The organism is Streptomyces varsoviensis (genome assembly GCF_000718635.1).
GTDB classification, from domain to species: domain Bacteria; phylum Actinomycetota; class Actinomycetes; order Streptomycetales; family Streptomycetaceae; genus Streptomyces; species Streptomyces varsoviensis.
This window is the reverse complement of sequence record NZ_JOBF01000004.1, coordinates 57,672-114,604: the sequence shown is the minus strand read 5'-3', so window position 1 is coordinate 114,604 and position 56,933 is coordinate 57,672. Positions and strand designations below refer to the sequence as shown.

Below are 56,933 nucleotides of genomic sequence, written 5' to 3'. Positions count from 1 at the left end.
CGCATCGCCCCGCCCGTCGTCGCGCTCTTCGTCGGCTGCGCCCTCGTCGGCACCGCGATAGCCCTGCTCAACGTGTTGATGCCGGGCCTGATCAAGCGGGACTTCCCGGAGAAGGCCGCGGCCATGACCGCGCTCTACTCCACCGCCATGATCCTCGGCGCGACCGCCTCCGCGGCCGCCGCCGTACCGCTGGAGAACGCCCTCGGCGGCTGGCGCGGCTCGCTCGCCTCCTGGTCCGTACTGGCCGCCGTCGCCGCGCTCGTCTGGATCCCCCAGGTGCTCATCGCCCGCCGCGGCACCAAGCACGGCGCTGCCGCCGGCACCCCGAAGCACCTCGTCGAAGACGGGCCGAACCTCTCGCGTTCGCCCCTCGCCTGGCAGATCACGCTGTTCATGGGCTCGCAGTCGCTGGTCGCGTACGTCTGCATCGCCTGGATGCCGACGATCTTCACCGACAACGGCATGAGCAAGAGCCAGGCCGGACTCGTCTTCGCGTTCAACACGCTGGTCCAGATGGTCGGTTCGTTCGTCGTGCCGATGCTCGCCGGGCGGGTGCGCAGCCAGCGGCTGCTCGCCGTCGCGGTCGTCGCCCTCATGGCGGTCGGCATCGCCGGACTGCTGGCCGCGCCGGTGGCCGGGGCCTGGGTATGGGCCGCGCTGCTCGGCGTCGGCCAGGGCGGCGCCCTCGGGCTCGCCCTCACCATGATGGTGCTCCGCACCCGCGACGCCCACACCGCCGCCCGCCTCTCGGGCATGGCCCAGACCTGGGGCTACCTCCTCGCCGCCGCCGGCCCCCTCGCCCTCGGCGCCGTCCACCAGGTCACCGGCGGCTGGTCCATACCCATCGCCATCCTCCTCGCCGTCTGCGTCGGCCTCGTCCTCCTCGGCCTCGGCGCCGGCCGCGACCGCAAGATCTGACGCCATCCGCTCCGATCCCCCACACACACCACGCCGGACGGGCCGCCCACGGCCGCCGCCCCATTCAGCCCGTCCGGCGATTGAGGACCGGGGTCCGGGGCAGCGCCCCGATCTCTGGCCCGCACCCGAACGCGCACCGGCACCCGCACCCCCCAAGCCCGTCCGGCGATTGAGGACTTGGCCCGGCCGCCGAAAATGGCGCGACCCCTCCCCCGGCCCCCGGCAGACTTGGGGCCATGTCCACGCACCCCACCGTCACCGTCCCCGCCAGACTGGCCGAGTTCCACGCCGGGTACGGCGACGGCACCACCGGCACCGGTCCGGCCTGGGTGGCCGGGCTGCCGGGCCTGGCCGCCGAGTTTCTGGACCGGTGGCGGCTGCGGCAGGACGGCGCCCCCATGCACGGCATGGTCGCGCTCGTACTGCCTGTCGTGCGGAGCGACGGCACGCCCGCGGCGCTCAAGTTCCAGCCCGTGGACGAGGAGAGCGTCGGGGAACCCGTGGCGCTGCGCGCGTGGGGCGGGGACGGGGCCGTACGCCTTCTCGACCACGACGCGGAGTCGGGGACGATGCTCCTGGAACGCCTCGACGCGGGGCGTTCGCTCGCGCACGTGGCGGACGCCGAAGCGGCCCTCAAGGACCTCGCCGAGCTGCTGGCGCACCTCGTGGACCGGCCCGCGCCCGCCGGGTTGCGCACCCTCGCCGACATCGCCGCGGAGATGCTCGACGACGTGCCGGAGGCGCTTCCCGAGCTGCGCGACCCGGCCGATCGCGAACTGCTGCGGCGCTGCGCCGCGGCCGTACGCGAGGTGGCCGGCGAACCCGGCGACCGGCTGCTGCACTGGGACCTGCACTACGAGAACGTGCTGGCCCCGCCGCCCGGTTCGGCGGACCGCGGGTCCTGGCTGGCCATCGATCCCAAGCCGCTCGCCGGCGACCCCGGGTTCGACCTGATGCCCGCCCTCCACAACCGCTGGGACGAGGTCGTGGCCACCGGCGACGTACGCCGTGCCGTACGCCGCCGGTTCGACCTCATGACGGACGTGGTCGGCCTGGACCGGGCGCGGGCCGCGCGCTGGACGCTCGGCCGGGTGCTGCAGAACTCCCTGTGGGACGTGGAGGACGGCGAGCACGCCATCCGGCCGGAGCAGGCGGCCATCGCCCGCGCCCTGCTGGACCTTTGAGGAACCGGCGAGCCCCGGCGCCCCCGACGTCTCCCGGCGCCCCCACGTCAACAGCCCACAGAGAATCCGGCCCCTACAATGCGGCCCCTACGCCCCCGCCTGCCCCAGCCACGCCAGCGCCCCCGCCGTCAGCGCCGTCACCCCCGTGCTGATCGTCGGTTCTATGACGGGGGCGAAGAACGGGGAGTGGTTGGAGGGCACGTCCTGGTCGCTGGTGCCGGCCTGGCGCGCGGCCTCGTAGGTCTTCGGGTCGATGCCGCCGAAGAGCCAGTAGCACAGCGGGGCCCCGGCCGAGGTGGCGAGGATGCCGACGTCCTCGCTCCCGGTGAGGGGGCCGGGCGCCAGTAGGCTGTCCTCGCCCAGTTCGGCGCCGATGGCCGCCATCGTGCGCCGCGTGGCGTCCGCGTCGTTGACCATGACCGGGAAGGCGTCGACGGGCTCGATGTCCGGTTCGCGCTCCGCGCCCGAGGCGGCGGCCTCCGCCCGTACGATCCGTTCGACGGCGGCGAGCACCCGGGTGCGTACGGCCTCGGTGTAGCTGCGGATGTTGACCTTGATCTCGGCCTCGTCCGGGATGATGTTGTCCTTGCTGCCGGCCTGGATGGAGCCGACCGTCACCACCGCCGTGTCGCCCCCGGCGACCTCGCGGGAGACGACCGTCTGGAGCCGCAGCACCGTGGCGGCGGCCATCACCACCGGGTCGACGGTCGTCTCGGGGCGCGAGGCGTGGCCGCCGCGCCCGTACAGCCGTACGCGCAGGGTGTCGGTGGCGGAGAAGGCGGGGCCGGGGTGGCAGCCGACCATTCCGGCGGGCATCGGCACCACGTGCTGGCCGAGGACGACGTCCGGGGCGCCGAACCGCTCGTGGAGGCCGTCGGCGACCATGGCCCGCGCGCCCTGGCCGAGTTCCTCGGCGGGCTGGAAGACGCCGAGCACCGTGCCGGACCAGTGCGCGCGCCCTTGGGCGAGGAGCTGGAGCGTGCCGAGCAGGCACGTGACGTGCATGTCGTGGCCGCAGGCGTGCATGACCGGGACTTCCTTGCCCTCCGGGTCCGTACCGGTGGCGGTCGAGGCGTAGGGCAGGCCGGTCTGTTCGCGCACCGGCAGCCCGTCGAAGTCGGCGCGCAGCAGCACCGTCGGGCCCTCGCCGTTGCGCAGCACCGCGACGACGCCGGTGCGGCCGACGCCGGTGGTCACCTCGTATCCGTACGAGGCGGCGCGGCGGGCGACCTCGGCGGCGGTGCGGTGTTCGGCGAAGGACAGCTCGGGGTGGGCGTGCAGATCGCGGTAGAGGTCGGCCAGCGGCTCCTTGATGCCGTCCAGCCCGTCGAGAACCGTTCGTGTCGCCGTTGTCATTGACGCGCTCCTCTGCTCGGTTGTCGCTCCTCACACACTCCCACTCACAGGACAGTTGTACGCCTGCCCACTGACAACGCCACCGCGCGGAAGCGGTGGCGTGGTCAACGGCGGTGTGCGGGAGGGCGGATCAGTCGTCCCCGGCGACCGTCAGCGAGCGCAGCTTCTGCCCCGCGTACCAGGTGGCGACGACCGTGACGCCGATCAGCAGGACCAGCGCGAGCGGCAGCCCGACCGCCGAGCTGATGGCCCCGTCCGCGCCGATCTTCTGGGCGAGGGCGAGGGCCCACTGCTGGACGCTGAGGGTGCGCGCCCCGTCGACGATGCTGCCGAACAGGGCCTCCCACACGAGGGCGTAGACGAGGCCGACGACGACGGCGTGCCGGGTGACGGTGCCCAGCAGCAAGAAGATGGCGCTGTAGGCGATGGAGGCGACGGCCGCGGCGACGGCGTAGGCCACCGCGATCTGCTGGCTGTTGCCGTTGAGCAGGAATCCGGCGATCAGGGTCGGTACGGCCGAGAAAGCGACGCTCACGCCGATCGCCACGAGCAGTTTGGTGAAGATGATCGTGGGCCGTTTGACGGGCTTGGCCAGCAGGTAGACCACGGAGCCGTCGTCGATCTCCGGGCCGATCGCGCCCGTACCGGCGATGACGCCGATCAGCGGGACCATGGTGGCGAGCGCGAAGCCGCCCAGGACGTCGGCGGCGGTCTGGTCGTCGGCGCCGGTCATGGCGCGGATGGCGGCCGCGATGACCAGCAGCAGTACGGGCAGCGCGCACAGGATGAGGGCCCGGCGGCGGCCGAGAAGGGCCCGGTAGGTGAGCCGGGCGACGGTGTGGTTGTACATCGCTTCGAGGCTCCTTTCAGGCCGCTACGAGGTAGGAGAAGACCGATTCCAGGGACTCGTCCGAGGGCGAGACCGCGTACAGCCGGATGGACCGGTCCCGGGCCACCCGGGGCAGGAACTCGGTGAACCGGGCGAAGTCCACGGCCTGGATGTGCAGGGCGCCCTCGCCGAGGTCGACCTCGATGCCCGCCGTGGAGGGGTCGGCGATGAGGGCCGCGGCGAGCGCCCGGTCGTCGCTGGAGCGTACGAGGTAGCGGTGCGGGCGGTCCGTCATCAGCCGGCGGATCTTGCGGAAGTCGCCGGAGGCCGCGTGCCGGCCCGCGACGATCACCTCGATGTGCGCGGCGAGTTGTTCGACCTCTTCGAGGATGTGGGAGGAGAACAGCACCGTACGGCCGTCGGCGCCCATCCGCCGCAGCAGGTCCATGAGCTGCATGCGCTGGCGCGGGTCCATGCCGTTGAACGGCTCGTCCAGGAGGAGCACCGCGGGGTCGTGCACGAGGGCGGAGGCCATCTTCACGCGCTGCCGCATGCCCTTGCTGTACGTGGCGATCTTGCGGTCCTGGGCGTGCTCCATCTCGACCGTGGCGAGGGCCCGGCGGGCCTCCTCGGCGCCGAGGCCGTGCAACTCGGCGTTGGCCACGACGAATTCGCGGCCGGTCAGGAAGTCGTACATGCCCTCGCGCTCGGGGACGATCCCGATGTGGCGGTAGATCCCCTCGTTGCGCCAGATCGTCGCTCCGTCGAGGGTGACGGCGCCGGTCGAGGGGGCCAGGAAGCCGCCCATCATGTTGATGAGGGTGGATTTCCCCGCGCCGTTGGGGCCGAGCAGTCCGGTCACGCCGGGGCCCACCCGCATGGAGACGTCGTTGACGGCGACCACATTGCCGAACCAGCGCGAGACATTGTCGATATGGATGGTCGTCATGGGCGCGGCCCGTTCCTTCGGGGGGTGGTGGTGGACGGCGGTACGGTCTCGGCGGCGGTCACAGCCCGACCTTCCGGTAGCGGCGCATCAGCAGCCCGTACGCGCCGGCGATCAGGCCGAGGAGCACGATCACGTAGACCACGCCCTGGCCGGCGGAGGGGCCGTAGCCGCCGGGGAAGGACGACGAGGCGGAGAGGAACGCCGTCTGCACGCCGTCGATGACCGTGATCGGTGAGAAGAGGCCCAGCCAGGGGATCACGTCGGTGCTGCCCTGGGTGTCCGCGATGCCCTGGATGGTGGAGACCGCCCCGTAGGAGATGGTCAGCACGGCGATGACGGCGGCGACGCCGAAGCCGCGGCGCGGGGTGAGGGCCGCGACGACCAGGCCGATTCCGGCGAACAGGAGCGAGAGCAGGGCCACGGAGACGATTCCTTGCGCGAATCCCTTCGTCTGGTCGACGAAGTCGAGTTTGGCGAGCAGGGCGCCGATATAGAGGATCACCAGGGGGACGCCGGTCAGCATGAAGAGGGCCGACGCCATGGCGGCGAACTTGGCGACCACATAGTCGACGCGCTCTATAGGACGCGAGAAATAGAGCGGGACGCTCTTGTAGCGCAGGTCCCGGGAGACGGACTGCGGGGCCTGGGCGGCCAGGAAGAGCCCGATGACGCCCTGGAGGAGCACCGCGTACCGCGTGTACTGCACGGGCAGCTTCTCCTGCTGCGTCGTGATGGTGACGGCCACCAGGATGACGGCCGGCGCGCACATCACGGCGAGCAGGATCATCGGCAGGACCTTGGACTTCGCGGAGCGGCCCAGGCCGTACGCGCCGCGCAGGCTCTGCGAGAAGAGCGAGCGGCGGGCGTACGCGCGCCCCAGGCGCGGCCCGTCGTAGTTCCGGTAGCCAATGTTGTGGATGACGTCGGCGGCCGGGGCGGCCGCCGCCTTGGTGCCGGACCTGGTCTCAGGCGACATGGTGGGCGGCTCCCTTCTCGTTCGCGTCGGGGCGCGCGGGCCCGCCGGTCGTCGCGCCGCCGTCGCCGGCGCTCGCGCTCCCGCCGTCACCGGTGTCGTCGCGGAAGATCTCGGATATGTGGTGGCGGCGCTGTTCCATCCGGACCAGGCCCAGGCCCAGCCCGGCGACGGTGTCGCGCACGACGTCGTACGTCTCCTCGCCGTCCACGTCGACCAGCAGGACGTGCCCGGCGGCGTACGCGCTGTCCGAGGAGCGCCCCATCGGCTGCACGGCGAGCCCGGCGTCGGCGAGGGCCTTGCCGAGCGCCTTGGTGCCGTCCGGGTGCGTGTCGGTGTCCGTGACCTCCACGGCGAGGGACGCCGTGGTCTGCGTGAAGTCGCTGGTGGAGCTGGAGCGCAGCAGTTTGCCGCCGTCGATGACCACGACGTGGTCGCAGGTGCGCTCCAGCTCGCCGAGCAGGTGCGAGGTGACCAGGACCGAGATCCCGAAGTCGGTGTGCACGCGGCGGATCAGGCCGAGCATGTCGTCCCGGCCGACCGGGTCGAGGCCGTTGGTCGGCTCGTCCAGGAGCACGAGTTGCGGGTCGTGCACGAGGGCCTGGGCGAGCTTCACGCGCTGCTTCATGCCCGTCGAGTAGCCGCCGATGGGGCGGTAGCGCTCCTCGTAGAGGCCGACGTGGCGCAGCGTGTCGGCGGTCCGCTCGCGGGCCGCGGTGGGCGGCAGCCCGGACATCCGCGCCATGTGGACGACGAACTCGGTCGCCGAGACGTCCGGCGGCAGGCAGTCGTGCTCGGGCATGTACCCCACCCGCTCGCGGATGGCGCTGCCCTCCGTCGCGACGTCGAGCCCGAGCACGGCGGCCCGGCCCTCGGTGGCGGGGGACAGGCCGAGCAGAATCTTGATCAGCGTCGACTTGCCGGCCCCGTTCGCGCCCACCAGGCCGGTCACACCCGGCGTGATGTCGACGGAGAGCCGGTCAAGCGCGGTCACCCGGGGGAACCGCTTGCTCAGGCTTTCGATGGCGATCACAGTCACGTCCCCGACGGTAGTGGCGCGGACCACAGGTGGCGTCAGCCCAGATAACGGGATGTGTGTCGTCCTCCGGTCTGACACCCCCGTAAGGGCCGGTGGAGTTCGCCGAGTTATCCACAGGCCGGCCCGACCCCTTGACGCAGCCGCCGCGCATTGTCACATTCATCAGTGTCAAGTTACGGACTGGCCCCGGCCCCTCACTGGGCGCATCCGGGGTCCCTGCTCACGGACCGGACGGACAGGTGGCGATGACCTCAGCCATGACCTCAGCCGTGACCTCGGCCACGGCCTCGGCGGTCGACCGGGAACGCGCCGCGGAGCTGCGCGGCTTCCAGCGGGTGCAGCGCCTCGCGTACGACTGCGCCGAGGCGGTCGCCGCCCAGCTCAGGCCGGGGGTGACGGAGCGGGACGCGGCGCGGATGCAGCGGGAGTGGCTGCGGGCCCGCGGGGTGCGGGACTGGTTCCATCTGCCCTTCGCCTGGTTCGGGGACCGCACGGCCTTCGTCAACTTCCGGGTGCCGCTCCAGTTCTTCCCGACCAACCGGAGGCTGGAGCCGGGGATGCCGTTCATCCTCGACATGGCCCCGGTGCACGGCGGATTCACCGCCGACATCGGGTATTCGGGCGTGCTGGGGCTCAATCCGCTGCACGACCGGCTCCTCGACGACCTGCGGGCGCACCGCGAGCTGATTCTGGCCGAGGTGCGCGAGCGCCGCTCCCTGCGCGAGATCTACGAGGACGTCGAGCGGCTCATGGTCCGCCAGGGGTACGCCAACCGGCACCGCGCCTACCCGTTCGGCGTGATCGCGCACAAGGTGGGCCGCGTCAAGGAGCGCCGCTGGTCGCCGCACGTCTTCGGGTTCGGCACCCAGGCGCTCAAGGGGCTGGCCTCCGACGCGCTGCACGGCCACCGGGAGGGCTGGTCGCCGCTGTGGAGCCCGTACGCCTTCTCCGACCATCCGCCGCGGCCCGGACTGTGGGCGGTCGAACCCCACCTCGGCTTCCGGGGCACGGGCGCGAAGTTCGAGGAGCTTCTGGTCGTCACGGACTCCCGCGACCCCCAGGAGAGCGCCTTTTGGCTGGACGACGATCTGCCGCACGTGCGGCGACGGCAGGAGGGGCAGGGCGCATGAGCAGCGAGTTCCGGAGCGGGGAAGCGGGCGGGGAGCCCGGTGGGACGGCGGCCGACGAGCCAGGCGGGACGCCGGGCGGCGAACCAGGCGGGAAGCCCGGTGGGCCGGTCGGTGGGTCGGTCGGCGGATCGGTCGGCGGATCGCTCGGCGGGGAGCCCGGTGGATCGGTCGGTGGGGCGGCCGGTGAGGGGCTGGGCGGGGAGGTTTCCCGGGAGGCGCGGCAGGGGCCCGCGGACGGCGTCGACGGGCTGGCGGGGGCGCGCGAGCGGTGGGTCGCCACGGGCGGCGTCGAGCTGTGCGTGGCGGAGCTGGGCGACGCCGCCCGGCCGACGGTGGTGCTGGTGCACGGCTATCCGGACAGCAAGGAGGTCTGGTCCCGCGTCGCCCGGCGGCTCGCCCACCGCTTCCACGTGGTCCTCTACGACGTGCGCGGCTGCGGCCGGTCCACCGCGCCCCGGCCGCTGCGCGGCGGCTTCACGCTGGAGAAGCTGACCGACGACTTCCTGGCGGTGGCGGAGGCGGTGAGCCCCGACGCGCCAGTCCACCTGGTCGGCCACGACTGGGGCTCGGTGCAGGCGTGGGAGTTCGCCACCGTACGGCGCGCGGAGGGCCGGATCGCCTCCTTCACCTCCATCTCCGGGCCCTCCCTGGACCACTTCGGCCACTGGATCAAGAAGCGGACGGCGCGCCCCACCCCCCGCCGGCTCGGCCAACTGCTCGGCCAGGGCGCCAAATCGTGGTACGTGTACGCGCTGCACACGCCGAAGCTCCCGGAAGCCGTCTGGCGCGGCCCGCTCGGCAAGCACTGGCCCGCTGTCCTGGAGCGGCTGGAGAAGGCGCCCGGCGACGGCTACCCCACGCCGTCGCTGCCGACCGACGCGGCGCACGGGGCGTGGCTGTACCGCGACAACGTACGGGCCCGGATGCGCCGGCCCCGCGCCGACGCGTACGCCCACGCGCCGGTGCAGCTCATCGTCCCGACCGGCGACATCTTCCTGTCCGAGCGGCTCTACGACGAGCTGGAGCAGTGGGCTCCGGGGCTCGTGCGGCGCACCCTGCCGGCCAAGCACTGGGCGCCGCGCACCCGGCCCGACCAACTGGTCGCCTGGATCACGGAGTTCGTCGACGCCCAGGAGGAGGGCGACCCCACGAAGAGCGCCGCTCCGAAGGGCGGCAAAAGCCCGTACGCGGCCCGGTTCGGCGGGCAGTTGGTCCTGGTGACCGGCGCGGCCGGCGGCATCGGCCGGGCCACCGCCTTCGCCTTCGCGGAGGCCGGGGCGCGCCTGGTGGCGGTGGACCGGGACGCGGAGGGCGCGGCCCGCACCGCCGAGCTGGCCCGGCTCATCGGCGCCCCGGAGGCCTGGGCCGAGGCGGTCGACGTCGGCGACGAGCAGGCCATGGAGAAGCTCGCCGACAAGGTCGCCGCCGCGTACGGCGTCGTGGACGTGCTGGTCAACAACGCGGGCATCGGGCTGTCCGGCCCGTTCATGAGCACATCGGCCGAGGAGTGGCGGAGGGTCCTGGACGTCAATCTGTGGGGCGTCATCCACGGCTGCCGGACCTTCGGCAAGCAGATGGCCGACCGCGGGCAGGGCGGCCACATCGTCAACACCGCCTCCGCGTCGGCCTTCCAGCCCTCGAAGGCGCTGCCCGCTTACAGCGCGTCCAAGGCCGCGGTGCTGATGCTCAGCGAGTGCCTGCGCGCCGAACTGGCCGGTCAGGGCATCGGGGTCTCGGCGATCTGCCCCGGCATCGTCAACACCGGCATCGCCGCGACGGCGCGCTTCACGGGCGTCTCGGAGGACGAACAGCGGCGCCTGCGCGCCAAGTCCGCCCGGCTGTACGGGATGCGCGGCTACCCGCCGGAGAAGGTCGCCGACGCGATCCTGAAGGCCGTCGTCCGCAACCAGGCGGTCGTCCCGGTCACCCCGGAGGCGCGCGGCGCACGCCTGCTGTCCCGCTTCGCGCCGAAGGCGCTGCGCGCCATCGCCCGTATCGACCCGCCCCTGTAGGGCCGCCGCGCGGAAGCCGTCGGAGAAGAGCCGTACGTGCCGGACAGGGACGTACGCGCCTGACAAGAGCGGCACGGAAGCCGTCGGAGAAGAGCGGCACGGGAGCCGTCGGAGAAGAGCCGCACGTGCCCGACAAGAGCGGCACGGAGGACGTCGGAGAGGAGCCGCATGTGAGCGAGCACGGCGAGCACTACGAGATAGCCCCGCGGCGAGTCGCGTTCGACTGGCGGCGCACGCCGCTGCACTGGATACCGGACGAGCCCACCGCCACCCACGTCATCAACGTGCTGCACCTGCTGCTGCCCGCGGGCGAGCGGTGGTTCGTCAAGGTCTTCAAGGAGGGCCTGCCGCTGATACGCGACCCGGAGCTGCTCAAGGACGTCAAGGGCTTCATGGGGCAGGAGGCGACGCACAGCGTGCAGCACGCCTATGTCCTCGGCCACCTCGCCGAGCAGGGCCTGGACACCGGCCCGTACACCCGGCACGTCGACTTCCTCTTCGACGTGCTGCTCGGCGAGCGCCCGCCGCGGGGCATACCCGTCCCGGCCGAGGAGTGGCTGCGCTTCCGGCTGGCGGTCATCGCCGCGATAGAGCAGTTCACGGCGGTGCTGGGCGACTGGGTGCTGCGCGCCGAGGGGCTGGACCGGGCGGAGCCCGACCCGGTCATGCTCGACCTGCTGCGCTGGCACGGCGCGGAGGAGGTCGAGCACCGGGCCGTGGCCTTCGACATGTACCAGCACTGCGGCGGCGCGGGGCTGCCGCGCTACACCCGCCGGGTGCTCGGCATGGCCGTCACCGCGCCCGTCATCACGTACCTCTGGGCCTGGGGCGCGGCCTACCTCCTGCGCCACGACCCCGAGCTGGCGGGCCGCACACGGTACTCGCTGCGCGAGCACAACAGGGCCGTTCGCAAGGGTCTGCTGCCCACCTGGCGGGAACTCGGCTCGGCCGTCCCGCGCTACTTCCGGCGGTCGTACCATCCCTCGCAGGAGGGGTCGCTGCGCAGGGCCGTCGCATACCTGGCGTCCTCGCCGGCGGCGCGGGCCGCCGCGGGCGCGGCCGGCCGCGCGGCCGTCTCCTAGGAAGTCTCACGAGGAGCGACAGCGTGTCCGAGCAGTCACCGGCGGAGTACCGGATCGAGGAGCTGGCCCACCGCAGCGGCGCCACGGTCCGTACGATCCGCGCCTACCAGGACCGCGGGCTGCTGCCGAAGCCGGAGCGCCGGGGCCGCGCCAACGTGTACGGGGACTCGCACCTGGTGCGGCTGCGGCAGATCTCCGGCCTGCTGGACCGCGGCTTCACCCTGGCCTCCATCAAGGAGCTGCTGGAGGCGTGGGACGCGGGGCGGGGGCTCGGCGGGGTGCTGGGCCTGGTCGCCGAGGTCGACGGGCCGTGGACGGACGAGGAGACCGGGCGGATAACGCGCGCGGAGCTGGACGAGCGGTTCGGCGGGGAACCGGACGACGAGGCCGTCGAGGACGCCGTGGAGCTCGGCGTCCTGGTGCGGGTCGCCGGGGCCCGGGACGAGTTCCTCGTGCCCAGCCCGCAGGAGCTGGCCGTCGCCGCCGAACTGCACGCCGCGGGCATCCCGCTGCTCGCCATCTCCGGCCACCTCCGCGAGTTGCGGAGCCAGGTGGAGCACATCGCCGGGCGCTTCCTCGACTTCACCACGGAACACGTCTTCCAGCAGTACTTCGACCACACCCCGAGCGACGACGAGGCGGCGGAGGCCGCCTCCCTGGTGCGGCGGCTGCGGCCGCTCGCCCAGCAGACCGTGGACGCGGAGCTGGCCCGCGCCATGCGCACGCTGGCCACCCGCTATCTGCGCCGCCGGCTCAGCGAGGTGACCGCCTCTCCCCCGCGCGCCGCCGCCCCGTGCCCCGCCCGGCCCGCCGCGCCCCGCTCCCGCGCCGAGGAGCCGGTCGCCCTCCCGGCCGACCTGCTACGCGCGGTGCGCGAGCTGGTCGGCGAGGAGAACGCGGCCGCCTTCGTCACGGCCGCGACCCTGCGCGAGGTCCAGGCCCGCACCATGGACGAGCTGTCCTCCCGCCGCACGTCCCGGCCCTGAGCCCGACCCCGGGAAGCTCCGGGGCGCCGGGACGGACCGTACGCCTGAGGAACGGCGGACGAACGCCCGTACGGCAAAATGGGGCGGTATGGACCGCCCGCACTTCGCCAGCACCGAGGCCGCCGTCGTCGCCGTCCGTGCGGTCGCGCGCGAGTACGGCCTGGCGATCGAGGTCACCGACGACATCGGCGCCGACCGGTCCGCCCGGCGCTCAGCCGCGGGGGTGGGGGTCGTGACCGACGCGGACGGTTCCCTTCCGCACGAGGCGTACATCGAGCTGGGCGGCTCGCCCCGGATCGACATCGAGCTGTACTCCGAGGGCGACGCGAAGATCTCCGTGGACACCGTGGAGTTCCACGACGTACCGCGCGACTCGGTGCCCGATTTCCTGCGGTCCGTGTACGGCGGGCTCGCCCACGTCAAGGGACGTTTCTTCCCGCCCGGCTGGCGGCTCGTGGTGCCGCTGCCCGGGGACGATACCTACAAGGAACTCATCCTGCGCCATGCCCTGACGCCGTGGCTCGGCAGCAGGGTCCGCTGAGCGCTTCGAGCGCGTATCCCGCCCGTAGCACCGACACCGCGCGTAACGGCGACTCCGCCATGGCCTCGCCGTACGGGCCTCACAGCCCCGGCGCGCCCCAGACCGGGAACCAGCGGTTCAGCTCCGTCTCTATCCGCAGATCGTCGCCCAGCAGCCCCCGCACCTGGAGCTCCAGGCCGTTGTCGCGCTTGTCCCCGCCGGGCAGCGGCGCGAAGGGGTAGAACGTGCCCCGCTTGTAGAGGTAGACGAGCGCGAGGGAGCGCCCGTCGGCGTCCTGGAAACCCAGCAGGGAACAGAGCAACTGCGGGCCGAAGCCGCCGTCCTGCAGCAGCGTGTTGACCGCGTGCAGGTCGTTGACCAGCCCCGCCACGTCGTCGGCCGGCTGCCGCGCGAGCAGCCAGGTATAGCCGTACGAGTCCTGGCTGAACTCCACGGGCACGCCGCCGCGCTCCGTGTCCGCGTCGAGGAGCGACCGTACGTCCTGCTGGAGCTGGGTGAACGCCCCGCCCTCGACGCTCGCGAAACACACCGAGCCGAGCCCGGTGGGGGTGAAGCCGGCCCCCGCCTCCAGCGTGATGGCGGCGGACGGCAGGGCGAAGAGCTGGTCCAGGTCAGGACGGACCGGCTTGCTGCGGCCGAGGATGGCGTCGAGAAAGCCCACGGTCGATGGCTCCTGTCGAATCCGGTCGAGGGGTGTCCGGGCGGGTGCCCGAGGCTCCCGAGGCTCTGGACGGAAGTCCAGCGGGCCTACGGGCGCTACGGGCGGCGGGTCGGGTCTACGGGCAGTGGCGCGGGCTACGGGCGGCGGGTCGGGTTCAGGGGCGATGGCACTGGCTACGGGCGGCGAGTCGGGCAGACGGGCAGTCGGGCAGTCGGGCAGGGACAGGCGGGCAGGGGCGGACGGCCACACGGCGGAGGGCCGGACCACCGCCGTCGGCTTACGGGCGTCCGAGCTGGGCCGATATCCTCCCGAGCTGGTCGAGCCGCTGCTCCAGCGTCGGGTGGGAGGAGAGCAGCCGACTCAGGCTCTCCTTGGAGGAGAAGGCGGGCGCGAAGTAGAAGGCGTTGAACGGCTCGGCCTGCCGCAGGTCGCGGGTGGGTATCTGGGACATCTGCCCCGTGACCTTGGTGAGCGCGGAGGCCAGGGCCGAGGGCCGCCCGGTGAGCAGGGCGGCCGCCCGGTCGGCGGACAGCTCGCGGTAGCGGGACAGCAGCCGGGTCAGCAGGAAGCTGATGGCGTAGACGATGGCGCTGATCAGGGGGATCAGCAGCATCGCGATGGCCGTGTTGTTGTCCCGGCCGCCGGCCCGCCGGAAGCCGCCCCACAAGCCGATGCGGGTGATGACGCCCGCCAGGACGCCCAGGAAGGAGGCGATGGTCATGACGGCCACGTCCCGGTGGGCGACGTGCGAGAGCTCGTGCGCGAGCACGCCCTCCAGCTCTTCCGGCTCCAGCCGCCGCAGCAGCCCGGTCGTGGCGCAGACCAGGGCCTTCTTCTGGTTGCGGCCGGTCGCGAAGGCGTTCGGCACGTCGCTGTCGGCTATCGCCACCCGCGGCTTGTCCATGTCGGCGAGCGCGCACAGCCGGTCCACGGCGCCGTGCAGCTCGGGGGCCTCCTGCGGGGTGACCTCCCGCGCGCCCATGCTGAACGCCGCGATCCGGTCGCTGAACCAGAACTGCGCGATGAACAGCCCGCCCGCGATGATCAGGATGACCGGCCAGGCCCCGCGCAACGCCACCATCAGCACACCGACGAACACCACATAGAGCAGTCCGATGAAGAACATGGTGCTCACCATGCGGGTCGTCAGCCCCCTGTCCGGGGCGAATCGTGAGCGTTGCATGGGGAACCTCCAAGGCTCTGTGGACCGTGCCCCCCGCCGTGCCTCTCCCTCGATTGTCCCCCTGGAACGGTTATCAGCGGGATAAGGGACGGTGTGAGGAGCACCGCGAACCGGAATATCGCGACCCGGGATGGGCTCAGGGGAGCTGCGCCACCGCCTCTGTCGCGATCTTCTCGAAGACGGCGTGGTCCGCCTCGAAGAAGGAGTCGGGGATCGGCCAGTGCACCACGATCTCGTCGAAGCCCAGATCGGCGTAGTCGCCCGCGAAGTCGACGAACGCCTCGAAGGACGCCAGCGGCCGGTCCGGCGTGAAGCCGGTCAGCAAAATCTTGCGCGGGGCGGCGCCCTCGCGGCCCACGGCCTCGCACGCCGCGTCCAGCCGCTCCGCCTGCCGGGCGATGGCCGCCCGGGACTCGGCCGGCGTGCCCGTCTCGAAGAGCTTCGGGTCCCCGGTGGTCACCCACGCCTGCCCGTACCGCGCGGCGAGCTCCATGCCGCGCGGCCCGGTCGCGGCGACGGCGAAGGGCAGTCTCGGCCGCTGGAGGCAGCCGGGGATGTTGCGCACCTCGTGCGCCGAGTAGAACGTGCCCTCGTAGGTCACGACGTCCTGGCTGAGCAGGGAGTCGAGCAGCGGCACGAACTCGCCGAAGCGGTCCGCCCGCTCCCGCGGCGTCCACGCCTCCTGGCCCAGCGCGGTCGCGTCGAACCCGGAGCCCCCGGCCCCGATGCCCAGCGTGACGCGCCCGCCGGAGATGTCGTCGAGGGAGATGAGCTCCTTGGCGAGGGTGACCGGATGGCGGAAGTTCGGGGAGGTGACCAGGGTGCCCAGCCGCATGCCCGAGGTGACGGCGGCCGCCGCGGTCAACGTAGGAATCGCGCCGAACCACGGCCCGTCGCGAAAGGAGCGCCACGAGAGGTGGTCGTACGTGTACGCGGTGTCGAAGCCGAGCTCCTCGGCTCGCTGCCACGCCTGTCGGCCCCCGTCGGCCCAGCGTCGGTGAGGAAGAATCACAGTGCTCAGTCGCATGCCCGCGAGCGTAGGCGGTGCCACTGACAACCCGCAGTGACCAGCAGTGACACACCGCACGCGGCGTCCGCGGCCGCTGGGGGCTCTGTGGCGTCCGCATGCGGGGGCGTATATGAGAATGGGGAGCGTGACTTCAGCGACCGAGCAGCCAGGGCCTTCCTTCTCGCAGCGGCCGGCGGCCGCGCCCCGGCTGATCGCGACGGATCTCGACGGGACGCTGCTCCGGGACGACAAGTCCGTTTCGGAGCGTACGGTCGCGGCGCTGGCCGCGGCGGAGCGGGCGGGGATCGAGGTCTTCTTCGTCACCGGGCGACCGGCCCGCTGGATGGATGTGGTCCGCGACCATGTGCACGGGCATGGGCTGGCGATCTGCGCGAACGGCGCCGCCGTCGTGGATCTGCACGGGGACGGACGGTTCGTCGAGGTGCGGCCGCTGGAGACCGAGGACGCCTCGGCCGTCGTCGGGACGCTGCGCGACGCCGCTCCGGGCACCTCGTTCGCCATCGAGCGCACCAGCGGCATCGACTACGAGCCGAGTTACCCGCCCTTCCATCTGGACCCGGGTGCCGTCGTCGCCCCGGCGGAGGAGCTTCTGACGGAGGAGGGCGGGTCGCCGGGGCCGATACTCAAGCTCCTGGCGCACCATCCGGAGTTCGCCCCGGACGACTTCCTCGCCCTCGCCCGTACGGTCGGCGGCGAGTACGCCTCGTTCACCCGGTCCAGCCCGACGGCGCTGCTGGAGATCAGCGCGCTCGGCGTCAGCAAGGCCAGCACTCTGGCCCGCTGCTGTGCCGAGCGCGGGATCGCGCCGCAGGAAGTGGTGGCGTTCGGCGATATGCCCAACGATCTGGAAATGCTCAGTTGGGCGGGGACCGGGTACGCGATGGCCAACGCGCACCCCGAGGTGCTGGCCGCGACGCCGCGCCACGCCGCCGCCAACAACGAGGACGGCGTCGCGGCCGTCATAGAGCGGATCATCGCCGCCTGAGGCAGGTGAGCCGGCTCCGGGTATCAGGTACGGCCCCCGGCCGCCGGTTCAGCCCCGTACGCATTCCAGCCCGTACACGCGCCGCGCGTTGCGGGCGGCGATGAGGGCGGCGACCCGCTCGGCGTCCGGCGCCGACCACGCGCCGTCCTCGACCCAGCGGCCCAGCAGCGCGCGCAGCGCCGTACGGAACAGCTCGGCGCCGACGACGTACAGCTCCGGCAGTCCGTAGGCGTCGGTGGAGAAGAGCAGCTTGCCGAACGGCGCCAGCTCCAGAAACTCGGCCAGGACCGCCTCGGCGCGCGTCCCCGTGTGGGTGAGGGACAGCCCGACGTCGGCGTAGACGTGCGGGAAGACGTTGGCGAGGTAGGCGGCCTGGCGGTGGTACGGGTAGCCGTGCAGCAGGACCAGGGGGCCGCCGGCGCCGGCTGTGGCCCGTACGAAGTCCGTGAGCAGCACCGGGTCCGCGCGGTCGAGCCGCAGGTCGGGGTCGCCGAAGCCGGTGTGCAGTTGCAGCGGCAGCCCGGTGGCCACCGCCAGCCACAGCAGATGGCGCAGGAGCACCGGATCGGTGACCCGGTCGCCCGCGCGGCGGCCCGTCAGCCAGGCGCGGGCGGCCGTGTGGACCGCGTACGGGGCGGGCGGCTCGGGGGCGAGCGCCAGCCCGTGGCGGTAGGCGGCGACGGATTTGAAGCCCACGGCCGTACGGGCCGCCGCCCGCACGGCCTCCTCGACGCCCGCGACGAAGGCGGGGGCGGCGTCCCCCGGGGCCCGCGCGGCAGGTCCCCGGGGCAGGCCGTCCGCGATCCGCTCCGCCAGCGTCTCCAGGCGGACGATCTCGCGGGCCGTGCCGCCCCCGGCGCCCGCCAGCTCGTCGGGGCCGGTGAGGTCGCCGGGCAGCCCGGTGTCGACGAGGTAGGCGCCGATCCCGGTCCCCCGCAGCAGCGCCTTGCGGCTCTTGTACGGGCCCAGCTCGCGGCGGCGCGCGAGATAGGCGGCGGGCGGACAGTGCGGCTCCAGGCCGAGCAGCGGCGGGCACCAGCGCCGCACCGCGAAGCCCGTCTGGGTGTCGAAGAAGGTGGTGCCCGGCGGAGCGGGCGCGTCCGACTCGGTGAGGTGGCTCTCGAAGGCACGGGCGTCCAGCTCCCCCCGGAGCACGCCGTGGCAGTGGTGGTCGACCAGCGGCGGCAGCGGCAGCCAGGCCATCAGTACCGCCAGCGGGTCGCGGCCACGACCTCCTCCGGGGCGCGGCCCGCGCTCCGTTCCGCTTCCGCCCGCCGCACGGCGACGAGCGCCCCATGGAGGACGTCTCCCATCGCGTCGCGCAGTACTTCTTGTCGCTCGAAAAGGTCGGTGGCTTCGGTGAGCGTCGAGGGGAGCTGGTCGATGGCGCGCTCGCGGCGTTCCGCTTCGCTGAGCGCCCCCGGGTCGCCGACGACCGGCGGCGGCAGTTTCGCGCCGGTGGCGACGCCGTTCAGGCCCTCGGCGATGACCGATCCGGCGAGCAGGTACGGGTTGGCCGCGGCGTCCACGCACTTGATCTCCGCGTTGCCGCCGTCCGGGTCGTCCCAGACGCCCCGCACCAGCCGCAGCGCCGCCTCCCGGTTCTCCACTCCCCAGCAGCGGTAGGCACCCGCCCACTGGGAGGGCCTCAGCCGCAGGTAACTGGCGGGCGAGGGGGCGCCGACGGCGGACAGGGCCGGCAGGGCGTCCAGGACGCCCCCGAGGAACGCGACGGCCGCCGGGTCGAGCCCGTACGGCGCGCCGCTCTCGCGGTGCAGGCTGCGTCCGTTCCGGCCGAGGCTGAAGTGCAGATGGCAGCCGGTGCCGACCTCCCCGGCCAGGGCGACGGGCGCGAAGGTGACGCGCAGGCCGTGCCGCGCGGAGACGGCCCGTACGGTCTCGCGGACGAGCACCACCTCGTCCGCGGCGCCCACCGGGTCGGCGGGCGCGGTGGACACCTCGAACTGGCCCGCCCCGTACTCGGGGTGGATCTGGTGCACCTCGATGCCCTGGGCGGCCAGGGCCTCGGCGACGGCCCGGACGTAGTCGGAGAGTTCGACGATCCGCGTCATGCCGTAGGCCGGCCCCGCGCAGGCGGCGTCGAACGCGCCGTCGGGCGCGGGCCGGGAGACCGCCCACTCCGTCTCGAACCCCATCCGCACCTCGAAGCCGGCTTCGGCGGCCCGCTCCGCCATCCGGCGGGCGAACTGCCGCTGGCAGCAGGCGTACGGGGTGCCGTCCTGGCCGTAGCGGTCCACGGGCGCCCAGGCCCAGCCCGGCTGGGCGGCGAGCACGGTCAGCCGGCGGAGGTCGGGGATGAGCCGCAGATCACCGTCGGGGCCGCCGACGTGCGGGGAGGCGGTGATGTAGTCGTCGCAGGTGTAGACGTCGAAGATGGGCGACATGCCCACGCCGCGCTCCGCGACGGCCGCGAGCCGGGCGGTCGGCACGGTCTTGACCCGGGTGATGCCCGCGTTGTCGACCCAGGTGAGCGCGATGACGTGGACGCCCTCGGCGGTGAGCCGCGCCGCCTCCTGGCGGGGCGTCGGCCGCTGTTCGGCGGTGCGTGCCTCCGTGGTGCTGTCGTCAGCCATGCGGTCTCCTCGTCCGGCCGGGCGCGTCCCGCCGGCCGTGCCTCGTCGGATGCCGTGCCCCGGCGTCCATGGCGCGCCGTACCGGTGTCCATGTCCCGATCGCACGCCTTCGACGCGCGGCCGGCGGGAGGAGCCGGCGCTTCAGCCATACGCCGCGCCTCCTCGGCCGTGGAACACGCTCCCGGCACCGCGTCACCCACGTTCCCCGGTCACCGACGCCGCCGTAAAGCACGCCCCTTCAGCCGACATGAGCGAAATAAACCGGGCCGCCGGGCCTATTTCACAGCCGCACGCCTGTCACAAGCGCACGCGGCACGCCTGACCCAGCCGCCCCACACGTCCTTCCCAGCCGCCGCGCGCCTTCACCTCCGCACGCCTTCCACAGCCGCACACCGCACGCTGCCCCGGCGGCCCGGCCGCCGGCCTGTCCCAGCCGCACACCGCACGCCCGTCACAACCGCACGCCGCGCGCCTTCAGCCATGCCACCGGATCGACGGCCGTCCCGTACTCGGGCCCCTTCCGCACCTCGAAGTGCAGGTGGGGGCCGGTGGAGTTGCCGGTCGAGCCGGACAGCCCGATCCAGTCGCCGGCCCGCACCCGCGTGCCCCGCGCCACATAGAGCGCCGACAGATGGGCGTACTGCGTGTACCAGCCCCCCGGGTGCCGGATCACCGCGCTGATGCCGAAGGCGTCCCCGCAGCCGACCGAGACGACCGTGCCCGCGCCGATGGCCCGTACGGGCGTGCCGACCGGTACCGCGAAGTCCTGCCCGGTGTGGCCCTTCGCCCAGCGCGAGCCCGAGCCGCCGAAGCCCGCGGACAGCTCGTACGACGCCACGGGCCGCGTCCAGCCCACGCCCGCGGCGAGCGAGACGGCGGACGAGCCCGCCGCCGCGGGGCGCGGCAGCGCGCCGCACTTGCCGTTGGCCGAGGCCGCCGCCGCCATCCAGCGCAGCGCGCCGCGCGCCGTCTCCAGCCGCCGCTCGGCGCGCTGCTCCCGGCCGCGCAGCCGCGCGGTCCGCTGGGTCAGTGCGTGCCAGGCGGCGGTCGCCACCCGCTCCTCGGCGGCCAGCTTCGCGCTCATGCGGCGCGTTTCGCCCGTCATGCGCTGCAGGCCGTCCGCGCGCTGCCGCACCGCCGCCTGACGGTGCAGCAGCTCCCAGGGGCCGCCCCAGGCCGGTACGCGGACGTCGGCGCTCAGGGCCCGCAGGCCGCGCCGCTCACGTGCGAGCGCCGCCGTCTCCTCGCGCAGCGCCGCCGCCGCGGCCCGGCGGTCCCGCAGCATCACCGCGAGCCGCGCCGACCGCAGCCGCTGCGCCCGCTCCACGCTCCGCCCCTGCTCGTAGCCAGCCTTGGCGCTCTGCGCCGCCGCCTCCAGCCGCAGCACCTCGGAGCTGGCCCGCGCCATGAGCTGAGGGGCGCTCAGCGCGGCGGTGGGGCCGGGGCCGGTGAGCGAGATCAGCCCGGCCAGGACCAGGCCGAGCGCGCACAGGGCGCCGAGGGGACGCGGCCGGCGGCTCCAAGGCCACGGGCTGCCGGGACGGCCGCGGGGCCGGCGGCCGAGCCGGAGGGGACGGCGGATACGGCCCGGCCGAAAGGGGCGTAGGGGACGGAGGAGACGCACGGGACGACGGTGGGAGCATCGCATGCTTGGGATCGTTTCCCGGCACGTGCCCGACCGCTCGCGCAGAGGACCGATTGGCGCAACGGCCGCCCCATGGAGGCGTTCCCGGCCGAACCCGGCCTCTTCTTTTAAAGAAGGGCCCGCTTTTGCCTCAGGGCGTCCATATAGGTGTCCATGGAGACGTCCCTGAAAGGGTGCCTGACGACCTCCCTGAATGGGTGCCCGAGGGCATCCCTGGATGGGCGCTCGAAGACCTCCCTGAACGGGCGGCTAAAGAGGCGCCTCCCACACCACGCGCGAGCCGCCGCCGTCCTCCCCGAGCCCCGGGCCGTACGTACTGGAGCCGCCCAGCGACTCGGCCCGCTTGGCGAGGTTCTTCAGGCCGCTGCGGCGGCCGCCCTCGGGGATGCCGATTCCGTCGTCGGCGACGGTGAGCCGCACCCCGTCGCGACCGTCCGGCAGCTTGGCCGTCGCGTCGACGACCACCTCGATCCGGGACGCCTCGGCGTGCCGGAAGGCGTTCGACAGCGCCTCCCGCAGCGCGGCGATGAGGTTCTTGCCGGTCAGCTCGCCGACCTTCGCGTCGACCGGCCCGACGAAGGACGCGGAGGGCTGGAAGCCCAGCGGCACGGCGGCCGTCCCGATCTCCCGCAGGACGCGGGTGCGCAGCCCCGCGGGGGCCTCCGCCGGCCCCTGCTGCAACGCGAAGATCGCGGTACGGATCTCCTGGATCGTCACGTCCAGCTCGTCCACGGCCTGCCCGACCTTGACCTGCACGTCGGGCACGATCGCCTTGCGCTGCGCGCTCTCCAGCATCAGCCCGGTGGCGAACAGCCGCTGGATGACCAGGTCGTGCAGGTCGCGGGCGATCCGGTCGCGGTCCTCGTAGACGGCCAGGCGCTCCCGGTCGCGCTGCGCGTCGGCGAGTACGAGCGCGAGCGCGGCCTGCGCGGCGAACTGGGCCGCGAGGGTGCGTTCGGTGTCGGTGAACTTGCGGTCGCCGCGGCTCCTGGGCGTGGCGAGGGTGCCCAGCACCCGGTCGCCGTTCTTGAGCGGCAGCAGCATGCTCGGGCCGAAGAGCGGCGCCGCGTCGGTGATCATGCGTTCGTCGGTGGCCGAGTCGTCGACGTACACCGGTTCCCCGGCGAGGAGCTGGGAGACGACGGGGCTGTGCGGCGGTATCACCGTGCCGAGGAGCCCGGCGGCGTTGTCGGCGCTGACCGCCACCATCTCCAGGCCGCCCTCGTTGTCGGGCAGCAGCACGATGCCCGCGGCCGAGTCGGCGAGGCGGCGGGCCTGCTCGGCGACGACGACGAGGGCGTCCTCGGCGTCGCTGCCGGAGAGCAGCGCCGTGGTGACGGCCACCGAGCCGTCGATCCAGCGCATCCGCTGGCGGCCCTCCTCGTAGACGCGCGCGTTGCCGATCGCGATGCCCGCCTCGGTGGCCAGCACCCGCACCATGTTCAGGTCGGCGTCGCTGAACAGCCCGCCGCCGCGCTTCTCGGCGAGGTAGAGATTGCCGAAGGTCTCGCCCTGCACCTTGATCGGGACCCCCAGGAAGGTGTGCATCGGCGGGTGGTTCGGCGGGAAGCCCGCGTAGCGCGGGTCCGCCGTCAGATCGGCGAGTATGACCGTCTCGGGCCGTCGGATGAGGGCGCCGAGGAGTCCGCGGCGGCCGTCGGGCAGGCCGCCGATCAGCGCCTGCTGTTCCTCGGACACGCCGTAGGTGATGAATTCCGACAGCCCTTGGCCCTCGGCGTCGATGACGCCGATCGCGGCGTACTCGGCGTCGGCGAGCTCCGCCGCGGTCTCCGCGATGCGGTCGAGCGTGGTGCGCAGCTCCAGCCCGTTGCCGACCGACCGCATGGCTTCCAGCAGCCGCGGCACGCGGGCGGTCAGCTCCGTGGAGAGGCCCTGGAGGCTGCGGTTCGCCTCGGTGGCGATGTCCAGCGGATCGGTTGGGTCCAGCGGGTCCCGAGGGCTCGGTGAGTCCTGTGGTGCTGACGTGGCTGCCATAAACCAGAGACTAGTAAGTCCCATTTGCAAGTGAAAGTCGCCTATGGCTGGTGTCCGGGCCTTCCGTCTCCCGCTCGCGCTCCAGCATCCGCCGGAACGGCCCGTCCACCACCGCCAGCTCCCCGTACGCGCCGCGCTGCACGGCCCGCCCGCGCTCCAGCACCACCACCTCGTCGACCGCGTCGAGCCCCGCCAGACGGTGCGTGATCAGCACGGTCGTACGGCCCTCCGTGGCCGCCAGCAGATCCGCCGTCAGCGCGTCCGCCGTGGGCAGGTCCAGATGCTCGGCGGGCTCGTCCAGCACCAGCACCGGGAAGTCGGCCAGCAGCGCCCGCGCCAGCGCGAGCCGCTGGCGCTGACCGCCGGACAGCCGCGCGCCATGCTCCCCGACCAGCGTGTCGAGCCCCTCGGGGAGGCCGTCCACCCACTCCAGGAGCCGGGCCGCGCGCAGCGCCGCCCGCAGATCGGCGTCGCTCGCGTCCGTACGGGCCAGCCGCAGGTTCTCGCGCACCGAACTGTCGAAGATATGCGCGTCCTGCGCGCACATCCCGACCAGCCGGCGCACCTCGTCGCCGGCCATGGAGGACGCGTCCCGGCCCTCCTCGCCCAGCGTGTACGCGCCGGACTCGGCGTCCAGGAAGCGCAGCAGCACCTGCGCGAGCGTCGTCTTGCCCGCGCCCGACACGCCCACCACCGCGACCCGCCGCCCGGCCGTCAGCTCCAGCGAGAAGCCGTCCAGCGCGGGTTCCGGCTGCCCTGCGTGGCGCGCGGTCAGGTCCCGTACGCGCAGGGGGAACGGGGAGGCCGGGGCCGGCAGCGGCGCGGCGGGCTCGGCGACCGGTACGGGCGCGTCCAGCACCTCGTACACGCGCTCCGCGGAGCGCCGCACCCGCTGCCGGTACTGCACGGCCAGCGGCAGCCCCGCGACCGCCTCGAACGCGGCCAGCGGCAGCAGCACCACCACCGCCAGCCACACCCCGCCGAGCCGGCCGGCGTGCAGCGCCTGCACGCCCGCCCAGGCCGCGGCCGCCACGGTCACCCCCGCCGCCAGCGCGGACAGGCCGGAGCCGAGCGCCGTCGCGGCCGAGCCGCGCCGGGCGACGCCGGTCAGCTCGGCGTCGGCGGAACGCACCGCCGCGACCCGGCCCGGCAGGGCGCCCGCGACCGTCAGCTCCGCCGTGCCGCTGAGCAGGTCGACCACCCGCGTCGCCAGCGCGCCGCGGGCCGGGGACAGCCGCCGCTCCGCGCGGCGGGCCACCGCGCCGGAGACCAGCGGCACGCCCACTCCCGCCGCCAGCAGCCCGGCGGCCAGCACCGCGCCCGCCTCCGGCAGCAGCCAGCCGAGGAAGCCGACCGAGGCCGCGCCCACCAGGACCGCCGAGCCGACCGGCAGCAGCCAGCGCAGGAAGTAGTCCTGCAGCGCGTCCACATCGGCGACCAGGCGGGAGAGCAGGTCGCCGCGGCGCGTCTCGCGCAGCCCGGCCGGGGCGAGCCGTTCCAGGCGCGCGTACACGGCCACCCGCAGCCCGGCCAGCACCCGCAGCACGGCGTCGTGCGAGACCAGCCGCTCGGCGTAGCGGAAGACGGCCCGGCCGATACCGAAGGTGCGCGTGGCGGTGACGGCCACCATCAGATAGAGCACGGGCGGCTCCTGGGAGGCCCGCGAGATCAGCCAGCCGGATACGGCCATCAGCCCCACCGAGCTGCCGAGCGCGAGCGCCCCGAGCAGCAGCGCGAACGCGAACCGCCCGCGCAGGGGGCGGCCCGCCGCCCGTACGGCCGCGAGCACGCCGGCCCGCCGCTCCTCGGGAACGTCCCAGAGGCCGGAGCCGCCCCCGGCGGCAGGCCCCGCCTCGGCGGCCTCGTCCGCACGGGCAGCGACGGCCTCGCGCGTATCCGAAGCGGCGGCTTCGTCCGTACGCGCCTCAGCGCCCCCGCCCGTAAGCGCGGCAGCGCCCCCACCCGTACGTGCGGCAGCCGCCTCGCTCTCCCGCGCCGAATCGTCCTCCGGCCGCTCCAGGCGCACGACCCGGTCGGCGACCGCGAGGAGGGCCGGGCGGTGGACGACGATGAGCACGGTGCGGCCCACGGCCAGCCGGCGGACCGCGTCGACGACCGACGCCTCCGTCTCGCCGTCGAGGTTCGCCGTCGGTTCGTCGAGCAGCAGGACCGGCCGGTCCGCGAGGAACGCGCGGGCCAGCGCCACGCGTTGCCGCTGCCCGGCGGAGAGCCCCGCGCCGTCCTCGCCGAGCCGGGTGTCGGTGCCGTGCGGCAGCATGGACACGAAGTCGAGGGCACCGGCTTCGCGCAGCGCGTCCCGCACCTGCGCGTCGTCGGCGTCCGGCCGCGCCAGCCGTACGTTCTCGCCGACCGTCCCGGCGAACAGGTAGGGCCGTTGCGGCACCCAGGCCACTTGGTCGTGCCAGCTTTCGGGGGAGAGCGACGCGAGATCCGCGCCGCCCACGAGCACCCGCCCGCTCGCGGGCCGCTCAAAGCCGAGTACGGCGTTGAGCAGCGTGGTCTTGCCGACGCCGCTCGGGCCCACGACGGCGACGGTCTCGCCGGGCGCGACCTCCAGCGAGGTCTCGGCCAGGGAGGCCCGGGGGCGCCCCTCGTGCCGGACGACGAGCCGTTCCACGGTCAGCGCCGCCTCGGCCGCCCGGGGCGCGGCGACGGTGCCGGGCGCGGTCGCCGGCTCGCTCTCCAGCACGGCGAAGACCTCGTCGGCGGCCGACAGCCCCTCCGCCGCCGCATGGTACTGCGCGCCGACCTGCCGCAGCGGCAGATACGCCTCGGGCGCGAGCACCAGCACCATGAGGCCCGTATAGAGGTCGAGTTCGCCGCGTACGAGCCGCAGTCCGATGCCCACGGCGACCAGGGCCACCGAGACCGTGGCGAGCAGTTCCAGGGCGAAGGAGGAGATGAAGGCGATCCGCAGGGTCCGCAGCGTCGCCCGCCGGTAGTCGGCCGTGATCGAACGGATCGACTCGGCCTGCGCCTTGGCGCGCCCGAAGATCTTGAGGGTGGGGAGCCCGGCGACGACGTCGAGGAAGTGCCCGGACAGCCGGGACAGCAGCCGCCACTGCCGGTCCATGGTGGACTGCGTGGCCCAGCCGATGAGGATCATGAACAGGGGGATGAGCGGCAGCGTGATGACGATGATCAGCGCCGAGACCCAGTCGGCGGTGACGATACGGGCCAGGACGGCGACGGGCACCACGATCGCGAGCCCCAACTGGGGCAGATAGCGGGCGAAGTAGTCGTCCAGCGCGTCGATGCCGCGGGTGGCGAGCGTGGTCAGCTCGCCGGTGCGCTGCCGGCTGAGCCATGCCGGGCCCAGCCGCGAGGCGTGCGCGAGCAGCCGCACGCGCAGTTCGGACTTGACCGAGGCGCTGGTGCGGTGGGCGGCCAGTTCCGTCAGCCAGGAGACGGCGGCCCGGCCCACCGCCACCGCTCCGAGCAGCAGCAGCCGTCCCGCAAGGTCGCCGACGGTGCGGCCGTGCTGGAAGGCGCCGACGACCACGTCGGCGATGAGCATCGCCTGGGCGATGACGAGCCCGGCCCCCGCCAGCCCGAGGGCCACGGTCGCGACCAGGAAGAGGCGTGTCGCTTTCGCGTAGGTGAGCAGGCGGGGGTCGACGGGTTTCACGTGGAACGTTCCTCGTCAGTGCGTGGCCGGGTCGGGTATGTGCTGGGTGCCGATCCGCTTGCGGAACACCCAGTACGTCCATGCCTGGTAGGCCATGACCAGCGGCGTCATGATGACCGCCACCCACGTCATGATCTTCAACGTGTACGGGCTGGACGCCGCGTTGGCGGCCGTCAGGCTCCACTCCGGGTTGGTGGACGACGGCATCACGTTGGGGAACAGGGCGAGGAAGAGCATCGCGACCGCCGCCGCGATGGTCACCCCGGACAGGGCGAACGCCCAGCCCTCGCGCCCCAGTCGGTTCATGCCCAGCGCCGCCACCAGCGCCACGACCGCGACGATCATGGCGGCCAGGCTGCGGACGTTGCCGGTGTGCACCTGCGTCCAGATCAGGAAGACCAGCGCCAGTACGGCCGTGGCCAGCCCCAGTACGGTCGCGAGCCGCCGCGCCCGTATCCGGATGTCGCCGGCCGTCTTGAGGGCGGCGAACACCGCGCCGTGGAAGGTGAAGAGCACCAGCGTGACGACGCCGCCGAGCAGGGCGTACGGGTTGAGCAGGTCGAGCACGGTGCCGGTGTAGTTCTTGTCCGGGCCGATCGGCACCCCGCGCACGATGTTGCCGAAGGCGACGCCCCACAGGAAGGCGGGGAGCAGCGAGCACCAGAAGATGGCGTGCTCCCAGTTGCGCTGCCAGCGCTCCTCGGGCCGCTTCTGCCGGTATTCGAAGGCGACGCCGCGCACGATCAGGCAGACCAGGATGAGCAGCAGCGGGAGGTAGAAGCCGCTGAAGAGGGTCGCGTACCAGTCGGGGAAGGCGGCGAACGTCGCGCCGCCGGCGGACAGCAGCCAGACCTCGTTGCCGTCCCAGACCGGGCCGATCGTGTTGATCAGCACCCGGCGCTCCTTGCGGTCCTTGGCGAGGACCTTGGTCAGGACGCCGATGCCGAAGTCGAAGCCTTCGAGGAAGAAGTAGCCGATCCACAGGACGGCGATCAGCAGGAACCAGAAGTCGTGAAGATGCATGGTCGTTCTCTCCCTTCCCGTGTCAGTAGGCGAATGTCATCGGCTTGTCGGCGTCCTCGGACTCGGCGGCGTCCCCGTCCCCGTCGCCGCCGGAGGGGAGCCGCAGCCGCGGGTCCTTGGCCGGCGGCTTTTCGTCGAGGTCGGGGCCGGCCTTGACGTACTTGACGAGCAGCCGGGCCTCGACGACGGCGAGGATGCCGTAGAGGAGGGTGAAGACCACCATCGAGGTGATGACCTCGCCGGTGCCCACGCCGGGCGACACCGCGTCCTTGGTCTTCATCAGCCCGTAGACGACCCAGGGCTGGCGGCCCATCTCGGTGAAGATCCAGCCGAAGGCGATGCCGACGATCGGGAAGAGCATGGTGAGCATGCCGATCCGCCAAGACCACTTGGTGAAGAAGGTGCTCATCTCGGTCCGCTTGGTGAGCATCAGCCGTGGCACCTCTTCGTCGCCCGTTCGGAATTCGGGGGCGAGCCACCGCTTCTTGCGGGTCGTCCACAATCCGATCAGGCCCGCGACGAACGACGTCATGCCGACGCCGATCATCAGCCGGAAGCCCCAGAAGGCCACGAAGATATTGGGGATGTAGTCCTCCGGCTCACCACCGTACTTTTCCGCCTCGGCCTTGGCGGTGTCGTGGATGCCGGGGACCGAGTCGGCGAAGTTGTCGTGGGCGAGGAAGGACAGCACACCGGGGATCGACAGCTCGACGGTGTTGTGGCCCTTGTTGACGTTGCCGACCGCGAAGACGGAGAACGGCGCGGGCTCCTTGGTCTCCCACAGCGCCTCGGCCGCCGCCATCTTCATGGGCTGCTGCTCGAACATGACCTTGCCGAGGGTGTCGCCGCTGATCGCCGTGCCCAGCCCGGCGATGACCGTGACGACCAGGCCGACCCGCAGCGAGCTGCGCATCGCGCCGATCTTCTTGCGCTCCTTCTCCCCCGGCGCCTGGCCGGCCGCCTGCCGCCGCTTGGCCTTCCACAGGTGGTACGAGGCGACGCCGACGACGAACGCGCCGCCCGCGATAAAGGTCGCGGTGATGGTGTGGAAGAACTGCGTCAGCGTCGTGTTCTGGGTCAGAACCCGCCAAATATCGGTGAGCTGCGCCTTGCCCGTCGACTTGTCGATCGTGTAGCCGGTCGGGTGCTGCATCCAGGAGTTCGCGGCGAGGATGAAGTACGCCGAGAGGACCGTGCCGATCGCGACGATCCAGATGCAGGCGCAGTGGATCTTCTTCGGCAGCTTGTCCCAGCCGAAGATCCACAGCCCGATGAAGGTGGACTCGAAGAAGAAGGCGATCAGCGCCTCCATCGCGAGCGGCGCACCGAAGACGTCACCGACGAAGCGCGAGTAGTCGGACCAGTTCATGCCGAACTGGAACTCCTGGACGATGCCGGTCACGACGCCCATCGCGATGTTGATGAGGAAGAGCTTTCCCCAGAACTTGGTCGCGTGGAAGTACTTCTCCTTGCCCGTACGGACCCAGGCCGTCTCCAGGCCGGCGGTGATCGCCGCGAGACTGATCGTGAGTGGCACGAAGAGGAAGTGGTAGACGGTGGTGATGCCGAACTGCCATCGCGCCAAGGTCTCCGGCGCCAAAGCGAGGTTCACGTCGGACTCTCCTTCACCTTTCGTACCGCTCTCGCTCAGCCGCGATGCGCCCCTTATGTCCGCTCGCAAGCCGGACGTAAGACGGACATAAGGGGACACGCTTGTGAACGCGTTCACATTCACAAGCAATTATGACGCACACACCCACGCGACGTTCGGGCGGGGGGCCGAAAAAAGACGCCCCGCGCCACAAAGCGGCGCAGGACGTCTGGAGGTACCTCGTGATGTCTGCTAGGGGCTACCGGGAAAGGGGCGCCCCAGGGGACGCGGGCGTCACAACGGGGTGCGTCACAGGCGTCACAACGGGCGCGGGCGTCACAACAGGCTCGTCACAGCGGGCGCGGGCGTCACAGCTCCTTGCGGAACGCCGCCGCGGCCTCGACGAAGAGATCGTTCGCCTCGGGCTCGCCGATCGTCACGCGCACGCCCTCGCCCGGGAACGGCCGGACCACCACGCCCGCCCGCTCGCACGCCGCGGCGAACTCCGTCGTACGCTCCCCCAGCCGCAGCCACACGAAGTTGGCCTGCGTCTCCGCGACCTTCCAGCCCTGCCCGACCAGCGCCTCCACCACCCGGCGCCGCTCCACCACCAGCGCGTCGATCCGCTCCTTGAGCGCGTCCTCGCTGCGCAGCGAGGCGACCGCCGCGTCCTGTGCGAGCTGGCTCACACCGAACGGCACCGCCGTCTTGCGCAGCGCCGCCGCCACCGGCTCGTGCGCCACGGCGAAGCCGATCCGCAGCCCGGCCAGCCCGTACGCCTTGGAGAAGGTGCGCAGCACGCAGACGTTGGGGCGGTCGCGGTAGAGATCGATTCCGTCCGGCACGTCCTCGTCACGGTTGAACTCGCGGTACGCCTCGTCCAGCACGACCAGCACGTCGGAGGGGACCCGGTCCAGGAAGGACTCCAGCTCGGCCCGGCGCAGCACGGTGCCCGTGGGGTTGTTGGGGGTGCAGACGAAGATCAGCCGGGTGCGGTCGGTGATCGCGGCCAGCATCGCCTCAAGATCGTGCTCCTCGTCCTCGGTCAGCGGCACCTGCACCGAGGTCGCGCCCGAGATCTGGGTGACGATCGGGTACGCCTCGAAGGACCGCCAGGCGTAGATGACCTCGTCGCCGGGGCCGGCCGTGGACTGCACCAACTGCTGCGCGACGCCCACCGACCCGGTGCCGGTGGCCAGGTGGTCGACGGGGACATCGAAGCGCTCCGACAGTTCGGTCACGAGGTCCGTGCACGCCATGTCCGGGTAGCGGTTGAAGGCCCCGGCCGCCGCGACCGCGCTCTCCAGGACGCCGGGCAGCGGCGGGTAGGGGTTCTCGTTGGAGGACAGCTTGTAGACGACCGGGCCGTCCGCCGCCGCCCGCTTGCCCGGCTTGTAGGTCGGCAGGCTGTCCAACGCGGCGCGCAGCCTCGGGGTCTTCTCAGTCACCGCAGGTCCTCCTCGACGTCCCGTACCACTCAATACTCCATACCTTATGAGGATTGCCCCCGGTCCCGTCCAGAGCCGTCAGGCCCGGTCACGGCGGACGCCCACGCCGCCGGGGGAGCGCTCACCGCCCTGGCGCACGCCGGTGGCGAGCGCCGTGGCGCGCATCGCCCGTACAGGTGAGTTGAGACCTCTTCGAGACCTGGACCATTCGGCGGGCGTAGATATGCCAGATGCGTACGGGCCACTGTCACAACCCCCAACCGCCTTGGCTTCCATGGTCATTGGTGAGGCGCGTACATGCAGAAACGTGCCTGTCAACAGCCATATAACGAGCCCTGCCATCCAACCAATCGCGCCCTACTATCGGCACGCCATGACAGCAGCAGGGAAGCATCAGGTGAGCCGGTCAACCGGCCGTCGGCTGGGGCGGGCGGGCATCCGCGACGTGGCCGCCGCGGCCGGCGTCTCCATCACGACCGTCTCCGACGCGCTCAACGGCAAGGGCCGGCTACCGGACGCGACCCGCCGCCACGTCCGCGAGGTCGCCGATCGGCTGGGCTACCGCCCTTCCGCGGCGGCCCGCACGCTCCGTACCGGCAAGTCCGGCCTCATCGGCCTGACCGTGACCACGTACGGGAATGAACCTTTCACCTTCACCGAATTCGCCTACTTCGCCGAGATGGCCCGGGCCGCCACCTCCGCCGCTTTAGCGCGCGGCTACGCGCTGGTCATCCTCCCCGCCACCTCCCGCCACGACGTCTGGTCCAACGTCGCGCTCGACGGCACCGTCGTCGTCGACCCCTCCGACCACGACCCCGTCGTCTCCGAACTCGTCCACCACGGCATCCCCGTCGTCTCCGACGGCCGCCCCGCGGGCGCCCTGCCCGTCACCGCCTGGGTCGACAACGACCACGAGGCCGCCGTACTCGACATCCTCGACCACCTCGCCGCCGCCGGCGCCCGCCGCATCGGCCTGCTCACCGGCACCACCACCGACACGTACACCCGCCTGTCCACCACCGCCTACCTGCACTGGTGCGAGCGCATCGGCCAGGACCCGGTGTACGAGGAGTACCCGGCGCACGACCCGTGCGCGGGCGCCGTGGCCGCCGACCGGCTGCTCGCCCGCCCCGACCGGCCCGACGCGGTCTACGGGCTCTTCGACCCCAACGGCACCGACCTGCTCGCCGCCGCCCGCCGCTACGGGCTGCGGGTCCCCGACGACCTGCTCCTGGTGTGCTGCAGCGAGTCCATGGTCTACGCCACCACCGAGCCGCCCATCACCACGCTCTCCCTCAAACCCCGCCGCATCGGCACCGCGGTGGTCCAGCTCCTCATCGACGCCATCGAGGGGCTCGACACGGGACGCCCGGTGGAACAGGTCATACCAACCGAACTGATCGTGCGCACCTCGTCACAGCGCCGCCCGCCGCGCACCACGGTCAGCGCCCCGCGCGGCCCGCACGGCAGCGGCCCGGCCTGACGCCGTACGACGACGCGGCGGCCGGCGTAACGACCGTACGGACGGACAGCGACCCGGCGCGGCGGTCGCGGGCGTAGCCTCCGTACCGCACCGGGCGGCATGGCGTCGCGCGGCGGCACAGGGCGTACGGGCCCGGGCCGGGCCGCCGTGCGCCCCCGGGCCTCCAACGCGCTCCCCGTTCGCCGCATGAACCCCGTGACCGAGGCAATGAACCGGGCTGGGGCAGAATGAGGGGCAGGGAGCGAACGGCCCAATTGGGGAGAAAAGAGCGGAGAAGTCCCGCCCTTCCCGATGGACAGCCCCCTGGTGCGTCGCACGCCGCGACGGTCATTCCTATGATGGGCGCACGACACCACGGACCGCCATCGACCAGGCAAGGTCCACAAGGTGCACGGCGGCGCGATGGTGGAGGGGTCGATGACTCAGGGGGCCGGTCTGGGACCCACGGCACGGACCACGGCGGCACTGTCGCCCTTCCCTGCGTACGCGCGGCAAGCGCCGCACGAGAATCCCCCCGCACCACCCGTACCAGGCAGCGCGGACCAGGTGCCCCCCGGCTACACGCCCACCGAGCGCGACCTGCCGGTCATCGGCGTCGACCCGGACGTGCCCACGGTCGAGCTGACCCCGCTCGCCGCCCCCGAGGCGCCCCTCCCCCCGAGCGGCCCGGGGCCCCTGTACGTGGTCGGCGACGTCCACGGATACCTCGACGAACTCCACGCGGCGCTGGGCGCCCAGGGGCTGATCGACGCCGACGGCCACTGGTCCGCCGGCAACGCCCGCCTCTGGTTCCTCGGCGACTTCACCGACCGCGGCCCGGACGGCATCGGCGTGATCGACCTGGTCATGCGGCTCTCCGCCGAGGCCGCGGCGGCCGGCGGCTACTGCAAGGCGCTCATGGGCAACCACGAATTGCTGCTCCTCGGCGCCAAGCGGTTCTATGACACCCCCGTCAACTCCGGCGCCGGCACCGCCTCCTTCCAGGCCGCCTGGCTCATCAACGGCGGGCAGCGCACCGACATGGAGCGCCTGGAGGACCACCACCTGCAGTGGATGGCCCGGCTCGACGCGATGGCCGAGGAGGACGGCCATCTGCTGGTGCACTCCGACACCACCGCCTACCTGGAGTACGGCGATTCGATCGAGGCCGTCAACGACGCCATCACCGAGGCCCTGCAGCGCAGCGACGCCGACGAGTGCTGGGACCTTTTCCGGAAATTCACCAAGCGCTTCGCGTTCCGCGACGAGGCCGGCCCCATGGCCGCCCGGGAACTGCTGACGACTTTCGGCGGCACCCGTGTCGTGCACGGCCACAGCCCCATCCCGTACCTCCTCGGAGAGGTCGGGTCCGAGGACGGCGAGGACAACGGCGCGGCGGCCGTGGACGGTCCCCATGTGTACGCCGACGGCCTGGCGGTCGCGATGGACGGCGGCGTCACGATGGCCGGAAAGCTACTGGTGGTTCAACTTCCTCTGTCTGTCTGAGGATTCATTGGGCAGGGGTAGGGGCAGGTAGGAAATTCCACCGCGCGGGGGGAATTCGGGAAACAGACTGTCACCCCGTGCCAGAACGGCTCTACCATCGGCCTTATCCGTAGCAGGCTCTCCTCCGTTTCCGCCCAACTGCCCGGTGTAGGCCGGCTACAAGGCCCTACGGAGCATCGGGGGATGCACATGAACAGCGCTCCGCACCTGCTGACCGAGGATCGCCCGGAGTTCGAGCGAGTCCTCGACGAGGCGCTGCGTACCGCAGACCATGACCCGGAACTGGCCGCCCTAGGCGGGCGGCTCAACACAGAACAGCTGCGCACCATGGCGTTGGGCGCCGTGGCCGCCATCACGGCATGCGCGGCAGCCGAGTACCGCACCTACGTACAGGCGCGTGACGAACTGCGCGCGCCCGCGAGCGTCGCCCGGCCGCAGCCGGTCGGCGCCGGAAGCGGCGGCGGTGACCAGGGCGACGACCGTTCGGCCGCCGTCGGGATCGCCACCGCCATGAGCGAGGCCGCCGAGGCCGGAGCGGGGGCGGGAGCGGTGCTCGCCGTGCTCGCCCCGGTCCTCGCGGGCATCGCGGCCCTGCTCTTCCTCGTGATCGGATATGTCCTGCGCACGGTCAGCTCCGACGCCTCGGTCGCCGACTCGATGATCACCATCGGCTGGTGGTTCGGCGGTCTCACCGCCGCCGGAATCCTCGTCGCCATGGGCGCCATGCTGCTGACCGCCCTGCGCAACAACGGGCCCGCGGGCCGCGAGGGGCGCGCGGTGGGCAAGCAGGCCGAGGCGGTGGCACAGGCCAGGGATGCCTGGCGGCAGGCGCTGCTGCACCGCGGCGTACTGCCCTTCCTGCGCGAAGCGCTCGCGACCGCCGGTCCGCCGGCGCCGCGGCCCACGTACGTACCGAGGAATTCGGGGGGTCACCGGACCCCCCACCTCGGCTATTCCCGTCCGGGCTTCTCCAGCCCGGAGGCCGACAACGAGCACGCCGCCCGGCCCCGGTTCTCCAGCCCGGACTTCACCAGCCCGGACTACGGAGGCCCGGACCACCGGCCCGAGTAACGCCGGAAGGCCGGCCCCGCCGGGGCCGGCCCTCACCGTGATCCATCAGTCGGCGCCGTCCGGCCCACCGCCCGGGCCGGACGGCGCCGCTCGTGCGCCGGCGCGTACGCCCGTACCGGCGGGCTCGGTGCCGCGTACGCCCGTACCGGCGGACCCGGCGCCCGGGGCTCTTCAGCCGCGGTACCCGAAGGTGTCGTCCAGCCAGTCGTAGATCTGGGCGAAGGCGAACCGCTGGCCGCCGGCCTGGCAGTGGGCGTCGGCGCCCAGCTCGGTGGTGAACTCCAGGAACGTCTTCGGGCCGGTCAGGTGCGCGTACAGCTCCTCGGGCTGGCCCTTGAAGAACACGTCGGTGGCCGCGGAGCAGACCAGGGTCGGGGCGGTGATCTTCTCGGCGACGCCGTTGGCCACGTTGTAGTCGAGGAAGGCGGCGGCGAACTTGCGCGGGGTCTCGGCGCCCATGACGTACATGCCCTGCTCCATGGCCCACCGGACCTTCGGGCTCGCGGCCATGGCCTGCTCAAGGCCGGCGTCCGCCTCCGGGTTCTCCTCGGCTCGGAGTATCTTCTCGATCTCGGCACGGTCGCCGGGGAAGGCCTCCAGAAGGGACGCGGCCATGTCGTAGACACCGTCCAAGGCGATGACGGCGGCGATGCGGGGCTCGAAGGCCGCGGCGCGGGGCGCGAGCACGCCGCCCATGCTGTTGCCCAACAGGGCGATACGGTCCGGGTCCACCTCGGAGCGGGTGAGGGCGTAGTCGATGACGGGGCCGACGACCTTCTCCCAGTCGGGACGGAAGAACATGCCGTGGTGGTGGCGGGTGCCCGGCTGCCCCGGGCCGTCGAAGGTCAGGACGTTGTAGCCGCGCTCGACGGCCGCGGCGGCGCCGCCGAAGTGCATCTCCTCGGCCGTGCCGTCGAACCCGTTGAACATGAGCAGGGTCGGCCGGACGGCGCCCGAGTCGTCGGGCCGGTAGAAGTAGCCGGGCAGGACGGTGTCCTCGTACGGGATCTCGACCAGCTCGATGGGCGGCGTGAAGAGGGCGGCGGCCTCGCGGAAGCAGGCGACCGAGGCGTCGTACGCGGCCAGGATGCGGGGGTCGTCCGCGTTGCCGTGCAGGAAGAACTCGGCGCTGCGGTAGTAGTTCGAGGCCCGCAGGAAGGCGTCGCGGGCGCTGACGCGGTGGCCGCCGTCCTTCGCCTTGCGGGCGATCTCCGCCACGCGCTCTCCCATGGCGAACCACTCGTCGTGCCAACTGTCGTAGTCGCCGGAGGTGATGCGCTCGGCGACCACCGCGGCCTCGCCGAAGTCGGCGCCGCCGTAGGCGCTGTGACCGAAGACGCGCAGCGTCTCGAACCAGAACTGGCTGTTCTCGGGGAAGTACACGGGCTTCATGGCCCCTCCTAAAAGTCGGCGGCGACTGCGTTAGCCGCAACGTTAGACCCACGCCTACGACAAACGCAAGTGGTGACTGCGTTAACAAAAGCAATCGTTTCCTGCGTTAAGAGGTAAAGTGGGGGCCATGAAGGAAGAGCAAGAGCGGGCCCGACGGCCCGGCGGCCGCAGCGCCCGCGTCCGCGCGGCGGTGCACCAGGCCGTCATGTCGCTGGTCGCCGAGCGCGGCTACGGGGCCTTCACCATCGGCGAGGTCGCGGCCCGCGCGGGCGTGGCGGACACCAGCATCTACCGCCGCTGGGGCAACCTCGAAGCCCTCACCGCGGACGTGGCGATGGCCTGGCTGACCGCCGAATCACCCATCCCCGACACCGGAAGCCTCAGGGACGACCTGCGCTCCTACGCGACCCAGGTGGCCGGCGACATCGTCGGCCCCGAGGGCCTCGCGATCCTGCGGCTGGCCGTGTCCCTCTCGGCGTCCGGCGAGGAGGGCGAGCAGGCCCGCGCCGACTTCCTCCTGGAACGCCAGCGCCAACTGGACGCCATGCTCGACCGGGCCCGCGACCGCGGCGAACCCGCGCCGCACTCCATGGATGTCGTCGACCACATCCTGGCCCCGATGTACGTCCGCGTCCTCTTCGGCCTCACCGACCTCGGCGCCGACTACGTCGACGGCCTGGTCGACCACCTGCTCGCAGGCCTCCCGCGGGAGCCGTGAAGCGCACAAGGCGGTGGCGCCCGCGAGGCAGTGACGCACGCGAGGGGGTGCCACACCACGCCGAAGGGCCCGAAGCCGCAAGGAGAGTTGCGGCTTCGGGCCCGGCTCGTACGGTCGTGAAGGCTTCGCGCGTCAGTCCGCGATCGGCAGGTACACGCGGTTGCCGGCCGCCGCGAACTCCCTCGACTTCTCCGCCATCCCCGCCTCGGCCTCCGCCTCCGTCACGGCGCCCGCGGCCAGCTCACCGCCGTGTTCCCGGCGGATGTCCTGGGAGATCTTCATCGAGCAGAACTTCGGCCCGCACATGGAGCAGAAGTGCGCGGTCTTCGCCGGCTCCGCCGGGAGCGTCTGGTCGTGGAACTCCCGTGCCGTGACCGGGTCCAGGGCCAGATTGAACTGGTCCTCCCAGCGGAATTCGAAGCGGGCGTCGGAGAGCGCGTCGTCCCACTCCTGGGCGTCGGGGTGCCCCTTGGCCAGGTCCGCAGCGTGGGCGGCGATCTTGTACGTGATCACGCCGGTCTTGACGTCGTCCCGGTCCGGGAGGCCCAGGTGCTCCTTGGGGGTCACGTAGCAGAGCATCGCCGTGCCCCACCAGGCGATCATCGCCGCGCCGATGCCCGAGGTGATGTGGTCGTAGGCGGGGGCGACGTCCGTGGTCAGCGGGCCGAGCGTGTAGAACGGGGCCTCCTCGCAGATCTCCTGCTGGAGGTCGATGTTCTCCTTGATCTTGTGCATCGGGACATGGCCCGGCCCCTCGATCATGGTCTGTACGCCGTGCCGCTTGGCGATGGTGTTCAGCTCGCCGAGCGTGCGCAACTCCGCGAACTGCGCCTCGTCGTTGGCGTCCGCGATGCAGCCGGGGCGCAGCCCGTCCCCGAGCGAGTACGTGACGTCGTACGAGGCGAGGATGGCGGAGAGCTCCTCGAAGTTCTCGTACAGGAACGACTCCTTGTGGTGCGCCAGGCACCACGCGGCCATGATCGAGCCGCCGCGCGAGACGATGCCGGTCTTGCGGCGCGCGGTGAGCGGCACATAGCGCAGCAGCACGCCCGCGTGGACCGTCATGTAGTCCACGCCCTGCTCGGCCTGCTCGATGACGGTGTCCTTGTAGATCTCCCAGGTCAGCTCCTCGGCCTTGCCGTCGACCTTCTCCAGCGCCTGGTAGAGCGGCACGGTGCCGATCGGCACGGGGGAGTTGCGCAGCACCCACTCGCGCGTGGTGTGGATGTTGCGGCCGGTGGAGAGGTCCATGACCGTGTCGGCGCCCCAGCGGGTGGCCCAGGTCATCTTCTCCACCTCCTCCTCGATGGAGGAGGTGACGGCGGAGTTACCGATGTTGGCGTTGACCTTCACCAGGAACTTCTTGCCGATGATCATCGGCTCGATCTCGGGGTGGTTCACGTTGGCCGGCAGTACGGCCCGGCCCGCCGCGATCTCCTCCCGTACGGTCTCGGGGGCGACGTTCTCGCGGATCGCGACGTACTCCATCTCCGCGGTGATCTCGCCGCGCCGGGCGTACGCGAGCTGGGTGACGGCCCGCCCGCCATGGCCCCGGCGGGGCAGGCGCGGGCGGCCCGGGAAGACCGCGTCGAGGTTCCTGAGACCGCCGCGCGGGCTGGTGTGCTTGAGGCCGTCGTCCTCGGGGCGCGGCGGGCGGCCCGTGTACTCCTCGGTGTCGCCGCGGCCGATGATCCAGTTCTCCCGGAGCGGCGCGAGGCCGCGCCGGACGTCCGTCTCGACGGCCGGGTCGGTGTACGGGCCGGACGTGTCGTACAGCCGCACGTCACGGCCATTGGTGAGATGCACCCGGCGCACCGGGACCCGCAGGTCCGGGCGCGATCCGGTCACGTGGTCCTTGTGCCAGCCGATGTCGGCGGAGCCGTCCGCCGCCGCGGCGGGGCCGACGGCTTCCGCGCCGCCGCTGGTTTCAGGCGTGCGTGCATCCTGCTGCGAGGTCATAAGACCCAACTCCCTACGCCGGCATTACCCGGTAACAGGTTCGGCGGTCGACGCAGCGGCTTCCGTACGTCCCGTACGGAGGTCAGCGCCCTCTCAGCCCGGTGCTCCGAGCTCCCGCGATTGCAAAGGTGCCACTACGCTAACGGTTCTCCGCCCCCGACGGCCAGGGGGCCTTGCGATGATCGGGCGGTGAATCGCACCCAGCCCGATCCCGCCGCGCATGACCCCGTGCCCCATCAGGCCGAAGGGCAGCCGCGGGCCCACGGTCACGCACACGGCCATGGCCAGGCGCACAGCCACGGGCACTCGCACAGCCACAGCCAGGCACACGGTCACAGCCACGCACACGGCCACGGTCCGGCCGCGCCCGTCTCCGGACGGCTTCGCAGAGTGATCGCCGCCGTCCTCATTCCCTTCGCCGTCGCCGTCGTCACCGCCCTCGTGGTGCTGTGGCCCGGCGGGGCGCCGCCGCATCAGCACAGCGGGCTGGGGTTCGACCAGCAGACGGAATCGGGGCGCGTGGTGAAGGTCGAGGAGGTGAGCTGCGCGGACGTGGGGGCGCAGCCGCAGCGGTCGGTGCCCGGCGGCGACGGGCAGCCGCCCTCCGGCGGCGCGGCGGGCAACGCCCCCGCCCCCGGCGGGAAGTGCGAGAAGACCACCCTGGAGGTCACGTCCGGCAAGGACAAGGGGCGGCCCTTCACCGAGATCGTCCAGCCCAGCGCCTCGCGCCACTACTCGGTGGGGCAGAAGGTCGTCCTCTCGTACGCGCCGAAGGCCCCGAAGGACCTCCAGTACTCCGTCGCCGACGTGGACCGCACGCTGCCGATGGCGCTGCTCGGCGCCGTCTTCGCGATCGCCGTGGTGGTCGTCGGACGGCTGCGCGGCCTCTTCGCGCTCGTGGCGCTGGCCATCAGCTTCGGCGTGCTGACGCTCTTCATCCTGCCCGCGATCCTGCAAGGGTCGGACCCGCTGCTCGTGGCGGTGGTGGGCGGCAGCGCGATCATGCTGATCGCGCTCTACCTGTGCCACGGACCGACGGCCCGTACGTCCGTCGCGGTGCTCGGCACGCTGATGTCCCTGCTGGTCATCGGGGTGCTGGGCGCGGTCTTCATCGAGTGGGCGCGGCTCACGGGCGACACCGACGACCAGACGGGGCTGGTGCACGGGCTCTATCCGCATATCGAGATCCGCGGCCTGCTGCTGGCCGGGGTCATCATCGGTTCGCTGGGCGTGCTGGACGATGTGACGGTGACGCAGACGTCGGCGGTGTGGGAGCTGAAGGAGGCCGACCCAGGGGCGAGTTGGCGCAAGCTGTACGGGGCCGGGATGCGCATCGGCCGGGACCACATCGCGTCCGTGGTGAACACGCTGGTCCTGGCATACGCGGGCGCCTCGCTGCCGTTGCTGCTGCTGTTCTCGATCGCGGACAGCGGGGTGAGGGCGGTCGCGACCAGCGAGATCGTCGCGGAGGAGATCGTACGGACCCTGGTCGGCTCCATCGGCCTGGTCGCCTCGGTCCCGGTGACCACCGCGCTGGCGGCCCTCGTTGTCAGTGCCGACCGGCACAATACGGGTACCGGGGTGAGGACCGGTGCGAGGGCGGGGATGAAGACCGGGGGGAGGCCCGCGACGAGGGGCGGCAGGCGACGCCGCGCCAAGTGACCGGAGGGCACGCGCGGCAGGGGGCGAGGGGGGAGCTGCCGGTGGTCGGTGAGCAGGGCAGGGTGACGGGGACGGTCGGGCCGGGGCTGGTCGGCGAGGTGATGGTGCGGGTGCGCGGCGGCGCCGAGGCGTTCCTCGCGTACGCGGTGGAGCCGGGCGAGCGGCTGGAGCGGGGCACGGTGGTGCTGGTCGTGGAGTATCAACCGCCGCGCACGGTCTATGTCATGGCCGCTTATGGCTGATGTGTCAAAAGCGCACCAAGGACGCGTCCGTGCCTTCACCGCGGCCGTGAGCGGGAGCAGACTTTTTTGATCGCGTTGTGATCCCGGGCCCTCCAGGGGCTCGGCAGAGGGGGCGTGAGCGCATGCTGATCGGCATCGTGGCGGGGATCGTCGTCGTCGCAGTCGTCGTCCTGGTCGTTCTCTTCAAACTGATGTGGCGGGTCGCCGAGCCGAATGAGGCGCTCGTCATCTCCGGCTCCAAACATCGCACGGAGGGCCTGGAGGAGGGCATGGGCTTCCGGATCGTCACGGGGCGTGGGACGCTGGTGATGCCCGGCGTCCAGGTGGTGCGGAAGCTGTCCCTCGACCTCAACGAGGCCGAGCTGAACGTGGATTGCGTGACCCAGCAGGGCATTCCGCTGCGCGTGCACGGCGTGGTGATCTTCAAGGTGGGCGACGACTTCGTGTCGATCGCGAACGCGGCGCGCCGCTTCCTGGACCAGCAGAAGTTCATGGGCGAGCGGGTGCACAACGTCTTCGCCGGTCATCTCCGCTCGATCGTCGGCGGGTTGACGGTGGAGAACATGATCCGGGACCGGGAGCGGCTGACGGGCGAGACGCGGGCGGCCTCGGGCACCGAGATGGAGAAGCTCGGTCTGATCATCGACTCGTTGCAGATCCACGAGATCCAGGACCCGACCGGCTACATCAAGAACCTCTCCGCGCCGCACGCGGCGGCCGTGCACCGGGACGCGCGGATCGCCCAGGCCGAGGCGGACCGGCTGGCCACCGAGGCCGAGCAGCAGGCGGCGGCCCGGATGGCGCAGGCGACCCGGGACAGCGAGATCCTGCAGGCCGGCTATCAGGCCGAGCGGGACAGCGCGGCCGCCAAGGCCCGGCAGGCGGGCCCGCTGGCGGAGGCGGCGGCCCAGCAGGAGGTCGTGGTCCAGGAGACGCGGGTGGCGGAGCTGGAGGCGCAGCGCCGCGAGCAGATGCTCCAGGCGGACGTGCGCAAGCCGGCGGACGCCTCCGCGTACGAGAAGCGGACGCTCGCCGAGGCGGAGCGGGACGCCCGTATCTCGGGTGCGGAGGCGAAGGCGCGGGAGACGGAGCTGGCGGCGGTGGCCGAGGCGAACCGGGTGAAGACGGCGGCCGCGGCGGAGGCCGAGGCGACGAAGGCGCGCGGCAGCGCCACGGCCGCGGCGACCCGGGCGACGGGCGAGGCCGAGGCCGCCGCGGCGCAGGCCAAGGGGTTGGCGGCGGCCGAGTCGGCGCGGGCGCGGGGCCTGGCCGAGGCGGAGGCCATCAAGGCGCGGGCGGCCGCGCTCGCCGAGAACCAGGAGGCGGTCGTCGCGCAGCAACTCGCGGAGAAGTGGCCCGAGATCGTCCAGGCGGGCGCCGGGGCGTTCGGGAGCGTCGATCACATGGTGCTGCTGAACGGGGCGGACGGGATGTCCGACATGTTCGCGAAGGCCCTCACCATGGGCGGTACGGGCCTGGGGCTGGCCCGTCAGTTGCTCGCGTCCATGGGCTCGGCCCAGGGGTCCGCCGAGGGTGCGAACGGCGCCGCGAGCGGCCGTGCCGCTGCCGGGGACGGTTCGGCGGCCCGCTCGGGGGGCGGGGAGTCGGCGGCCGCGCCTCGCGGCGCGTCCCCGCTTACCGAGCGTGTGCCGATCCAGGAGGAGGGGGGCGGGGCGACCGGCCGCTAACCGGCGTTCTGCCCCTCGGTGTTGCCGGCGAGGATGCGGTCGAGCGCGGTGGTGAGGTCGCATTCGAGGTCGGCGACCGATCGCTCCTCGCCGAGCGGGGCGATACGGTCGGTGCGGTCGAGGAAGGCCACCAGCGGTGCGGCGCCGGCCCGGAACAGGGCCCGTTCGCCGCCGACTTGCAGCCGGATGAAGACATCGGAAAGGTGTTCGGAGGAGGCGGGCGCGATGTGCACATCGCCCTCGCCGGAGGGCTGGCTCAGCCCGTCGAGCAGGAGTTCTCTGGCGAACGCCCAGGTTACGGGCGCGTCGCCGGGGAGATGGAAGGTGAAGGTGATCGCGTACGGATCGTTGCTGTCGTACGTGAGTTCCACCGGGATACGGAAAGCAAGCTCCTCGGAGACGAGAAAGGTCATGGTCACTTCTGCCTGAACCGTGTCGCGCATAGCCCTATGCCCCGCGTTCGTCGGATTTGGCCGGGATTGAATCCTCATGGCCCTATTGACGCCATCGTCTGACAACGACTAACGGATCACAAGGAGTGATTTTTCAGATACTGATAGAGAACGAGAGTGAGCTTACGAGCTCACCGACTCTGGAGCGTAACGACTCGACCACAGGACGGAGTTGTTCCACCCGATTCGCCGGAAGTGATACCGCCATCGTCGCCACGGCGGTCCCCGCGACTATGGGAAAGGCCGCGCAGACCGTACCGAGCGCGTACTCCTGCTGTTCGAACACGGGTTGCAGCCGATGTCGGCCGTCCAGCCTGCGCAGCAGGTCAGCGCGGTCGCGCGCGGAGTACGGGGTGAGCGGCCGTACGGGGTGCCGGGCGAGGTATTCGTCGCGCTCCTCCTCGCCGAGCTGGGCGAGCAGGCACTGGCCGACGGCGTGGGCGTGCGCGGTCTCGCGGAAATCCGCCCATTCCTCGACGGCCGGGAACTCGGGGCCGTCGGCGACGGCGAGGATGTCGACCTCGCCCTCCCGGTACGCGGCGAAGTAGAGCGGGACACCGAGTTCTTCGCCTATCCCGGCCAGCGTGTCGGAGATTCCGGCGCGCCGCGCCTCGCGTTCGTCCACCCCGCCGAGGCTCATCGCGGCGTCGCCGTAGCGGAAGACGCCGTTCTCGCGGCGCAGATATCCCTCGTGGGTCAGCGTGCGGAGCAGGTGGTAGGCGGTGGGCAGCGGCAGGCCCGCCTCACGGGCGAGCTGCTTGGCGGGCGCACCGTCCCGGTGCGCGCCCACGGCCTCCAGCAGACGCAGCGCACGCTGCACCGATCCGATCAGAGTCGGCTGGGAGGAAGCCCCGATATTCGCAGTCGACAACGTTCACCCCCAGGCGTGCCGACGGGTGTCTTACCCGTCTGCGGGGGCCGCCCCCGCCACTACTGCGCCGTCCCAGGGGCCGTAAGAATTCACGAGCGATGTCGGCGCGCGGCCGGACCGAGGGTCGACCGGCCCGCCCGAGCCACCGCCGCAAGGAGGCGTCAGCGAATCGCACTCTAACCGGAGTAACGCCCTCAAGTTGATGTTTGACAGGGGGTGTCCCTCAGCCGGGCTACCCCGAAGGGCGGCGGGGCGGGCCGCCGCGGGGCGCCCGGCGGGTGTTCACCAGTCGCCGCGCGACGAGGAGGAAGAGGTGAACTTCCTTACCACGAAGATGAGTCCGCCGATGAGCGCGACGAGCAGCAGGGCCTTGAAGAGCAGGCTGATGACGAAACCGAGCACGCTCATGATCAGGCTGCCGAACACCAGTAGGACGAGGAGCGGGATCGCGATCCACTTCACCCATCCCGGTAGACCCCCGAATATCCCCTTCTGAGCCATTTCGTCCCCTGCTTTCCGTTTTCATCGGTCGCATCGATCGCGCCGGTCGCGTTCTCAGCCGATCTCCCCTTGCACCTTCGATGCTAGGCGGCGGGGCGCGCCGGCGGGGGCCCCGCGGCCCCCGTCCTCCCCTGACCGGACCCCTACGGGGAGGCAGGAGCGCAGGTCAGCTCTCAGGCGGAGAGAAGACCACCATGACCCTCAGGTCCTCGGCGATGTGGTGGAACCGGTGAGTCACCCCGGCCGGGACATAGACCACGCTGCCCCGCGCGACCTGCGTCGTCTCGGCGCCCACCGTGATCGACGCCCGTCCGCTCAGCACCAGGTACACCTCGTCCTGGGAGTGCGGGCTCTGCGGGTCGGCCTCGCCCGCGGCCAGGGCGTAGAGCCCGACCGACATGTTCCGCTCGCGAAGAAACTGCAGATACGCGCCGTCGTTGGCGGCCCGCTCCGCCTCCAGCTCATCCAGCCGGAACGCCTTCATCCTCGTCCACCCCTTGCTGTGCCGACCCTTCCCGGGCCGATCCCGTCTGCAACGATCTCACCATGAAGAATTTCGTAGTCAAGACGATCGCCAACGCGGCCGCACTGGCAGTCGCCATCTGGCTGCTCAAGGGCATCACCCTGTCCGGCGAGAACACCACCCGCAAGGCGTTCACGCTCATCCTCGTGGCGCTGCTCTTCGGTCTGGTGAACTTCGTCGTCAAACCGATCGTGAAGGTGCTGTCGTTCCCGCTGTTCATCCTCACGCTGGGGCTGATCACCTTGGTGATCAACGCCCTGATGCTGCTGCTCACCTCCTGGCTGGCGGGCAAGCTCGACCTGTCCTTCCACGTCGACGGGTTCTGGTCGGCCCTGGTCGGCGGCGTGATCATCTCGATCGTGGCCTGGGCGATGCACATGATCCTGCCGGACGAGAACGACTGACGGCGCGCTTCCCCACCGCGAACTTCCCCGACGCGGACCTTCCGGTGAGGTCTCCGCGGATTTCCCCGACAAGGAGAGCAAGGAGAGCGCATGACAGGCGATGGCACCCGGGCCGTACGGGCGGGGCTCCCCGAAGCGGCGGCGAACGAACCGACCCTGCCCGGGCCGGTCTTCGCCGCCCATTACCACCTGCCCGGCGACGGCGGAGGCCCGTACACGTACGGCCGCGACACCAACCCCACCTGGACCCTGCTGGAGCGGGCCATCGCGGAACTGGAGTCGCCCGGCGCCGACACGGCCCCCGCCGAGACCGTCGCCTTCGCCTCCGGCATGGGCGCCATCTCGGCCACCCTCATGTCCCAACTGCGGCCCGGCGACGCGGTCGTGCTCCCCGACGACGGCTACAACCTCCTCATCCCCGTCCGCGAACGGCTGGCGGAGATCGGCGTCGAGGTCCGTACGGCCCCCACGCGCGACGACGGGCAACTCGCCCAGCTCGACGGGGCCGCGCTGCTGTGGATCGAGTCGCCCTCCAACCCCGGCCTCGACGTGTGCGACATCCGCCGCCTCGCCGACGCCGCGCACGCGCGCGGCGCGCTCGTCGCCGTCGACAACACCCTCGCCACCCCACTCGGCCAGCGCCCCCTCGACCTCGGCGCGGACTTCTCGGTCGCCAGCGCGACCAAGGCGCTCACCGGCCACGGCGATGTCCTGCTCGGCTGCGTCACCACCCGCGACCCCGCCCTCGCGGCAGCGGTGCGCGGCTGGCGCAAGATCGTCGGGGCGATCCCCGGCCCGATGGAGACCTGGCTCGCGCACCGCTCGCTGGCCACCCTCCAGCTCCGCGTCGACCGCCAGGCGCAGGGCGCGCTCGCCCTGGCCGAGGCGCTGCTGACCAGGGCCGACGTCTCCGGGGTGCGCCACCCCGGACTGCCCTCGGACCCCGCGCACGAGACGGCGAGCGCGCAGATGCTCGGCGGGCGGTACGGCTGCGTGGTCTCCTTCGTCCTGCCCGACAAGCCCCACGCGGAACGCTTCCTGGCCGCCCTGCGGCTGGTCGACGACGCGACGAGCTTCGGCAGCGTACGGTCGAGCGCCGAGCGGCGCGCGCGGTGGCGCGGCGACGCGGTGCCGGAGGGGTTCATCCGCTTCTCCGTCGGCGTGGAGGACCCGGCCGACCTGGTCGCCGACGTACTGCGAGCCCTGGACGAGGCCGCCGGAGGGCCGGCGGCCGACCGCCCGGCGGACGGCGGCTCGTCGGACGGTGGCCCGGCGGCCTACTAGCGGGGGCTACGCACGGCGGACGGCTCAAGCCTCCCCCCTCGTGGCTTGAGCCGCCCCGGTTCAACGCGTGGTGAACCGCGCGAACCAGGCTAGTTGACTCAGCGTCAGTGTCCAATCACGCTAGCCTCACAGTCCTATCGACATATTTATAGTTGCGTCACACCCGGGGCGGCAGACGACAGAACACCGACCGGAGCACCGCACGGCAGAACCGCGACGGCAGCACATAGATGGCGGACCACAGATGACGGACGGCAGCCCCCGATCCGAGGGGAACGGATGGATTTAGCCCTATTACGCACCTTCGTCACCGTGCACCGCGCCGGGTCCTTCACCCGCGCCGCCGCCCTCCTCGGCCTCTCGCAGCCCGCCGTCACCGGCCAGATCCGCACCCTGGAGCGTCAGCTCGGGCGCCCCCTCTTCCTCCGCCAGCCGCGCGGCGTCTCCCCCACCACCTCCGGCGACGAACTCGCCCACAAGGTCGCCCCCCACCTCGACGCCCTGCTGAAGATCACCGAGGCCGGGATCGACGAGGAGTCGCCCGCCCGCACCCTGCACCTGGCCGGTCCGCCCGAGTTCACCGCCCTGCGCGCGCTGCCCGCCCTCACCCCGCTGGTCAACGACGGTCTCGCCGTACGCGCCGCCCACGGCACCAGCCACGAACTCCTCACCGGCCTCGCCGCCGGCCACCACGATCTCGTCATCACCACCTCCCGCCCGCGCGGCCGGCTGCTGACGCCCACGCCCCTGTGCGACGAGGAACACGTGCTGGTCGCCGCTCCCCGCTGGGCCGCCCGGCTCGGCGGCCCGGCCGACCTGCGCGCCAAGGGCGCGCCGCTGCTGGACCCCCTCCCGCTCGTGGAGGTGCACGAGTCCCTGCCGCTGGTCGCCCGCTACTGGTCCGCCGTCTTCGACGCCGAGCCCACCGCCTCCGGCGCGGTCATCGCCCCCGACCTGCGGTCCGTGCTGTCCTGCGTCGCCGCCGGCGCCGGGCTCGGCGTGCTGCCCCGCTATCTGTGCGCCGAAGCCCTCGACAGGGGCGAGATCGTCGCCCTCCTCGACCCGCCCGTGCCGCCGCTGCGCACGTACTACCTGGTCGTACGGGCCGGAGCGCTCGGCCACCCGCACATCGCGCGAGCCCACGAGCGGCTGCTGCGGGCCGCCGACGGATGGTGAACGGCGATTGAGCGACGGGTGCACGACGGGGCATGACGGATGCACGCCGGGTGCACGCCGGGTGCACGGGTGCGACGGACGGTGACGGTTCGGTCGCCCCTTCCGACCGGCTGGTGACGACTGCTGTTCCCTGGTGAGGATGGGTTTCGCGGGCCGTCCCGCGCGGCATCTGTCATCTATGACCGAACGTCCAGTGGTCAAGCGCACCGCCCGCGCCATCCTGCTCGACAGCGCCGCCGAGACCGGCGTCCGCGGCGCCGCGGACGACGCCCTCGAAATGATCCTCATCAAGCGCACGAAGCCCGGCGAGGCCCCGTACTGGATCACGCCCGGCGGCGGCATGGAGCCCGAGGACGACACCGTGGTCGACGCCCTCCACCGGGAGGTCGACGAGGAGCTCGGCGCGAAGGTGACCGACGTAGTCCCGGCCTTCGTCGACACCGTCCCGCACCCGGACAGCTTCGACGCCGGGGACGGGGGCGAGGCTGGGGCCGGGACCGGTGCCGCGGCTCAGGGCGTGAAGGTGCAGCATTTCTTCGTCTGCCGCCTCGCGTCGATGGACCTCTCCCAGCGCCACGGCCCCGAGGTCGACGAGCCCTGCGGCACGTACGACGTGGTGCGCGTCCCCTTCACACGGGCGGGCATCGCCTCGGTGGAGGTGGTGCCGCCGTCGCTGCGCGCCTACCTGGACGCGAACATCGAGGGCGTACGGGCGCTGCTCGCGGCGGACTTGAGCTGAGGGCGGGGCCCTTCAGGACCGGACCTCGGTCGGATCTCGACCGGACCTCATCCGGGCCTCAGCCGAACCAGCCTCTGAACGGCTCGCGTTGCTCCTGCTGCGACTCCACGGGCTGCCAGCGGCGGGCCTGCTCCAGCACCAGTTCGGCCCGGCGCTGCCACTCCTGTGCCTCCGTACGACGACCGTGCCGCTCGCGCTCGTAGTCCCACTGGCCGGTGGCCGCCCGGCCGTGCTCCGGCCATTCGGGCAGCCCCGCGGGGACCCGCTCCAACGCTCGTTCAGGCACCCATTCGTCCGCTCGTCCAGCAGTCCGTTCGTCCGCTCGGCCAGCCGCGCGCTCGGCCGCCTGGGCCGCCGCGCCGAAGAAATCGCCGCCCTTGCGGCGGGAGTCGTCCGTGCCCCAGTCCCCCTCGCCGCGCTCGCCGCGATCACCGCGTTCACCACGCTCATCGCGCTCGCCGTCGCGCCGCTCTGCCGCGTACGGCCGCGAGTCGGCCTTCACGAGGTGCGGGATGTGCTTGCGGCAGTGGATGTACGCCTCCTCGACGCCGACCTCCACCCACACCCGGGCGCGGCGGCCCGGGACGGGGTCGACGGGCAGGCCGGGGTGGCTCACGCGCAGTTCGGCGTCGGAAACCGTGCGGGCGCTGCCATTGATGTGCAGCCCTATCCGGTCGTGCGTGAAGTCGACCATGAGAATGCCGAGATGGGGGTTTTCGGAAAGGTTGCCGAGGCTGGCGTGGACGCCGTTGCCCCGGTATTCCGGGTAGATCAGCGTACGTTCGTCCAGGACCCGTAGAAAGCCGGGCGGGCCCGCCCGAAAGCTGTTGTCGCATTCACCGTGCCGGTCGGCGGTGGCCAGGAAGAACATCTCCTGCCGGGCCACGAAATCCCGCATGCGCGCATTGAGGTGGTCCAGTACCTGCTCGCCGTAGAACTTCTCGGCCCGCTCCACCGTTCCCATGCGTCGCTGCATCTCGTGCTCGCCGTCGCTGCCCGGCAGGGGCGCTTTCGCGGCCGGACGGGCGGCGGTCCGCTCGGGTCCGACTCCGTACAAAGAACTCAACCCCCTGCCGCCACAAGCTCTTCGAGGGAGTCGTGCCGTATTCGATGGGACGGAATGCCAATGCCTTTCAGTGTGTCCACCCCGCTGCGGATCATGCCGGGCGGGCCGGAGAGGTAAGCGTCGTAGGCGTTCCACGGCCCGTACTGGCGGACGGCGTCCGGCAGCGGCCCCGCGATGCCGCTGGTGGGCTGGTCGGAGACCACCGGGTGCACGGCGAGCCAGGGATGCGTCCGCTGGAGCCGCAGCATGGTGTCGATGTCGTACAGGTCGTCGTCGTGGCGGGCGCCGTAGAAGACGTCCATCGGGCGGCGCCGGCCGTGCTCGGCGACGTCCTCGACGAGGGCCTTGATCGGGGCGATCCCGGTGCCGCCGCCCAGGCACAGCAGCCCGTTGTCAGTGCTGTGGTCCACAATCATGGAACCGGCGGGGGGACCGAGCCGGATGACATCGCCGGGGCGGGCGCGGTGCACCAGGGCGCTGGACACCCACCCCGCGGGCACGGCCTTGACGTGGAAGGAGAGCAGCCCGTCCGGGCGGGGCGCGGACGAGAAGGAGTAGTGCCGCCAGATCCGCGGCCACCAGGGGGTTTCCAGACTCGTGTACTGCCCCGCGAGGAAGGCGTAGGGCTGGTCGGGCCGTACGGTCACGACGGCGATGTCCGGCGTCCGCCGTTCATGGGATACGACTTCGGCCTGCCACCAGGCGGGGGCGTGCCGCTCGTTCTCAGCCGCCGCGTCGATCATGATCTGCGAGATCGCGGTGTACGCGCGCACCCACGCGGCCTCGGCGGCCTCGCTCCAGGTCTCCGGGGCGTGCCGGGTGAGCGCGGCGAGCAGGCACTCGCCGACTGCGGGGTAGTGCTCGGGCAGGGTGCCGTACTTCCGGTGTCCGCGGCCGAGGTGCGAGAGGTACTCGGTCAGGATGTCCGGGTCGTCGACGAGCTTGGCGGCGGTGAGCAGGGCCCTGAAGAGCCGGTCGCGCTGGGTGTCCATGGACGCGGGGAAGAGTTCCCGCAGGTCGGGGTGGTGGACGAACAGGAGCGCGTAGAAGTACGAGGTGACCTTGTCCGCGATGGGCTCGATCTCGGTCAGCGTGCGCCGGATGAGCACCGCGTCGGGCGAGGCGGGAACGGCGTCCACCGGCTCGAACAGCGAGGGGGCGGGGGAAGGGGAGGGGGAGGGCTGCGGAGATGAGGGTGCCTGCGGGGCGCGGGGTGCCTGCGGGGCTGGGGATGCCTGGGGGGCTGGGGATGCCTGCCGGGTCGGGGCGGAGGTGGGTGACTGCCCGGAGGGGCGCGTCGGTGCGGGAGCCGGGGTGGGGTGTGCGGGGACCGGGCCGGCCTTGGGGCGCGTTCCCTGGGCGGGGACGCGTTCGGCGGCGCGCTGGTGCTGCTCGTCGGGGGCGGTGGACGGCGGCGCGGACGCCCATGAGGGGGCGGATTCGGCCCCGGCGGCCGCACCGGGAGCACTGGGAACACTCCGCGCACTGGGCGCGCTGGGATCACTCGGGTCGCCGGAGCTTACGCGCTCGTTGCTCCTGCCGCCGACCGGCCGTATAGGGCTGACCGTGCGGCTCGGGCCGGCCGGACGGGCCGGTATCCGTGCCGCGTCCCGCTCGCCACTGCCGTCGCCGCCGCCGGCGTCACCGTCGTCATGGGCGCGCGGCTGTGTCCGAACGCTTGGCTGCGGCTGAGCACTCGACCGTGGCTGAGTACTCGACCGCGGCTGAGCACTCGCCTCCGGCTGCGGCTGCGGCTGCCGGGAAGGCTTCTTGCTCGGGCTGAACCAGCCCCACTCGCCACCGTCATTGCCGTCGTCGCCGCCGGAACCGCCGCCTTCGGCCGACATGGTGGTCGGAGCGTCCATAGTTGCCTCGCCTCGAACATCTTTCAGTCGGTCTTCGCACTTCCGACGCCGGAAGGTGCCCGCAATTCCCGTGTCCGGTTCTGTTCCGCGTCTGCTTCCGGAGCGGAATTCCTAACGACGTCCGACCAGCCTCACAGTTCGCCACAGAACGGACAACGCCCGAAGTCATGTGACATTGACCGCAGTTCTCGTCCGCGCAGCATGCCACTTTCCTCCACTCCTTCGGACAATCATCGGGAAGTCGCTGCGACAGCAACCCTGTTCCTCTAGGGTGAGCCCACGCGACATCGCCCGCGGCAGGTCACGATTGTGTGTCGCCGCCCGACTGGGGATGACCATACCGGGCGTCGTTGAATACACAACCCTTCAACTGGCGATGGGCCGACTTCTTGAGGCGTGTCAGGGGCAGTCCGGCCAATTACCGTGGGTCACCGACCAATTCGTAGGCCTCCCGGAGATCGCGCCCGGTATAGGCGTGCGTGGCGCTGTCCCGCACATGATGATCCGCGTTCACCGCGACCGAGACGGGCAATGCGGCGAACAACGCCACGTCCGACATCGAGTCCCCGTACGCTACGCAGTCCGCCCGGGTCAGACCGAACCTCTCACAAAGTTCATCCGCAATCCTCACTTTCGCCGCCACATCGAGGATGCCCGCCGGATCCACCGGCTCCCGGAACGGCACGGACGGCCAGCGCGAGCCGCACGCCTCATCCACGCCCCAGTCCAGCAGCCGCTCCACGAAGAACGACGGCGAGAGCGAGATCACCGCGCATCGCTCGCCGCGTGCCCGGATCTCCGCCCAGACCTCCCGGATGCCGGCCAGCCACGGCGCGTTCGCGAAGGCCGCCGCGACCTGTTCCTCGCGCAGCTCGCCCCACAGCTCACAGGCCTGGACCGCGAACTCCGGCGGTGTCATGCCGCCGGCCAGGAAAGCCCCCTCCAACTCGGCGATCTCCCGTTCCAGCCCGAGCTGCCGCGATATCTCGATCGCGGCGGCCGATCCGTAGAGCAGCGTGCCGTCCATGTCGAAAAGATGCAGTCTGGTCATGAGATCGAGCCTAGATCCGGTGCCGGCCCTTGATCTCGGGCCGAGCCTAGATCCGGTGCCGGCCTGATCTCGGGCCGAACCTTGATCTCGTGCCCGGGCCCGTGCCCGTCTCCGTGCCCGTACTCCTGCCTGGGCTGGCACTCGTGCTCGTGCCCATCCCCGTACTCGGCTGCGAGTACTTCGGGATACTCCCGCCGTCAGACGCCATGGCCCGGGCGGCGCGCCACCGTTGTCGTCATGAAGCCGCTCAGCCGCCCGGCGCGCCGGGCCACCCTCTTCGTCCATGTCGCGGTGTCCGTCGGCTGGCTCGGGCTCACGCTCGGCCTGCTGGTCCTCGGCCTCGCGGGCGCGCTCACCCGGTCCCCGACGACGGCCACGGCCGCCTACCGCGCCATGAAGATCTTCGGTGACTGGCTGATCATTCCCATCAGCCTGTTGTCCCTGTTCAGCGGGGTGATCCTGTCGCTGGGCACGGCGTGGGGGATCGCCCGGTACCGCTGGGTCTACACCAAGTTCTGGCTGACCCTCATCGCGACGGGGGCGAGCATTTTCGCCCTGCGCACGACGATCGACGAGGCCGCGTCCGCCGTGGCCACGGGGCCCGACGCCGGGGCGGCGACCCCCAGCCTGGTCGCCGCCCCGAGCGTCGCCCTGACCCTGTACGTGTTCATGACCGCGATCTCCGTCCTCAAACCCTGGGGGCCCACGGCCAGGGGCCGACGGGCCCGCGCGGCGGCTCGTACGACCCGTACGGCTCGTACGACCCTCAAGGCTCGTACGCCTCGTACATCCCTTACGCCTCGCACGGCTGCGTCCGCCCCGGCTCGTACGACCGGAGCACGGCCGGGTACTTGATCATTTCGCGGCCCCTCCGCGTAAGGTCCGGGCCATGAGTGACATCGAGATCCGGCGGGCGACCGCCGACGACATCCCCGCCATCGTGGCCCTGCTCGCCGACGACGAACTCGGCGCGCTGCGCGAAACCCCCGACGACCTCACCCCCTACCGCACCGCGTTCGACAGGCTGGCCAAGGACCCGAACCAGTACGTGGCCGTGGCGGTGCGCGAGGGGCAGGTCATCGGCACCCTCCAACTCACCATCATCCCGGGGCTGTCGAGACGAGGCGCGACGCGCTCGATCATCGAGGGCGTCCGCATACACGCGGACGCGCGCGGCAGCGGCCTCGGCACCGAACTGATCGAGTGGGCCATCGCCACCTCGCGCACCGAGGGCTGCCGGCTGGTGCAGCTCACCTCGGACGCGGTACGCGTGGACGCGCACCGGTTCTACGAGCGGCTCGGCTTCGAGGCGTCGCACCTCGGCTTCAAGTACCAGCTCTAGGCACCGCCATCAGCCGAGACGGTCGGCTACGGGCGCGGTCAACCCGGCTACGGACGCGTCAGCCCGGCCATGGTCCGTCAGTCGGCGGACGCGTCAGCGCAGCTACGGGCGCGCGGCCCGCCGCAGAGGCGTCGTCCCGGCTCCTGGCCCGGGCCCGCTCGCGGTGGGCCTTCTGGCGGCAGGCACCGCCGCAGTACCGGGCGGGCCGGCCCGTACGAGCGGCGGTCACGGGGGTGCCGCAGGCCGCGCAGCCGGTTTCGTTACGAACACTACGGCCATTACGGTCTTTCCGGGCCTTACGCTCGTCGGCGACCGGGAGTTTCGTCACATGCTGCCCGGGTCGCAAGCTGTCGCAGACCAGGGCCACGCCCCGCCCCGGCACGGCGTCCGGGCCGCTGCGCCGCTCCATCGACAGGCACGCCAGCAGCAGCGCCCGTACATCGGCGATGTCCACGTCCCGCCGTACGCAGCCCGCCTCCTGAGCCCGCGTCAGGAGTATGCGCAGGGCGGCCGTGAAATCCCGCAGCAGGCCGGCGGAGGCCCCGAAGCGCTGCTCGCCGCCCGCCTCCAGCGCGTCGCAGAGCGCCTTGTTCCGTGCGGTCAGGCGGACCACGGACGCCAGGAAGCGGAAGAAGACCGGGCCGGGGTCGGGCACGTCGGCCAACTCCCGTGCCGTATCCACGAACAGCCGTATCCGGTCCACGACCGCCGCCTCGAACAGCGCTTCCTTTGACGGGAAATGGCGGTAGACCGTCCCCGCGCCGACCCCCGCGCGCCGCGCGATCTCCCCGAGTGGAACGTCCATCCCCCGCTCCGCGAAAGCCGATCGGGCCGCCGTCAGGACGAGCGCCCTGTTGCGCCGGGCGTCCGCGCGAGAGGGTGCGGCGACGGTTTCCGTCATCTGTCGGGGCTCCTGGAGGCGGGGTCGACTACCGGGCTGCCGCCTCGTGAAGCAAGCGGGTGCGGCATTCCGATTGTAGCCACGCCCCTAGAACATGATCGCTAAGGACGCGAAGTCGAAAAAGAGCCGAAAAAGAAGCCGAAGGAAGACGGGCGAAACGATTAAGGAGAACGGAGATCGGAACGGACGGCGCTACCACCGTCGCCCTCACCTTCAACGATCCCCCTCATCCACGCGTCGCGCACCCCCACGTCATGAACTGGTGTTCGATATCAAGGCCAGAGAAAAGGGCGTACGGCCGCTCACCAGCACGGCAACCACCACCGCGCTCGCTCAGCCGTACGCCCGTACGCCCGCAGGCCCTCGGGGGTCAGTCCCAGGCCCCCGACACGCCTTCCCCTCAGGCCGCGATCCCGTCCCAAGCGGCGCCCGCGGCCTCCGCCGCCGCGGCGGCCTCCGACGCCTCCGCCCCCAGGGCGCGCAGCCCCTCGGCCAGGGCGGCCAGTGAGGCGAGTACGACGGACCGGTCGGCGGCCCGGCCGTAGTGGTTGACGCGGATCATCTCCTTGGCGAGGTCGCCGGCGGCCGCCTGCACCGGCACGTTCGCGTCGGCGGCCTGAGCCGCGGCGACCAGTTCGCGAGCGTCCATTCCCCCGGGGGCCCGCAGCGTGGTGGCGACCGGGGCGGCATCCCCGTCCCGGGTGACGTACGGGGTAAGGGTGCCCAGCGTCCGTACCCCTGCGCGGGTGGCGGCGGACGCTGCCCGGTGGCGGGCGATGACGGCGGCCAGCCCATCGGCCTCGACGCGGTCCGCGGCCTGTTCGAGCGCCAGCATCTCCAACTGGGCCGGCGCGTGCGGCAGCGCGGTGCGCCCGCCGTCGATCCAGCGCTCCTTCCAGTCCATGAGGGAGAGGTACGAGCGGCGCGGGGCCTGCGGGTTCGCGGCGATCCGGGCCCAGGCGCGGTCGCTGACGGCGACGGCGGAGACCCCGGCGGGCCCCGCCATCGCCTTCTGCCCGCCGATCACGCAGAGGTCCACGCCCCACTCGTCGGTCAGCAGCGGTTCGGCGGCCACGGAGGCGACGGCGTCGAGCATCAGCAGCGCGCCGTGCTCCCTCACCACGGCCCCGATCTCCGCCACGGGGTTGGTGTTGCCGGTCGCGGCCTCGGCGTGCACCAGGCTCACGAAGTCGATCTCAGGGTGCTCGCGCAGCGCGTCGGCCACCTGCTCCGGGCGCACCGCCCCACTGAACGGCGCCGTCACGGTGACCACCTCCGCCCCGCAGGAACGCAGCCAGCCGCCGAACGTCTCGCCGTACGGGCCCGTGACGACGTTCAGCGCGGTGGAGCCGGGGCGCACGGCCGCACGGATGGCCGCCTCCAGCGGCAGCAGCGCCTCGCCCTGCATAGCGACGACATCGGAGCGGGTACGGAGCAGCGAGGCGATCTTGTCCTCGATGCGCGCGAAATGACCTGCGGTCAGCGGCGGCAGGTCGAGCAGGGCCGGGACGGGGTTCGCAGCAGTCACGGTGGCCTTCCACTTCCAGGTGATACGCCGCGCTCGGCGGCCCGATATCTCGCCCCCGAGCGTACGTCCGCCGACCGGACGGACCGCCGCGCGGCCCTGTGCGCTCCCTACCGCCCGGCCGCGAGGACCGCCGCACCGGCTGTGGGGGCCCGCCGGGTTGCGAGGCCCGCCCGGCCGCGGCGTCCGAGTTACCCCGGCTGTCCGCCCCACCCCTCCGGGTGGACGCCTCCCGGGACGGCCGCGTCCCCCGGCTCGTACGGCTGCCGGGTGAAGACGAACGTACCGATGTCGAGGTGGCTGACCTCGCCCGACGCGGTACGGACCACCCGCAGCACCTCGCCCGCGTAGTACCCGTCCAGACCGGTCCAGGTCCCGTCCGCCTCCGCGCGGAAGCGCGCCGCCCGGCCCTGCGCGGCGAGGGGCCGGAGCTCCAGCCCGCGGTCCGCGCGGAGCCGCAGGGCGAGGGGGGTGGCGCCCCAGTACCAGGGCCCGGTCAGGGCCAGCAGTTCCGGGTCGGCGGCGGGCAGCGGCTGCCAGGGCCGGGGCAGCCGCGGTTCGCGTTCCGCGACGATCCGTACGAGGTCGGCGGCGACGGCCCCGGTCAGCGGCCCGGCGGTGGCGTTGGCCAGCGCGATCCCGGCGACGTCCTCGGCCTCGTTCGCCCACAGCGCGGAGACGAAGCCCGGCATGGAGCCGGTGTGCCCGAAGAGCAGCCGGCCGTGCGAGC

Annotated in this window: 49 protein-coding genes (2 of these 49 cut by a window edge); 21 read left to right on the top strand and 28 right to left on the bottom strand. The window is 72.2% G+C overall.

Features of this window, described 5'->3' with window-relative positions; genetic code table 11:
* Both IF55_RS09280 and IF55_RS09275 read left to right on the top strand, forming a co-directional pair.
* Window positions 1-918, top strand: the 3' portion of a protein-coding gene (locus IF55_RS09280; RefSeq protein WP_030882386.1) for a CynX/NimT family MFS transporter. Its footprint begins 351 nt before the window's first position; the window shows 918 of its 1,269 coding nt (coding positions 352-1,269); the start codon falls outside the window, past its left edge; it ends in the stop codon at window positions 916-918.
* Between the two features lie 236 nt (window positions 919-1,154).
* Entirely contained in the window at window positions 1,155-2,102 is a 948-nt protein-coding gene (locus IF55_RS09275) for an aminoglycoside phosphotransferase family protein (protein ID WP_030882384.1), read from the top strand.
* Window positions 2,103-2,189: 87 nt separating this feature from the next.
* Here the strand turns inward: IF55_RS09275 and IF55_RS09270 are convergent, their stop codons facing one another.
* The 5 genes from IF55_RS09270 to IF55_RS09250 form a co-directional block, all read right to left on the bottom strand.
* A complete protein-coding gene (locus tag IF55_RS09270) occupies window positions 2,190-3,458 on the bottom strand; it encodes an amidohydrolase (RefSeq protein WP_048831790.1) in 1,269 nt (422 codons plus the stop codon).
* A gap of 130 nt (window positions 3,459-3,588) precedes the next feature.
* Window positions 3,589-4,308, bottom strand: a complete 720-nt coding sequence (locus tag IF55_RS09265) for an ABC transporter permease subunit (RefSeq protein ID WP_030882372.1) — start codon at window positions 4,306-4,308, stop codon at window positions 3,589-3,591.
* A 16-nt stretch (window positions 4,309-4,324) separates the two neighbouring features.
* A complete protein-coding gene (locus IF55_RS09260; protein WP_030882369.1) occupies window positions 4,325-5,236 on the bottom strand; it encodes an ABC transporter ATP-binding protein in 912 nt (303 codons plus the stop codon).
* Window positions 5,237-5,294: 58 nt separating this feature from the next.
* Window positions 5,295-6,212 carry an ABC transporter permease gene (locus tag IF55_RS09255; protein ID WP_030882366.1) on the bottom strand — a complete coding sequence of 306 codons (918 nt, stop codon included), beginning with the start codon at window positions 6,210-6,212 and terminating at the stop codon, window positions 5,295-5,297.
* Window positions 6,202-7,275 carry an ABC transporter ATP-binding protein gene (locus IF55_RS09250; RefSeq protein WP_037964777.1) on the bottom strand — a complete coding sequence of 358 codons (1,074 nt, stop codon included), beginning with the start codon at window positions 7,273-7,275 and terminating at the stop codon, window positions 6,202-6,204. Before IF55_RS09250 ends, IF55_RS09255 begins: the two co-directional genes overlap by 11 nt.
* A gap of 230 nt (window positions 7,276-7,505) precedes the next feature.
* Between IF55_RS09250 and IF55_RS09245 the strand changes: the two genes are divergently transcribed.
* From IF55_RS09245 to IF55_RS09225, 5 genes are all read left to right on the top strand, one after another.
* Window positions 7,506-8,378: a M24 family metallopeptidase gene (locus IF55_RS09245; protein ID WP_030882360.1), complete on the top strand. Its 873-nt coding sequence runs from the start codon at window positions 7,506-7,508 to the stop codon at window positions 8,376-8,378.
* Window positions 8,375-10,390, top strand: coding sequence for an SDR family oxidoreductase (locus IF55_RS09240; RefSeq protein ID WP_245661123.1), 2,016 nt, complete (start codon window positions 8,375-8,377; stop codon window positions 10,388-10,390). Before IF55_RS09245 ends, IF55_RS09240 begins: the two co-directional genes overlap by 4 nt.
* 170 nt (window positions 10,391-10,560) lie before the next feature.
* The gene (locus IF55_RS09235; protein WP_030882355.1) at window positions 10,561-11,472 is read left to right on the top strand and encodes a metal-dependent hydrolase; all 912 of its coding nucleotides are present in this window, start codon (window positions 10,561-10,563) and stop codon (window positions 11,470-11,472) included.
* 23 nt (window positions 11,473-11,495) lie between these two features.
* On the top strand, window positions 11,496-12,458 hold the full coding sequence (locus IF55_RS09230) for a MerR family transcriptional regulator (RefSeq protein WP_030882351.1): 963 nt from the start codon (window positions 11,496-11,498) through the stop codon (window positions 12,456-12,458).
* Between the two features lie 88 nt (window positions 12,459-12,546).
* A complete protein-coding gene (locus tag IF55_RS09225; protein ID WP_030882349.1) occupies window positions 12,547-12,999 on the top strand; it encodes a hypothetical protein in 453 nt (150 codons plus the stop codon).
* Window positions 13,000-13,078: 79 nt separating this feature from the next.
* On the opposite strand, the gene pspAB is transcribed toward IF55_RS09225, so the two are convergent.
* The 3 genes from pspAB to IF55_RS09210 all read right to left on the bottom strand — a co-directional run bounded on the left by pspAB (window position 13,079) and on the right by IF55_RS09210 (window position 15,870).
* Window positions 13,079-13,660 carry a PspA-associated protein PspAB gene (gene pspAB / locus IF55_RS09220; protein ID WP_030882347.1) on the bottom strand — a complete coding sequence of 194 codons (582 nt, stop codon included), beginning with the start codon at window positions 13,658-13,660 and terminating at the stop codon, window positions 13,079-13,081.
* Window positions 13,661-13,937: 277 nt separating this feature from the next.
* The gene (gene htpX / locus IF55_RS09215; protein WP_030882345.1) at window positions 13,938-14,843 is read right to left on the bottom strand and encodes a zinc metalloprotease HtpX; all 906 of its coding nucleotides are present in this window, start codon (window positions 14,841-14,843) and stop codon (window positions 13,938-13,940) included.
* A 136-nt stretch (window positions 14,844-14,979) separates the two neighbouring features.
* Window positions 14,980-15,870 carry an LLM class flavin-dependent oxidoreductase gene (locus IF55_RS09210; protein ID WP_030882342.1) on the bottom strand — a complete coding sequence of 297 codons (891 nt, stop codon included), beginning with the start codon at window positions 15,868-15,870 and terminating at the stop codon, window positions 14,980-14,982.
* 118 nt (window positions 15,871-15,988) lie between these two features.
* On the opposite strand from IF55_RS09210, the gene IF55_RS09205 reads away from it, so the two are divergent.
* Window positions 15,989-16,858 (top strand): HAD family hydrolase, encoded by an 870-nt coding sequence (locus tag IF55_RS09205; protein ID WP_030882339.1) that lies wholly within the window; start codon window positions 15,989-15,991, stop codon window positions 16,856-16,858.
* A gap of 48 nt (window positions 16,859-16,906) precedes the next feature.
* Here the strand turns inward: IF55_RS09205 and IF55_RS09200 are convergent, their stop codons facing one another.
* From IF55_RS09200 to hisC, 8 genes are all read right to left on the bottom strand, one after another.
* Window positions 16,907-18,061, bottom strand: a complete 1,155-nt coding sequence (locus IF55_RS09200) for an amidohydrolase family protein (RefSeq protein ID WP_030882335.1) — start codon at window positions 18,059-18,061, stop codon at window positions 16,907-16,909.
* Window positions 18,061-19,452, bottom strand: coding sequence for a glutamine synthetase family protein (locus tag IF55_RS09195; RefSeq protein ID WP_030882332.1), 1,392 nt, complete (start codon window positions 19,450-19,452; stop codon window positions 18,061-18,063). The genes IF55_RS09200 and IF55_RS09195 overlap by 1 nt, the downstream gene beginning before the upstream one ends.
* Before the next feature lie 451 nt (window positions 19,453-19,903).
* Window positions 19,904-21,076, bottom strand: a complete 1,173-nt coding sequence (locus IF55_RS09190) for a M23 family metallopeptidase (protein WP_157854357.1) — start codon at window positions 21,074-21,076, stop codon at window positions 19,904-19,906.
* Between the two features lie 270 nt (window positions 21,077-21,346).
* Window positions 21,347-23,092, bottom strand: a complete 1,746-nt coding sequence (locus tag IF55_RS09185; protein ID WP_078643961.1) for a sensor histidine kinase — start codon at window positions 23,090-23,092, stop codon at window positions 21,347-21,349.
* Between the two features lie 10 nt (window positions 23,093-23,102).
* Window positions 23,103-26,741, bottom strand: a complete 3,639-nt coding sequence (gene cydD, locus IF55_RS09180; protein WP_037964767.1) for a thiol reductant ABC exporter subunit CydD — start codon at window positions 26,739-26,741, stop codon at window positions 23,103-23,105.
* A 15-nt stretch (window positions 26,742-26,756) separates the two neighbouring features.
* Window positions 26,757-27,764: a cytochrome d ubiquinol oxidase subunit II gene (gene cydB / locus IF55_RS09175; protein WP_030882324.1), complete on the bottom strand. Its 1,008-nt coding sequence runs from the start codon at window positions 27,762-27,764 to the stop codon at window positions 26,757-26,759.
* A gap of 22 nt (window positions 27,765-27,786) precedes the next feature.
* Window positions 27,787-29,376, bottom strand: a complete 1,590-nt coding sequence (locus tag IF55_RS09170; RefSeq protein ID WP_030882321.1) for a cytochrome ubiquinol oxidase subunit I — start codon at window positions 29,374-29,376, stop codon at window positions 27,787-27,789.
* 347 nt (window positions 29,377-29,723) lie between these two features.
* Window positions 29,724-30,803 carry a histidinol-phosphate transaminase gene (gene hisC, locus IF55_RS09165; protein ID WP_030882320.1) on the bottom strand — a complete coding sequence of 360 codons (1,080 nt, stop codon included), beginning with the start codon at window positions 30,801-30,803 and terminating at the stop codon, window positions 29,724-29,726.
* Between the two features lie 373 nt (window positions 30,804-31,176).
* On the opposite strand from hisC, the gene IF55_RS09160 reads away from it, so the two are divergent.
* The 3 genes from IF55_RS09160 (at window position 31,177) to IF55_RS09150 (ending at window position 34,842) form a co-directional block, all read left to right on the top strand.
* Complete coding sequence (locus IF55_RS09160) at window positions 31,177-32,286, top strand: LacI family DNA-binding transcriptional regulator (RefSeq protein WP_030882317.1); 1,110 nt, start codon at window positions 31,177-31,179, stop codon at window positions 32,284-32,286.
* Between the two features lie 402 nt (window positions 32,287-32,688).
* Window positions 32,689-33,771 carry a metallophosphoesterase gene (locus IF55_RS09155; RefSeq protein WP_211269969.1) on the top strand — a complete coding sequence of 361 codons (1,083 nt, stop codon included), beginning with the start codon at window positions 32,689-32,691 and terminating at the stop codon, window positions 33,769-33,771.
* Window positions 33,772-33,954: 183 nt separating this feature from the next.
* Window positions 33,955-34,842, top strand: a complete 888-nt coding sequence (locus IF55_RS09150; protein WP_030882310.1) for a membrane protein — start codon at window positions 33,955-33,957, stop codon at window positions 34,840-34,842.
* 171 nt (window positions 34,843-35,013) lie between these two features.
* Here IF55_RS09150 and IF55_RS09145 read toward each other — a convergent pair whose 3' ends face one another.
* Complete coding sequence (locus tag IF55_RS09145) at window positions 35,014-36,234, bottom strand: alpha/beta hydrolase family protein (RefSeq protein WP_030882307.1); 1,221 nt, start codon at window positions 36,232-36,234, stop codon at window positions 35,014-35,016.
* A gap of 127 nt (window positions 36,235-36,361) precedes the next feature.
* Between IF55_RS09145 and IF55_RS09140 the strand changes: the two genes are divergently transcribed.
* Window positions 36,362-36,952, top strand: coding sequence for a TetR/AcrR family transcriptional regulator (locus IF55_RS09140; protein ID WP_030882305.1), 591 nt, complete (start codon window positions 36,362-36,364; stop codon window positions 36,950-36,952).
* A 132-nt stretch (window positions 36,953-37,084) separates the two neighbouring features.
* Here the strand turns inward: IF55_RS09140 and thiC are convergent, their stop codons facing one another.
* A complete protein-coding gene (gene thiC, locus IF55_RS09135) occupies window positions 37,085-38,911 on the bottom strand; it encodes a phosphomethylpyrimidine synthase ThiC (protein WP_030882303.1) in 1,827 nt (608 codons plus the stop codon).
* Between the two features lie 189 nt (window positions 38,912-39,100).
* On the opposite strand from thiC, the gene IF55_RS09130 reads away from it, so the two are divergent.
* From IF55_RS09130 to IF55_RS09120, 3 genes are all read left to right on the top strand, one after another.
* A complete protein-coding gene (locus tag IF55_RS09130; RefSeq protein ID WP_398243471.1) occupies window positions 39,101-40,573 on the top strand; it encodes a YibE/F family protein in 1,473 nt (490 codons plus the stop codon).
* Between the two features lie 41 nt (window positions 40,574-40,614).
* Window positions 40,615-40,815, top strand: a complete 201-nt coding sequence (locus IF55_RS09125) for a hypothetical protein (protein ID WP_030882298.1) — start codon at window positions 40,615-40,617, stop codon at window positions 40,813-40,815.
* A 122-nt stretch (window positions 40,816-40,937) separates the two neighbouring features.
* Window positions 40,938-42,503 carry an SPFH domain-containing protein gene (locus IF55_RS09120; protein ID WP_030882297.1) on the top strand — a complete coding sequence of 522 codons (1,566 nt, stop codon included), beginning with the start codon at window positions 40,938-40,940 and terminating at the stop codon, window positions 42,501-42,503.
* Here IF55_RS09120 and IF55_RS09115 read toward each other — a convergent pair.
* From IF55_RS09115 to IF55_RS09100, 4 genes are all read right to left on the bottom strand, one after another.
* Window positions 42,500-42,946: an SsgA family sporulation/cell division regulator gene (locus IF55_RS09115; RefSeq protein ID WP_030882293.1), complete on the bottom strand. Its 447-nt coding sequence runs from the start codon at window positions 42,944-42,946 to the stop codon at window positions 42,500-42,502. The two genes, IF55_RS09120 and IF55_RS09115, sit on opposite strands and share 4 nt — an antisense overlap.
* Before the next feature lie 103 nt (window positions 42,947-43,049).
* A complete protein-coding gene (locus tag IF55_RS09110; RefSeq protein ID WP_245661122.1) occupies window positions 43,050-43,775 on the bottom strand; it encodes an IclR family transcriptional regulator in 726 nt (241 codons plus the stop codon).
* A gap of 333 nt (window positions 43,776-44,108) precedes the next feature.
* Window positions 44,109-44,327, bottom strand: coding sequence for a DUF5326 family protein (locus IF55_RS09105; RefSeq protein WP_030882287.1), 219 nt, complete (start codon window positions 44,325-44,327; stop codon window positions 44,109-44,111).
* A gap of 166 nt (window positions 44,328-44,493) precedes the next feature.
* Window positions 44,494-44,811, bottom strand: a complete 318-nt coding sequence (locus IF55_RS09100; RefSeq protein ID WP_030882283.1) for a cupin domain-containing protein — start codon at window positions 44,809-44,811, stop codon at window positions 44,494-44,496.
* A 62-nt stretch (window positions 44,812-44,873) separates the two neighbouring features.
* On the opposite strand from IF55_RS09100, the gene IF55_RS09095 reads away from it, so the two are divergent.
* From IF55_RS09095 to IF55_RS09080, 4 genes are all read left to right on the top strand, one after another.
* The gene (locus tag IF55_RS09095) at window positions 44,874-45,254 is read left to right on the top strand and encodes a phage holin family protein (RefSeq protein ID WP_030882280.1); all 381 of its coding nucleotides are present in this window, start codon (window positions 44,874-44,876) and stop codon (window positions 45,252-45,254) included.
* A gap of 90 nt (window positions 45,255-45,344) precedes the next feature.
* Window positions 45,345-46,538 (top strand): cystathionine gamma-lyase, encoded by a 1,194-nt coding sequence (locus IF55_RS09090; RefSeq protein WP_048831788.1) that lies wholly within the window; start codon window positions 45,345-45,347, stop codon window positions 46,536-46,538.
* A gap of 279 nt (window positions 46,539-46,817) precedes the next feature.
* On the top strand, window positions 46,818-47,714 hold the full coding sequence (locus IF55_RS09085) for a LysR family transcriptional regulator (protein ID WP_030882276.1): 897 nt from the start codon (window positions 46,818-46,820) through the stop codon (window positions 47,712-47,714).
* Between the two features lie 178 nt (window positions 47,715-47,892).
* Window positions 47,893-48,453 carry an NUDIX domain-containing protein gene (locus IF55_RS09080; RefSeq protein ID WP_030882273.1) on the top strand — a complete coding sequence of 187 codons (561 nt, stop codon included), beginning with the start codon at window positions 47,893-47,895 and terminating at the stop codon, window positions 48,451-48,453.
* 58 nt (window positions 48,454-48,511) lie between these two features.
* Here IF55_RS09080 and IF55_RS09075 read toward each other — a convergent pair whose 3' ends face one another.
* From IF55_RS09075 to IF55_RS09065, 3 genes are all read right to left on the bottom strand, one after another.
* On the bottom strand, window positions 48,512-49,417 hold the full coding sequence (locus tag IF55_RS09075; protein ID WP_398243466.1) for a pyridoxamine 5'-phosphate oxidase family protein: 906 nt from the start codon (window positions 49,415-49,417) through the stop codon (window positions 48,512-48,514).
* A 98-nt stretch (window positions 49,418-49,515) separates the two neighbouring features.
* Window positions 49,516-50,658, bottom strand: a complete 1,143-nt coding sequence (locus tag IF55_RS41430) for a globin domain-containing protein (RefSeq protein ID WP_398243464.1) — start codon at window positions 50,656-50,658, stop codon at window positions 49,516-49,518.
* A gap of 1,144 nt (window positions 50,659-51,802) precedes the next feature.
* A complete protein-coding gene (locus IF55_RS09065; protein ID WP_030882266.1) occupies window positions 51,803-52,435 on the bottom strand; it encodes an HAD family hydrolase in 633 nt (210 codons plus the stop codon).
* A gap of 237 nt (window positions 52,436-52,672) precedes the next feature.
* On the opposite strand from IF55_RS09065, the gene IF55_RS09060 reads away from it, so the two are divergent.
* Both IF55_RS09060 and IF55_RS09055 read left to right on the top strand, forming a co-directional pair.
* Window positions 52,673-53,290 carry a hypothetical protein gene (locus IF55_RS09060; protein ID WP_030882263.1) on the top strand — a complete coding sequence of 206 codons (618 nt, stop codon included), beginning with the start codon at window positions 52,673-52,675 and terminating at the stop codon, window positions 53,288-53,290.
* Between the two features lie 34 nt (window positions 53,291-53,324).
* Window positions 53,325-53,777 carry a GNAT family N-acetyltransferase gene (locus tag IF55_RS09055; RefSeq protein ID WP_030882261.1) on the top strand — a complete coding sequence of 151 codons (453 nt, stop codon included), beginning with the start codon at window positions 53,325-53,327 and terminating at the stop codon, window positions 53,775-53,777.
* 58 nt (window positions 53,778-53,835) lie between these two features.
* Here IF55_RS09055 and IF55_RS09050 read toward each other — a convergent pair whose 3' ends face one another.
* The 3 genes from IF55_RS09050 to IF55_RS09040 all read right to left on the bottom strand — a co-directional run.
* Window positions 53,836-54,678: a TetR/AcrR family transcriptional regulator gene (locus IF55_RS09050; RefSeq protein WP_048831786.1), complete on the bottom strand. Its 843-nt coding sequence runs from the start codon at window positions 54,676-54,678 to the stop codon at window positions 53,836-53,838.
* A 400-nt stretch (window positions 54,679-55,078) separates the two neighbouring features.
* Entirely contained in the window at window positions 55,079-56,206 is a 1,128-nt protein-coding gene (locus IF55_RS09045) for a pyridoxal-phosphate-dependent aminotransferase family protein (protein ID WP_030882255.1), read from the bottom strand.
* A 188-nt stretch (window positions 56,207-56,394) separates the two neighbouring features.
* Window positions 56,395-56,933: the final stretch of a serine hydrolase domain-containing protein gene (locus IF55_RS09040; RefSeq protein WP_078643958.1), read on the bottom strand. The gene runs 931 nt beyond the window's last position; only the last 539 of its 1,470 coding nucleotides appear in the window; the start codon falls outside the window, past its right edge; the stop codon is at window positions 56,395-56,397.

What these genes read in the sequence shown, in the direction of transcription:
- IF55_RS09275 (WP_030882384.1), top strand. Translation starts at nt 1,155, where the DNA reads ATGTCCACGCACCCCACCGTCACCGTCCCCGCCAGACTGGCCGAGTTC.
- IF55_RS09225 (WP_030882349.1), top strand. Translation starts at nt 12,547, where the DNA reads ATGGACCGCCCGCACTTCGCCAGCACCGAGGCCGCCGTCGTCGCCGTC.
- IF55_RS09075 (WP_398243466.1), bottom strand. Translation starts at nt 49,417, where the DNA reads ATGGGAACGGTGGAGCGGGCCGAGAAGTTCTACGGCGAGCAGGTACTG.
- IF55_RS09145 (WP_030882307.1), bottom strand. Translation starts at nt 36,234, where the DNA reads ATGAAGCCCGTGTACTTCCCCGAGAACAGCCAGTTCTGGTTCGAGACG.
- IF55_RS09160 (WP_030882317.1), top strand. Translation starts at nt 31,177, where the DNA reads ATGACAGCAGCAGGGAAGCATCAGGTGAGCCGGTCAACCGGCCGTCGG.
- IF55_RS09185 (WP_078643961.1), bottom strand. Translation starts at nt 23,092, where the DNA reads ATGGCAGCCACGTCAGCACCACAGGACTCACCGAGCCCTCGGGACCCG.
- IF55_RS09255 (WP_030882366.1), bottom strand. Translation starts at nt 6,212, where the DNA reads ATGTCGCCTGAGACCAGGTCCGGCACCAAGGCGGCGGCCGCCCCGGCC.
- IF55_RS09095 (WP_030882280.1), top strand. Translation starts at nt 44,874, where the DNA reads ATGAAGAATTTCGTAGTCAAGACGATCGCCAACGCGGCCGCACTGGCA.
- IF55_RS09065 (WP_030882266.1), bottom strand. Translation starts at nt 52,435, where the DNA reads ATGACCAGACTGCATCTTTTCGACATGGACGGCACGCTGCTCTACGGA.
- IF55_RS09195 (WP_030882332.1), bottom strand. Translation starts at nt 19,452, where the DNA reads ATGGCTGACGACAGCACCACGGAGGCACGCACCGCCGAACAGCGGCCG.
- IF55_RS09090 (WP_048831788.1), top strand. Translation starts at nt 45,345, where the DNA reads ATGACAGGCGATGGCACCCGGGCCGTACGGGCGGGGCTCCCCGAAGCG.
- IF55_RS09210 (WP_030882342.1), bottom strand. Translation starts at nt 15,870, where the DNA reads ATGCGACTGAGCACTGTGATTCTTCCTCACCGACGCTGGGCCGACGGG.
- IF55_RS09240 (WP_245661123.1), top strand. Translation starts at nt 8,375, where the DNA reads ATGAGCAGCGAGTTCCGGAGCGGGGAAGCGGGCGGGGAGCCCGGTGGG.
- IF55_RS09140 (WP_030882305.1), top strand. Translation starts at nt 36,362, where the DNA reads ATGAAGGAAGAGCAAGAGCGGGCCCGACGGCCCGGCGGCCGCAGCGCC.
- IF55_RS09120 (WP_030882297.1), top strand. Translation starts at nt 40,938, where the DNA reads ATGCTGATCGGCATCGTGGCGGGGATCGTCGTCGTCGCAGTCGTCGTC.
- IF55_RS09105 (WP_030882287.1), bottom strand. Translation starts at nt 44,327, where the DNA reads ATGGCTCAGAAGGGGATATTCGGGGGTCTACCGGGATGGGTGAAGTGG.
- IF55_RS09080 (WP_030882273.1), top strand. Translation starts at nt 47,893, where the DNA reads ATGACCGAACGTCCAGTGGTCAAGCGCACCGCCCGCGCCATCCTGCTC.
- htpX (WP_030882345.1), bottom strand. Translation starts at nt 14,843, where the DNA reads ATGCAACGCTCACGATTCGCCCCGGACAGGGGGCTGACGACCCGCATG.
- IF55_RS09085 (WP_030882276.1), top strand. Translation starts at nt 46,818, where the DNA reads ATGGATTTAGCCCTATTACGCACCTTCGTCACCGTGCACCGCGCCGGG.
- IF55_RS09100 (WP_030882283.1), bottom strand. Translation starts at nt 44,811, where the DNA reads ATGAAGGCGTTCCGGCTGGATGAGCTGGAGGCGGAGCGGGCCGCCAAC.
- IF55_RS09245 (WP_030882360.1), top strand. Translation starts at nt 7,506, where the DNA reads ATGACCTCAGCCGTGACCTCGGCCACGGCCTCGGCGGTCGACCGGGAA.
- IF55_RS09265 (WP_030882372.1), bottom strand. Translation starts at nt 4,308, where the DNA reads ATGTACAACCACACCGTCGCCCGGCTCACCTACCGGGCCCTTCTCGGC.
- IF55_RS09055 (WP_030882261.1), top strand. Translation starts at nt 53,325, where the DNA reads ATGAGTGACATCGAGATCCGGCGGGCGACCGCCGACGACATCCCCGCC.
- thiC (WP_030882303.1), bottom strand. Translation starts at nt 38,911, where the DNA reads ATGACCTCGCAGCAGGATGCACGCACGCCTGAAACCAGCGGCGGCGCG.
- IF55_RS09150 (WP_030882310.1), top strand. Translation starts at nt 33,955, where the DNA reads ATGCACATGAACAGCGCTCCGCACCTGCTGACCGAGGATCGCCCGGAG.
- IF55_RS09115 (WP_030882293.1), bottom strand. Translation starts at nt 42,946, where the DNA reads ATGCGCGACACGGTTCAGGCAGAAGTGACCATGACCTTTCTCGTCTCC.
- IF55_RS09155 (WP_211269969.1), top strand. Translation starts at nt 32,689, where the DNA reads ATGGTGGAGGGGTCGATGACTCAGGGGGCCGGTCTGGGACCCACGGCA.
- IF55_RS09050 (WP_048831786.1), bottom strand. Translation starts at nt 54,678, where the DNA reads ATGACGGAAACCGTCGCCGCACCCTCTCGCGCGGACGCCCGGCGCAAC.
- cydB (WP_030882324.1), bottom strand. Translation starts at nt 27,764, where the DNA reads ATGCATCTTCACGACTTCTGGTTCCTGCTGATCGCCGTCCTGTGGATC.
- IF55_RS09200 (WP_030882335.1), bottom strand. Translation starts at nt 18,061, where the DNA reads ATGGCCTGGCTGCCGCTGCCGCCGCTGGTCGACCACCACTGCCACGGC.
- IF55_RS09270 (WP_048831790.1), bottom strand. Translation starts at nt 3,458, where the DNA reads ATGACAACGGCGACACGAACGGTTCTCGACGGGCTGGACGGCATCAAG.
- IF55_RS09060 (WP_030882263.1), top strand. Translation starts at nt 52,673, where the DNA reads ATGAAGCCGCTCAGCCGCCCGGCGCGCCGGGCCACCCTCTTCGTCCAT.
- IF55_RS09260 (WP_030882369.1), bottom strand. Translation starts at nt 5,236, where the DNA reads ATGACGACCATCCATATCGACAATGTCTCGCGCTGGTTCGGCAATGTG.
- IF55_RS09205 (WP_030882339.1), top strand. Translation starts at nt 15,989, where the DNA reads ATGGGGAGCGTGACTTCAGCGACCGAGCAGCCAGGGCCTTCCTTCTCG.